Annotated in this window: 58 protein-coding genes, 1 tRNA gene and 1 pseudogene (2 of these 60 cut by a window edge); 22 read left to right on the top strand and 38 right to left on the bottom strand. The window is 65.1% G+C overall.

The genetic code is table 11. The annotated features are described in order from the left end of the window. Nucleotides 1–122 carry the final stretch of a hypothetical protein gene (locus LCM4577_RS12835; RefSeq protein ID WP_071071497.1) on the top strand. The gene continues 985 nt to the left of window position 1, outside the view, so the window shows 122 of its 1,107 coding nt (coding positions 986–1,107); the start codon falls outside the window, past its left edge; its stop codon occupies nt 120–122. A gap of 70 nt (nt 123–192) precedes the next feature. Here LCM4577_RS12835 and LCM4577_RS12830 read toward each other — a convergent pair whose 3' ends face one another. Then, nucleotides 193–459: a hypothetical protein gene (locus LCM4577_RS12830; RefSeq protein WP_131803272.1), complete on the bottom strand. Its 267-nt coding sequence runs from the start codon at nt 457–459 to the stop codon at nt 193–195. A 131-nt stretch (nt 460–590) separates the two neighbouring features. Between LCM4577_RS12830 and LCM4577_RS12825 the strand changes: the two genes are divergently transcribed. Then, nucleotides 591–854 carry a hypothetical protein gene (locus tag LCM4577_RS12825; protein ID WP_040991486.1) on the top strand — a complete coding sequence of 88 codons (264 nt, stop codon included), beginning with the start codon at nt 591–593 and terminating at the stop codon, nt 852–854. A 99-nt stretch (nt 855–953) separates the two neighbouring features. Here LCM4577_RS12825 and LCM4577_RS12820 read toward each other — a convergent pair whose 3' ends face one another. From LCM4577_RS12820 to LCM4577_RS12790, 7 genes are all read right to left on the bottom strand, one after another. Continuing rightward, entirely contained in the window at nt 954–2,192 is a 1,239-nt protein-coding gene (locus tag LCM4577_RS12820) for an MFS transporter (protein ID WP_071071493.1), read from the bottom strand. A 152-nt stretch (nt 2,193–2,344) separates the two neighbouring features. Then, nucleotides 2,345–3,445: an aminotransferase class I/II-fold pyridoxal phosphate-dependent enzyme gene (locus LCM4577_RS12815; RefSeq protein ID WP_071031124.1), complete on the bottom strand. Its 1,101-nt coding sequence runs from the start codon at nt 3,443–3,445 to the stop codon at nt 2,345–2,347. Between the two features lie 203 nt (nt 3,446–3,648). Beyond that, nucleotides 3,649–4,110 carry a MucR family transcriptional regulator gene (locus LCM4577_RS12810; protein ID WP_071031034.1) on the bottom strand — a complete coding sequence of 154 codons (462 nt, stop codon included), beginning with the start codon at nt 4,108–4,110 and terminating at the stop codon, nt 3,649–3,651. 208 nt (nt 4,111–4,318) lie between these two features. Beyond that, nucleotides 4,319–5,023, bottom strand: a complete 705-nt coding sequence (locus LCM4577_RS12805; RefSeq protein ID WP_040991494.1) for an ROK family protein — start codon at nt 5,021–5,023, stop codon at nt 4,319–4,321. Nucleotides 5,024–5,040: 17 nt separating this feature from the next. Continuing rightward, nucleotides 5,041–6,417 carry a glucose-6-phosphate dehydrogenase gene (zwf, locus tag LCM4577_RS12800; protein WP_071071491.1) on the bottom strand — a complete coding sequence of 459 codons (1,377 nt, stop codon included), beginning with the start codon at nt 6,415–6,417 and terminating at the stop codon, nt 5,041–5,043. A 13-nt stretch (nt 6,418–6,430) separates the two neighbouring features. Further along, nucleotides 6,431–7,444, bottom strand: coding sequence for a phosphogluconate dehydrogenase (NAD(+)-dependent, decarboxylating) (gene gnd / locus LCM4577_RS12795; protein WP_071031037.1), 1,014 nt, complete (start codon nt 7,442–7,444; stop codon nt 6,431–6,433). 56 nt (nt 7,445–7,500) lie between these two features. Next, nucleotides 7,501–9,909, bottom strand: a complete 2,409-nt coding sequence (locus tag LCM4577_RS12790; RefSeq protein WP_071071489.1) for a glucan 1,4-alpha-glucosidase — start codon at nt 9,907–9,909, stop codon at nt 7,501–7,503. Nucleotides 9,910–10,103: 194 nt separating this feature from the next. Between LCM4577_RS12790 and LCM4577_RS12785 the strand changes: the two genes are divergently transcribed. The 4 genes from LCM4577_RS12785 to LCM4577_RS12770 are packed head-to-tail and all read left to right on the top strand — an operon-like array spanning nt 10,104 to nt 14,555. Then, nucleotides 10,104–11,120 (top strand): ABC transporter substrate-binding protein, encoded by a 1,017-nt coding sequence (locus LCM4577_RS12785; protein ID WP_071071488.1) that lies wholly within the window; start codon nt 10,104–10,106, stop codon nt 11,118–11,120. A 41-nt stretch (nt 11,121–11,161) separates the two neighbouring features. Next, nucleotides 11,162–12,625 carry a sugar ABC transporter ATP-binding protein gene (locus tag LCM4577_RS12780; RefSeq protein WP_071071486.1) on the top strand — a complete coding sequence of 488 codons (1,464 nt, stop codon included), beginning with the start codon at nt 11,162–11,164 and terminating at the stop codon, nt 12,623–12,625. A gap of 1 nt (nt 12,626) precedes the next feature. Next, nucleotides 12,627–13,604, top strand: coding sequence for an ABC transporter permease (locus tag LCM4577_RS12775; RefSeq protein ID WP_041011050.1), 978 nt, complete (start codon nt 12,627–12,629; stop codon nt 13,602–13,604). Between the two features lie 3 nt (nt 13,605–13,607). Then, nucleotides 13,608–14,555 (top strand): ABC transporter permease, encoded by a 948-nt coding sequence (locus LCM4577_RS12770; protein WP_071031045.1) that lies wholly within the window; start codon nt 13,608–13,610, stop codon nt 14,553–14,555. A 10-nt stretch (nt 14,556–14,565) separates the two neighbouring features. Here LCM4577_RS12770 and ppa read toward each other — a convergent pair whose 3' ends face one another. The 5 genes from ppa to LCM4577_RS12745 all read right to left on the bottom strand — a co-directional run bounded on the left by ppa (nt 14,566) and on the right by LCM4577_RS12745 (nt 18,248). Then, the gene (gene ppa / locus LCM4577_RS12765; RefSeq protein ID WP_040991510.1) at nt 14,566–15,099 is read right to left on the bottom strand and encodes an inorganic diphosphatase; all 534 of its coding nucleotides are present in this window, start codon (nt 15,097–15,099) and stop codon (nt 14,566–14,568) included. Nucleotides 15,100–15,326: 227 nt separating this feature from the next. Beyond that, complete coding sequence (locus LCM4577_RS12760) at nt 15,327–15,836, bottom strand: GNAT family N-acetyltransferase (RefSeq protein ID WP_071071485.1); 510 nt, start codon at nt 15,834–15,836, stop codon at nt 15,327–15,329. 102 nt (nt 15,837–15,938) lie between these two features. Next, the gene (locus LCM4577_RS12755; protein WP_071071484.1) at nt 15,939–16,577 is read right to left on the bottom strand and encodes a TPM domain-containing protein; all 639 of its coding nucleotides are present in this window, start codon (nt 16,575–16,577) and stop codon (nt 15,939–15,941) included. 6 nt (nt 16,578–16,583) lie between these two features. Continuing rightward, entirely contained in the window at nt 16,584–17,387 is an 804-nt protein-coding gene (locus LCM4577_RS12750) for a YgcG family protein (protein WP_071071563.1), read from the bottom strand. Between the two features lie 213 nt (nt 17,388–17,600). Beyond that, complete coding sequence (locus LCM4577_RS12745) at nt 17,601–18,248, bottom strand: LemA family protein (protein WP_071071483.1); 648 nt, start codon at nt 18,246–18,248, stop codon at nt 17,601–17,603. 152 nt (nt 18,249–18,400) lie between these two features. On the opposite strand from LCM4577_RS12745, the gene LCM4577_RS12740 reads away from it, so the two are divergent. The 6 genes from LCM4577_RS12740 (at nt 18,401) to LCM4577_RS12715 (ending at nt 23,686) form a co-directional block, all read left to right on the top strand. Beyond that, a complete protein-coding gene (locus LCM4577_RS12740; RefSeq protein WP_071071482.1) occupies nt 18,401–18,652 on the top strand; it encodes a hypothetical protein in 252 nt (83 codons plus the stop codon). A 12-nt stretch (nt 18,653–18,664) separates the two neighbouring features. Further along, nucleotides 18,665–19,549, top strand: coding sequence for a pyridoxal kinase PdxY (pdxY, locus tag LCM4577_RS12735; RefSeq protein ID WP_040991522.1), 885 nt, complete (start codon nt 18,665–18,667; stop codon nt 19,547–19,549). Next, a complete protein-coding gene (locus LCM4577_RS12730) occupies nt 19,546–20,313 on the top strand; it encodes a DUF429 domain-containing protein (RefSeq protein ID WP_071071480.1) in 768 nt (255 codons plus the stop codon). Before pdxY ends, LCM4577_RS12730 begins: the two co-directional genes overlap by 4 nt. 149 nt (nt 20,314–20,462) lie before the next feature. Then, nucleotides 20,463–21,104: a carbonic anhydrase gene (locus tag LCM4577_RS12725; protein ID WP_040991526.1), complete on the top strand. Its 642-nt coding sequence runs from the start codon at nt 20,463–20,465 to the stop codon at nt 21,102–21,104. Nucleotides 21,105–21,114: 10 nt separating this feature from the next. After that, nucleotides 21,115–21,531, top strand: a complete 417-nt coding sequence (locus LCM4577_RS12720) for a hypothetical protein (RefSeq protein WP_040991527.1) — start codon at nt 21,115–21,117, stop codon at nt 21,529–21,531. A gap of 106 nt (nt 21,532–21,637) precedes the next feature. Continuing rightward, nucleotides 21,638–23,686 (top strand): M3 family metallopeptidase, encoded by a 2,049-nt coding sequence (locus LCM4577_RS12715; protein WP_071071561.1) that lies wholly within the window; start codon nt 21,638–21,640, stop codon nt 23,684–23,686. 121 nt (nt 23,687–23,807) lie between these two features. Here the strand turns inward: LCM4577_RS12715 and LCM4577_RS12710 are convergent, their stop codons facing one another. From LCM4577_RS12710 to LCM4577_RS12695, 4 genes are all read right to left on the bottom strand, one after another. Continuing rightward, entirely contained in the window at nt 23,808–25,352 is a 1,545-nt protein-coding gene (locus LCM4577_RS12710; protein WP_071071479.1) for a M81 family metallopeptidase, read from the bottom strand. Between the two features lie 20 nt (nt 25,353–25,372). Continuing rightward, complete coding sequence (locus tag LCM4577_RS12705) at nt 25,373–26,197, bottom strand: carbohydrate ABC transporter permease (protein ID WP_071071477.1); 825 nt, start codon at nt 26,195–26,197, stop codon at nt 25,373–25,375. Further along, nucleotides 26,194–27,063, bottom strand: a complete 870-nt coding sequence (locus LCM4577_RS12700; RefSeq protein WP_041011057.1) for a carbohydrate ABC transporter permease — start codon at nt 27,061–27,063, stop codon at nt 26,194–26,196. Before LCM4577_RS12700 ends, LCM4577_RS12705 begins: the two co-directional genes overlap by 4 nt. Nucleotides 27,064–27,400: 337 nt before the next feature. Beyond that, nucleotides 27,401–28,633 (bottom strand): sugar ABC transporter substrate-binding protein, encoded by a 1,233-nt coding sequence (locus LCM4577_RS12695; RefSeq protein ID WP_041002889.1) that lies wholly within the window; start codon nt 28,631–28,633, stop codon nt 27,401–27,403. Between the two features lie 172 nt (nt 28,634–28,805). Between LCM4577_RS12695 and LCM4577_RS12690 the strand changes: the two genes are divergently transcribed. Genes LCM4577_RS12690 through LCM4577_RS12680 form a run of 3 tightly spaced genes read left to right on the top strand, consistent with a single transcriptional unit; the run spans nt 28,806 to nt 31,535 of the window. Further along, nucleotides 28,806–29,576 (top strand): SDR family NAD(P)-dependent oxidoreductase, encoded by a 771-nt coding sequence (locus LCM4577_RS12690; protein WP_040991536.1) that lies wholly within the window; start codon nt 28,806–28,808, stop codon nt 29,574–29,576. Between the two features lie 2 nt (nt 29,577–29,578). Further along, nucleotides 29,579–30,646: an ABC transporter ATP-binding protein gene (locus LCM4577_RS12685; RefSeq protein ID WP_071071476.1), complete on the top strand. Its 1,068-nt coding sequence runs from the start codon at nt 29,579–29,581 to the stop codon at nt 30,644–30,646. Between the two features lie 7 nt (nt 30,647–30,653). Continuing rightward, on the top strand, nt 30,654–31,535 hold the full coding sequence (locus LCM4577_RS12680; protein ID WP_040991795.1) for a MurR/RpiR family transcriptional regulator: 882 nt from the start codon (nt 30,654–30,656) through the stop codon (nt 31,533–31,535). A gap of 227 nt (nt 31,536–31,762) precedes the next feature. Here the strand turns inward: LCM4577_RS12680 and LCM4577_RS12675 are convergent, their stop codons facing one another. After that, nucleotides 31,763–32,074 carry a DUF167 family protein gene (locus LCM4577_RS12675; protein WP_071071474.1) on the bottom strand — a complete coding sequence of 104 codons (312 nt, stop codon included), beginning with the start codon at nt 32,072–32,074 and terminating at the stop codon, nt 31,763–31,765. Then, on the bottom strand, nt 32,074–32,373 hold the full coding sequence (locus LCM4577_RS12670; protein WP_041003033.1) for a YggT family protein: 300 nt from the start codon (nt 32,371–32,373) through the stop codon (nt 32,074–32,076). Before LCM4577_RS12670 ends, LCM4577_RS12675 begins: the two co-directional genes overlap by 1 nt. 191 nt (nt 32,374–32,564) lie before the next feature. Here LCM4577_RS12670 and LCM4577_RS12665 point away from each other — a divergent pair. Continuing rightward, a tRNA-Ala gene (locus LCM4577_RS12665) sits at nt 32,565–32,640 on the top strand. A gap of 180 nt (nt 32,641–32,820) precedes the next feature. Then, a complete protein-coding gene (locus tag LCM4577_RS12660; RefSeq protein WP_071071559.1) occupies nt 32,821–33,264 on the top strand; it encodes a hypothetical protein in 444 nt (147 codons plus the stop codon). Between the two features lie 133 nt (nt 33,265–33,397). On the opposite strand, the gene LCM4577_RS12655 is transcribed toward LCM4577_RS12660, so the two are convergent. Further along, a complete protein-coding gene (locus tag LCM4577_RS12655; RefSeq protein WP_071071472.1) occupies nt 33,398–33,733 on the bottom strand; it encodes a hypothetical protein in 336 nt (111 codons plus the stop codon). A 155-nt stretch (nt 33,734–33,888) separates the two neighbouring features. After that, on the bottom strand, nt 33,889–35,757 hold the full coding sequence (locus tag LCM4577_RS12650) for an AsmA family protein (RefSeq protein WP_244508305.1): 1,869 nt from the start codon (nt 35,755–35,757) through the stop codon (nt 33,889–33,891). 108 nt (nt 35,758–35,865) lie between these two features. On the opposite strand from LCM4577_RS12650, the gene LCM4577_RS12645 reads away from it, so the two are divergent. Continuing rightward, nucleotides 35,866–36,372: a hypothetical protein gene (locus LCM4577_RS12645; protein ID WP_244508304.1), complete on the top strand. Its 507-nt coding sequence runs from the start codon at nt 35,866–35,868 to the stop codon at nt 36,370–36,372. Nucleotides 36,373–36,630: 258 nt separating this feature from the next. Here LCM4577_RS12645 and LCM4577_RS12640 read toward each other — a convergent pair. From LCM4577_RS12640 to exbB, 13 genes and pseudogenes are all read right to left on the bottom strand, one after another. Next, nucleotides 36,631–36,858: pseudogene (locus LCM4577_RS12640) on the bottom strand (hypothetical protein); the annotation flags it as partial. A 556-nt stretch (nt 36,859–37,414) separates the two neighbouring features. Beyond that, on the bottom strand, nt 37,415–37,909 hold the full coding sequence (locus tag LCM4577_RS12635; protein ID WP_071071469.1) for a hypothetical protein: 495 nt from the start codon (nt 37,907–37,909) through the stop codon (nt 37,415–37,417). A 215-nt stretch (nt 37,910–38,124) separates the two neighbouring features. Beyond that, entirely contained in the window at nt 38,125–39,519 is a 1,395-nt protein-coding gene (locus LCM4577_RS12630; protein ID WP_071071467.1) for a multicopper oxidase family protein, read from the bottom strand. Nucleotides 39,520–39,608: 89 nt separating this feature from the next. Continuing rightward, complete coding sequence (locus tag LCM4577_RS12625; RefSeq protein WP_071071466.1) at nt 39,609–41,429, bottom strand: ABC transporter ATP-binding protein; 1,821 nt, start codon at nt 41,427–41,429, stop codon at nt 39,609–39,611. Further along, nucleotides 41,426–42,370, bottom strand: a complete 945-nt coding sequence (locus tag LCM4577_RS12620) for an acetamidase/formamidase family protein (protein ID WP_071071464.1) — start codon at nt 42,368–42,370, stop codon at nt 41,426–41,428. Before LCM4577_RS12620 ends, LCM4577_RS12625 begins: the two co-directional genes overlap by 4 nt. Beyond that, nucleotides 42,360–44,003, bottom strand: a complete 1,644-nt coding sequence (locus LCM4577_RS12615) for an ABC transporter substrate-binding protein (protein WP_071071462.1) — start codon at nt 44,001–44,003, stop codon at nt 42,360–42,362. The genes LCM4577_RS12620 and LCM4577_RS12615 overlap by 11 nt, the downstream gene beginning before the upstream one ends. A gap of 67 nt (nt 44,004–44,070) precedes the next feature. Further along, complete coding sequence (locus LCM4577_RS12610) at nt 44,071–44,991, bottom strand: ABC transporter permease (protein ID WP_071071460.1); 921 nt, start codon at nt 44,989–44,991, stop codon at nt 44,071–44,073. Between the two features lie 30 nt (nt 44,992–45,021). Then, the gene (locus LCM4577_RS12605; RefSeq protein ID WP_198541039.1) at nt 45,022–45,888 is read right to left on the bottom strand and encodes an ABC transporter permease; all 867 of its coding nucleotides are present in this window, start codon (nt 45,886–45,888) and stop codon (nt 45,022–45,024) included. 19 nt (nt 45,889–45,907) lie between these two features. After that, nucleotides 45,908–46,510 (bottom strand): ANTAR domain-containing response regulator, encoded by a 603-nt coding sequence (locus LCM4577_RS12600; RefSeq protein WP_040991549.1) that lies wholly within the window; start codon nt 46,508–46,510, stop codon nt 45,908–45,910. Next, nucleotides 46,507–47,601 (bottom strand): transporter substrate-binding protein, encoded by a 1,095-nt coding sequence (locus tag LCM4577_RS12595; RefSeq protein WP_071071457.1) that lies wholly within the window; start codon nt 47,599–47,601, stop codon nt 46,507–46,509. The genes LCM4577_RS12600 and LCM4577_RS12595 overlap by 4 nt, the downstream gene beginning before the upstream one ends. 151 nt (nt 47,602–47,752) lie before the next feature. After that, a complete protein-coding gene (locus tag LCM4577_RS12590; RefSeq protein ID WP_071071455.1) occupies nt 47,753–48,733 on the bottom strand; it encodes an energy transducer TonB in 981 nt (326 codons plus the stop codon). Further along, complete coding sequence (gene exbD / locus LCM4577_RS12585; RefSeq protein ID WP_071071453.1) at nt 48,730–49,230, bottom strand: TonB system transport protein ExbD; 501 nt, start codon at nt 49,228–49,230, stop codon at nt 48,730–48,732. The genes LCM4577_RS12590 and exbD overlap by 4 nt, the downstream gene beginning before the upstream one ends. A gap of 5 nt (nt 49,231–49,235) precedes the next feature. Further along, a complete protein-coding gene (gene exbB / locus LCM4577_RS12580; RefSeq protein ID WP_071071451.1) occupies nt 49,236–50,162 on the bottom strand; it encodes a tonB-system energizer ExbB in 927 nt (308 codons plus the stop codon). 293 nt (nt 50,163–50,455) lie between these two features. Between exbB and LCM4577_RS12575 the strand changes: the two genes are divergently transcribed. Further along, the gene (locus LCM4577_RS12575) at nt 50,456–51,130 is read left to right on the top strand and encodes a cysteine hydrolase family protein (RefSeq protein ID WP_071031132.1); all 675 of its coding nucleotides are present in this window, start codon (nt 50,456–50,458) and stop codon (nt 51,128–51,130) included. Here the strand turns inward: LCM4577_RS12575 and LCM4577_RS12570 are convergent. Next, complete coding sequence (locus LCM4577_RS12570) at nt 51,090–51,284, bottom strand: hypothetical protein (protein ID WP_071071449.1); 195 nt, start codon at nt 51,282–51,284, stop codon at nt 51,090–51,092. The two genes, LCM4577_RS12575 and LCM4577_RS12570, sit on opposite strands and share 41 nt — an antisense overlap. 267 nt (nt 51,285–51,551) lie before the next feature. Between LCM4577_RS12570 and LCM4577_RS12565 the strand changes: the two genes are divergently transcribed. Next, nucleotides 51,552–51,866 carry an antibiotic biosynthesis monooxygenase gene (locus LCM4577_RS12565; protein WP_052458320.1) on the top strand — a complete coding sequence of 105 codons (315 nt, stop codon included), beginning with the start codon at nt 51,552–51,554 and terminating at the stop codon, nt 51,864–51,866. 67 nt (nt 51,867–51,933) lie between these two features. Beyond that, nucleotides 51,934–52,848 carry a sigma-70 family RNA polymerase sigma factor gene (locus tag LCM4577_RS12560; RefSeq protein ID WP_071071447.1) on the top strand — a complete coding sequence of 305 codons (915 nt, stop codon included), beginning with the start codon at nt 51,934–51,936 and terminating at the stop codon, nt 52,846–52,848. A gap of 121 nt (nt 52,849–52,969) precedes the next feature. Here LCM4577_RS12560 and LCM4577_RS12555 read toward each other — a convergent pair whose 3' ends face one another. Both LCM4577_RS12555 and LCM4577_RS12550 read right to left on the bottom strand, forming a co-directional pair. Continuing rightward, complete coding sequence (locus LCM4577_RS12555; RefSeq protein WP_071071557.1) at nt 52,970–53,908, bottom strand: LLM class flavin-dependent oxidoreductase; 939 nt, start codon at nt 53,906–53,908, stop codon at nt 52,970–52,972. Nucleotides 53,909–54,064: 156 nt separating this feature from the next. Beyond that, nucleotides 54,065–54,220: a hypothetical protein gene (locus LCM4577_RS12550; protein ID WP_116390047.1), complete on the bottom strand. Its 156-nt coding sequence runs from the start codon at nt 54,218–54,220 to the stop codon at nt 54,065–54,067. 298 nt (nt 54,221–54,518) lie between these two features. Here LCM4577_RS12550 and LCM4577_RS12545 point away from each other — a divergent pair, with 298 nt between their 5' ends. Continuing rightward, nucleotides 54,519–55,286, top strand: a complete 768-nt coding sequence (locus tag LCM4577_RS12545; RefSeq protein WP_071031095.1) for an SDR family NAD(P)-dependent oxidoreductase — start codon at nt 54,519–54,521, stop codon at nt 55,284–55,286. A 165-nt stretch (nt 55,287–55,451) separates the two neighbouring features. Here the strand turns inward: LCM4577_RS12545 and LCM4577_RS12540 are convergent, their stop codons facing one another. Then, nucleotides 55,452–56,108, bottom strand: partial view of an ABC transporter permease gene (locus tag LCM4577_RS12540; protein WP_071031097.1) — the 3' portion only. Its footprint extends 288 nt past the window's final position; only the last 657 of its 945 coding nucleotides appear in the window; its start codon lies beyond the right edge, outside the window; it ends in the stop codon at nt 55,452–55,454.

Below are 56,108 nucleotides of genomic sequence, written 5' to 3'. Positions count from 1 at the left end.
CCGGTGACCGTGCCGCAATCGTCGACAATCTCTACGGCGCCTACGAAGCCGATGTCGCGCGCGCCCCCGAAGGCCACCGGATGGACTACGTCCATTGCGTGACGGAGATCGTCAAAGAGTAGGGATACCGCCATCGCGAACTTCGCGCGGCTCAGTATCAGGTGCTTATCTGAAATCCCGGGTTAAAGGGTTTCAAGCCGCTGGTTCGGCAGTGAGCTCCTGGATTTTCCCGAGAAGATTTTTGACGAGCAGCTGGTAGGTGCGGGTGAGTTCGTCCGGCGACAGTTCAACTCTGATGTCGTACTTGCCGGAATAGTTCACCTGGAGATCGACGGTTCCGAACAGCGTCGTTGCGCCATCGCGAATGTCGGTCGCCACGATCATGTTCGCCAATGGCTGATCCAGCAGAATGACGCCTGGTTCTCCGGGATGATTGTGCGTTGTCGTGCGTATTTTCACAACGTAACCCTCCTGTCAGGTGAGAGCCCGCCTCGCTACATCAGCATCGGGCCCTGTCCAAAATAGAAGCCATCCCCTCGAAACGCGAGGAACAAAAATGGATGGTATCGGCGCGGCCACGAATCTGTGTTATGCGCCGCCCGATCAAGCGAAGGACGACACACGTGAACGAACTGACCGTGGCCGAGGCGACCGAAAATATCTATGCCTCACTCCGAGCGGACAATGCCGACCTCGATGCGCATATCGCGACGCTCAAGGCAGCGCTGGCACGGGAGGGGAAGAAACAGGCGGTGTTCGATCCGGCCAAGTTGGCGCAGAACAACCGCGCCGGCCGCAAGTTGATGCAGGCCTATTTTCGGCAGCGCGGCATCAGCGTGAGCTTTTCGGAGTAGATCGGCTCCCGACCTGCGCTTCCGCGCTCGTGCCGTCGCAGCTCAACTGCAATTCCATGTCTCTATGGGCCGATGCGTGCCGTCGGCCTGATCCGCCAGTCAATTGCGGCTGTTGAGATGCCGGACCTGCCGCAGCGCGGGGAACAGATATGCCCACAGGCCGGCGACGGCGACGGCGCCGATGCCGCCGATCACCACGGCGGGAACCGTGCCGATCAGCGCCGCCATGGTGCCGGCGCGGAATTCGCCGACCTCGTTGGAGGCGCCGACGAAGACCTGGTTGACGGCGTTGACGCGGCCGCGCACCTCGTCGGGCGTCCAGAGCTGGATCAGCGTCTCGCGGATATAGACGCTGAACATGTCGGTGGCGCCGAGCAGCGCGAGCGCCGCGATCGACAGCCAGGTGACGGTCGAGACGCCGAACAGCACGGTGAAGGCGCCGAACAGGGCGACGAAGCCCAGCATGATCTTGCCGGCGTGGTCGCGGATCGGGTGGCCGGCTAGCCAGACGGCGACGCAGATGGCGCCGATGCCCGGTGCCGAGCGCAGCAGGCCGAGACCCCAGGGGCCAAGCTCGAGGATGTCGCGCGCATAGACCGGCAGCAGCGCCGAGGCGCCGGACAGGAGCACGGCGAAGAGGTCGAGCGAGATCGCGCCGAGCACGATCTTCTCGCCCCAGATATAGCCGAAGCCGGCAAACAGCGTCTGCATCGTCGGCTTGTCGGTGGCCGTCTGCTGGGCGGGCTTGGGGATGGTGAAGACGAGCAGCGCCGCGACCAGCATCAGTATGGCGGCGGTGGCATAGGCGACTTCAGCCGAAACGCCGTAGAGCAGGCCGCCGGCGACCGGGCCGACGATGGTCGCGGTCTGCCAAGCCGAGGAGTTCCAGGCGATGGCGTTGGCGAAATCCTCCTGCGGCACCAGATTGGCGACCAGCGAGGACGATGCCGGTCCGTAGAAGGCGCGGGCGATACCGAATATGGCGAGCACGACGAAGATTGGCAGCGGGCTGCCAGGGCCGCGCAGCGTCAACACCAGGAGAGCGAGCGCGCAGCCGGCCTCGACGAGCGACGACAAAGTCATGATCAGGCGGCGGCCAAAACGGTCGGCGACGACGCCGGTGACCAGCACCAGGAGCAGCGAAGGCAGGAACTGGACGATGCCGACAATCCCGAGGTCGAAAGGATTGCGCGTCAGATCGTAGATCTGCCAGCCGACGGCGACCGACACGATCTGGGTGGCGAACGTCGTGAGGAAGCGCGCCGTCCAGTAGCTGAGATACGGTCGGTGCCGGAACGCGGCGTAGCGCTGGTCTGGTGACGTTGCTTCGACGGTCATGGTTCGAGGGCCCCGTTGCGACAACGGCCGGCGGGGCACTTCCACGGTGGGCGCTGGTCCGGCCGCAATCCTTTAGCCCAGTTCGCCAAGCCATGCGCGCAAAAAATCCGCGCCGGATCAAAGAAAATCGAATTTTTTGCCCGGATGGCGGCTCAGTCCCGCAACGCGGCGGATATGGCGTCGAGCCCGCCGCGCAATTCCGTTTCCGTCGGCCAGCCGAAACCAAGGCGGAAGAAGCGTTTCGGCATCTCGAACCAGTGGCCGGGACCGACATAGGTGCCGTGCTGCTCCAGCAGCCTCGCGTAGAATTTGTCGAGGTCGAAGCCGGCATCGACGTTGAGCCGCGGAAAGCCGACGACGCCACCCTGCGGCCGCACCCAGTCGACCAGTGTCTCGCCGTCGATCCAGGCTTGCACGATGTCGCGGCGCCTGGCCATGTCCGGCAGCAGCGAGGCCAGGAAGGCGTCACGGCGTTCGAGCGTGGCGCGGGCGATCGCCTCGTCGATGACGCTGCCGCAGATGCCGATCTGCTCCTTGGCGGCGAGGAAGGTTTCCTGCAGTTCCGGATCCCGGGTCACCAGCCAGCCGATGCGGATGCCCGGAATGCCGAAGGCCTTGGACAGCGAGCAGACGCTGATGGCGCTGGGGCTGAGCGACGCCGCCGCGGGCAATCGTGTCCCAAAGGAAAGGTCGCGATAGGTCTCGTCGACCAGCAGCCGGCATTTGCGGCTCTCGGCAAGCGCGACCAGCGCATCGAGATCGGCGCGTGCCATCATCGTGCCGGTCGGGTTGTGCGGGCAGGTTACGCTGATCAGCCTGGTGTTCGGACGGATCTCTGCCTTCACGCGCTCGATGTCGACGGCAAAGCCCTGGTCGAAGTCGACATCGACATAGGAGATGGCGCAGCCGATCGCCTTCGGCGTCTCGATGTTGGTGGCGTAATTCGGCCGCACGACGACGAGATGGTCGTTGGCCGACAGCAGCGACGTGGCGATGATGAACAACGCGCCTGCGGCACCCGCCGTCACCAGCACATCGTCCGGGGAAAGGCCTCTGTCTTGCCCGGCGATCAGCGCGCGCAACTCCCTGTCGCCGCGATGCTCGCCATAGAACAGGGTGAGGTCCGGAAGCGTCAGACCGATGTCGGAGAGCTTCTGGTCGGCGATCGAGCTTTCGGAGAGGTTGTAGCGGATGCGGTCGTAGCCGTATTCCTCCGGCGCTTCCTTCTCGATCACCATCCTGGCGTAGTTCATGGCCGGCTCCCCCATTGGAGCGCCTCGCCGTCTCGCGGAAACGGTAAATCGCTCCATTTCTTGTTTTTACGCAATTCCGGACGGAAAACCGTTTTTGCACTTTTCCTGGAATTGCTCGCCTTATCCAAGCCACAAAAGCACGAAGCCTGCCAAGGCGGATTCCTCGGCAGGCTTGCTTAAACCATTGGTGCAGGCGCGTTATTTCAGGCGGGCGCCTTGGCCTTCCGGCCCTTGGCGGGCTTCGCCGGCTCCGGTTCCGCCTTGCGTCCGAGGCCGATCGACTTGGCGAGCTGCGAGCGCGAGGCCGCATAGTTGGGAGCGACCATCGGGTAGTCGACGGGCAAGCCCCATTTGGTGCGGTAAGCTTCGGGCGTCAGGCCGAAATGCACGCCGATATGGCGCTTCAGCGATTTGAACTTCTTCCCGTCCTCGAGGCAGATGATGTAGTCCGGCGTCACCGAGCGCCTGGGATTGACGGCGGGGACCGGCGGGGGCGCCGCGGGCTCCGCCGGCTGGCTGATCCCGCCGATCGAGGAGGCGACGCTGGCGATCAGTCCGCCCAGGTCCGAAGCGGGCAGGCGGTTCTTCGCGACATAGGCCGATACGATGTGAGCGGTGAGTTCGAGCAGGTCGACTTCCTTGGCTGTGCTGGTGTCCTCGTTCACGTAATCCCTCCATTTCTGCCGCAAGGCCGCGAAACCGATCCGGTTGTCGCGGTGTACAATATCAAGGCGCTGCGAGCGTTGTTGGCGAATTCTGAAAAGCCGCAGGGGCCGCAGGCCGGCGAATTCCTAGTCGGCAAATCTGCGTGGCGCAACGTTTTGTCGCGTCAATACACGCTGTTTTGAACAATTATACTGAAATGTAACAATATCAGACGACCAGCGCCTTGTCGCGCCATAGACGAAATCCACCCTCGAAAGCGCGAGTGTTGTCGCCGCGCCGGGATTTTTCAGGCAATTCATCGAGCTTGTCGACATTGCCGCCGCCGATCACGACATAGTCCGGCTGCAAGGCGGCGCGAAGCCTGCCGACCACGTCGAAAACGTATTTGCGCCATTTCTTCTTCCCGTGTTTCACAAGGCCGCGCTCGCCGACATAATCCTCGAAAGTCGCTCCCTTCTTGTAGGGCAGATGGGCAAGCTCCATGGGCTGGCCGACATTCTTGATGATCATGGCGGCGCCCAGGCCTGTGCCGAGGCCGAGGAACAGCATGCGGCCGCCGTCATAGCTGCCGATCGCCTGCATCAGCGCGTCGTTGACGAGCTTCACCGGCATGCCGAAGGCGGCGGTGAAATCATAGCCGTTCCAGCCCTTGCCGAGATTGAAGGGATCGAGCGAGGGCTTGTTGTCCTGCACGGGGCCGGGATAGCCCATCGAGATGACGTCATAGTCCAGCCCCTCGGCCAGTTTCTTGACCGAAGCGACGACCTGGTCCGGGGTCAGGCTTGGCCCCGAGGGGGTGCGGCGCATCTCGCCACCCACGCTGGTGAGGATCTTCACATGCGAGCCGCCGACGTCGATGGTGAGCACGATCGGATCGCCGCTCGCCGCGGCTTTCTTTGCTGCCTTGGCCATTTTGTCCTCCCCGGAAATTACTTGGTCGGATTGATCCAGCCGTCGGGCGGGCCGAAGCCGTGCATGGCATCGGCCGGCCCCCAGGTCTTGGGCGCATAGATTGCCGGCGCCGTGGTGTCGCCGAGCACCGGCCCGACGATGCGCCAGGCAAGCTCGGCCGCATCCTGGCGCGTGAAGAGCTGGCCGTTGCCGTTCATGGCGTCGCCGATCAGCCGCTCATAGGGCGGCATGTCGCCCTTGGAGTCGTCGAGCGCGGTCAGCTCCACCTGCTCGCCGACCATGTCGTCGCCGGCTCTCTTGCGCTGGGCGCCGATCGAGATCGCCACCTGAGGATCGATGCGGAAGCGGACATAATTGGCGTCGGACGGCTTGATCGGATCGAAGACGTCGAGCGGCGGCCGCTTCAGCCGGACGATCACCTCGGTGGCGTGCACCGGCATGTTCTTGCCGGCACGGATGAAGAAGGGCACGTCCTGCCAGCGCCAGGTGTCGACGAAGAAGCGCACCGCGGCGAAAGTCTCGACCGGCGAGTTTGGCCGCACGCCCGGCTCGGCCAGATAGCCGTCGAACTGGCCGCGCACGACATCGTCCTTGTTGAGCGTGCGGATGGCGCGCAGCACCTGCACCTTCTCGTCGATCAGGTCGTCGGCCGAGCGGCCGACCGGCGGCTCCATGGCCAGAAGCAGCAGGATGTTGAGCAGGTGGTTCTCGATGACGTCGCGGATGCAGCCGACATCGTCATAGAATTTGCCGCGCCCCTCGACGCCGAAATCCTCGGCCATGGTGATCTGCACGCTTTCGACGAAGTTGCGGTTCCAGATCGGCTCGAGGAAGGCGTTGGCGAAACGGAAATAGAGCAGGTTCTGGATCGCTTCCTTACCGAGATAATGGTCGATGCGGAAGATCGACTGCTCGTCGAAGACCAGATGCAGCACCCGGTTCAGCCAGCGCGCCGACTGCAGATCGTGGCCGAAGGGCTTTTCCACCATCAGCCGCGCGCCGCGCGCGGTGCCGGACTGCTCCAGGCCCTGCACGACCGTTTCGAACATGGTCGGCGGCACCGCCATGTAGTGCAGCGGCCGCTGCGCGGAACCCAGCGCCGTCTTCAGCTTCTCGAAGGTCGCCGGGTCACGGTAGTCGCCGCTGACATAGCGCAGCAGCGAGGCGAGCTTGGAAAAGACCTTGTCGTCGACCGCGCCCAGCGCATTGACGATGCCGTCGCGGGCGCGGTCCACCAGCTTGGGGAGTTCCCAAGGCTCGAAGGCGACGCCGATCACCGGCTCGCTCAGCGTCCCCTTGGCGACCATGTGGTAGAGCGCCGGGAAAATCTTCTTATGCGCAAGGTCGCCGGTCGCTCCGAAAAGCACCAGCGTGTCGGACCTCTCCTGGCTCATGCGGACTCTCCCCTCACGCGCCGGTCTTCGGCTTTTCGACATGGCCGCCGAAGGCATAGCGCATGGCGGACAGAAGCTTGTCGGCGAATTGCGATTCGCCCTGCGAGGAGAAGCGGTCGAACAGCGCCGAGGACAGCACGGGCGCCGGAACGCCGGTGTCGATCGCCGCCTTCAGCGTCCAGCGGCCCTCGCCGGAATCGGAGACGCGGCCGCCGTACTGGGCAAGCGTCGGATCGCTCTTCAGCGCGCCGGCGGTGAGATCGAGCAGCCAGGAGCCGATGACGCTGCCATGCCGCCAGACCTCGGCGACCTGCGGCAGGTCGATGTCGAACTGGTAGTATTGCGGGCTCTCAAGCGGGCTGGTCTCGGCGTCGGCGGTGCGCTGCCTTTTGCCGGCATTGGCCGATTTGAGGATGTTCATGCCTTCGGCATAGGCGGCCATGACGCCGTATTCGATGCCGTTATGCACCATCTTGACGAAGTGGCCGGCGCCGCTCGGGCCGCAATGGAGATAGCCGAAGGGCGCCGTGCCGGCATCCTTGGGCGGATTGGCGCCCGCATCGGCGCCCGGCGCCAGCGTGGCGAAGACCGAATCGAGATGTTTCACGGCGTCATCGGGCCCGCCGATCATCAGGCAATAGCCGCGCTCCAGCCCCCAGACGCCGCCGCTGGTGCCGACGTCGACGAAGTTGATGCCTTTCACCGCCAGCTTGGCCGCCTGGTCGACGGCGTCGTGGTAATAGGAATTGCCGCCGTCGATGATGATGTCGCCCGGCTCCATCAGCGCCGCGACCTGGTCGACGATCCTGCCGGTGATCGCGGCCGGCAGCATCAGCCAGGCGCAGCGCGGCTTGGCGAGCTTGCCGACGAACTCCTCCAGCGAGGCCGCACCGATGGCGCCATCCTTGACCATGCCGGCGACGCTTGCCGAATTGATGTCGTAGACGACGCATTCATGGCCGTCGCGCATCAGGCGCCGCACCATGTTGGCGCCCATCCTGCCTAGTCCCATCATTCCGATCTGCATGGTTTCATCCCGATTGCTTGAGGAAAGAAGAAATCTATTGGCCCTGTTGCGTCGATTTATGACGCATCGATGCCGACGCTGAAGTCGACATTCTCCCAACGCATCGCTTCGGGCCAGAAAAAAGTGAAGACGATGGTGGTTCCCGGCCGCAGGCGGTCAACGGGCAAATCCACCAGATGGATGCCGAACGCATTCTCGACCGTCCTGCTGTCCTGCACGGTCAGCCACTTGTCGCTGCTCCAATGGACGACGCCGGGCGCCGACAATTCGACGCGCAGCGTCTTGCCGGCTGGAATGGAGCGAATCTTGTTGTTGAAGCGCCAGATCCGTAACGGCGAGACCGTCTTGTCCCGGATGTAGCGTTCGACGCCCTGCGGCGGCAGGTCGAAGACGGCGCCGTCGCGGAGCGAGCGCAACAGCTTGATGTGCTCGGCATGCGCCCAGACCAGCGGCATGGCGCTGCCGGAAGGGGCGCCCAGCCGCAATTCGCGGTCCGGCATGTCGGGGCGGTCCCAGACCTGCTCGGGCAGAAGGCCGCCCACGCCGGCCGAGCGTTCGAACGTCTCAAGCAGCTGTGCCGACCTGTCCTTGCGGCCGGCGGCCAGCTCGTAATGGGCGCGCTCGCCGGCAAGCAGTGGCCACGGCCGCCCCTGGCCGGTGCCGTCGAAAGGCGCGCCGTCCTCGTGCTCGCCATAGCCGTCGCCACTGTAGCGATACCAGAGCGGCCCCTGCGGCAGGTCGCAGCGCAGCTCGGCGTCGATCGCCTTGACCGTGTTCAGGATGCGCGGGTCGTCCGCGGCTCTGAGGCCGAAGCGGACCAGCGCCAGGGCGTCCGGGCTGATGATCGCTTCCGCCGGCCTGTCGCTGTCGCCCGGCGGCCGGTTCTTGATCGGCACGAAGCCGTCCTTCGGCGAGGCCGCGCCGCCATCGTCGGGCGGGGCTATGCGGACATAATAGCCTTCGATTCCCGCCCGGGCGCAGAGCTCGGTGCCGGTGACATAGGCCCAGCGCTCCACCTGGTCGTTCCAGCAATCGGCGATCTCACGCAGATAGTTTGCCGGCTCATTCTTGCCGCAGGCGTCGAGCATGTCGGCCGCGGCAAGCAGCCCCGCGATCTCCACGGCCAGCGTGAACGGGCTGTAGCCGGCATCTTCTTCCCAGCGGTCCTCGCCGGTCACGGGGCCGTTGCGCACGACATAGGCGGCCGCGTTCTCGATCATGGCCAGGAAGTCGGCGAGCTTCGACTTGGGCAGATGGCCGGCGCGGCGCAGAGCATCGGCAAGCAGCAGCGGAAAGGCGCATTCGTCCATCTGGATACCGGGCCAATAGGCCGTGCCGTCGGACCAGCAGTTCTGCGGCCAGTGGCCGTCCGGCTGTTGGATCGAGCGCAGATAGGCGAGGATCTGCAGCGCCTGCCTGCCATCGCCGGCGGCGAGGAAGCCGCCCGCCGTCTCGACCAGGTCGCGCGGCCAGACGAGGTGATAGCCGCCGAGGTCGTCGTCGCCCTTGTTGAAACCCCAGGGGATCGACAGGCTGGCGACCGCGGCGCCGGGCCTGGCGATCGACAGATGCGTTGCCAGCACCGCCGTGCTGGCGCGGTAGGTGTTCAGACCGGAGCCGGCGCGGCGGTCGAGTTTTTCCAACCCTGCCTGGAATTTCCGCCAGTTCTCGACATAGGTTTTCGCGGCCGGCTCGAAGCCCTGTTTCAGGCTTGCCAGCGCAAGATCGGCGGCTTCCTCCGGCGAAGCGCCAAAGCCGAGCGCCAGCAGAGCAACCGTCTTGCCGGCCGAAAAGCCGATCTCGCCGGTGAGCGCGACATTGCCGTTTTCGGCTGTGTGACAGGAAGGATCGAGCGCGCCGCTGTCGCGCAGTTGCTGCCAGCCGTCGGAGACGCCGACATAGCCTGCCGAACAGGCGCCCCAGGGCAAGGAGGAGGCAAGCGCCAGCGAGACGCCGCGTCCGGTGGCGAAGAGAAGGCGCTGCCCCTTGTGCTCGCCGATCCAGGCCGTGTTGCCCATGCCGGCGTTGACGAGATGCGGTGCAAGCAGCGCGTAGACGCGATAGTCGGCCGCCTGGCCCTTGAGCGCGGTGAAGCTGGTTTCCTGCAGCAGCACGGGTCGTTTCGAATCCGTAACGATACGCTTCTCGACCTGGTAAGCGCCGTCGGAGGCGGTGTTGGTCAGCCTGTAGCCAGGCACCCCATCTTCGAAAGGCTCGACGGTGTGGGCGGCATCGCGCTTCTCTTCGGAAAAATAACCGCCGGGGCCGGTGACGATCAGCCCCAGGTCGCGCGTGCAGGCGCTGTCGAGGCGCGGATAGTAGATCTCGTTCAGGATGCCGTGGCTGGTGGTGAACCAGAGCGGGCTTCTTGCCGAAAGGGCGGTTCCGACGCCGCTCTTGGCGCTCGACGTCCAGCGCGCGGGAATTCCGGGCGCGCCTTTGGCAACGGTCGGCGTCACTGCCATGCATTGGCCTCCTGCCGCGTTCCTAGACCAGGAGTCGCCGTCTTTTCAATCGCCGCACCGCAAGTTGATCGGTGGCCCATCAGGCTTTGCAGTTGATAGCTTGCAGTTCCTCCAAATTTGTCTGACAATAGATAAAAAACAGGCAATTCGCGTTACGACCATCCGTCAAGACCAGCAACCTCGGGAGGAAAGACATGAAGAAAGTGCTCGTATTGGGTGCATTCGCGGCGATGCTCGCCTCGGGCACCGCACTTGCCGACACCAGCGGCAAGAAGATCGCCTTTTCCAACAATTATGCCGGCAATTCGTGGCGCCAGGCGATGCTCGACAGCTACGGCATCGTCACCAAGAAAGCGGTCGACGACAAGATCGTCGCCGCGGCGGATGTCTTCACTACGGCCGACAAGGAAGTGCCGACCCAGGCCGCGCAGGTGCAGAACCTGATCCTGCAGGGCTATGACGCCATCGTCATCAACGCCGCCTCGCCCGATGCGCTGAATGGCGCCATCAAGCAGGCCTGCGATGCCGGCATCACCGTCGTCTCCTTCGACGGCACCGTGACCGAGCCCTGCGCCTATCGCGTCGTCGTCGACTTCAAGGACATGGGCAAGCAGGAAGTCGAGCAGATGGCCAAGTTCCAGCCGAAGGGCGGCAATCTGCTGGAAATCCGCGGTCTCGCCGGCACCTCGATCGACGATGCCATCCATGCCGGCATCCTCGAAGGCGTCGCGGCCCATCCCGAGTTCAAGATCGTCGGTTCGGTGACAGGCGATTGGGATCAGACCACGGCGCAGAAGGCTGTTGCGACCATCCTGCCATCGCTGCCGGACATCGTCGGCATCGTCGACCAGGGCGGCGACGGCTATGGCGCCGCGCAAGCCTTCGCCGCCGCCGGCAAGCCGCGCCCGACCATCATCATGGGCAACCGGCAGGACGAGCTGAAGTGGTGGAAGGAGCAGAAGGAGAAGGACGGCTACAAGACTTGGTCGGCCTCGATCGCGCCCGGCGTCTCGACGCTGGCCTTCTGGGTGGCCCAGCAGGTGCTCGATGGCCGCAAGGACATACCTCACGACCTGCTGGTGCCGTATCTCGCCTTCACCCAGGACGATTTTGAGGCCGCATTGCCGAAGATCAAGGAAGGCGGCGTCGCCACGCACGAATACACGCAGGAAGACGCCATCGCTGCCATCAAGGCCAACATCAAGCAATAGCGGCATTTGCCAGCCGCATCGCCAACCGGATAAAGTTGAGGATGCTCCAGGCTATTGCGGATATCGTCAGGCTCAACGGCGCCGAAAAGCATTTCGGCGCCGTTCGGGCGCTTAACGGCGTCGACTTCCATGTCGGCGCCGGCGAATGCGTCGGGTTGGTCGGGCATAACGGCGCCGGCAAGTCGACGCTCATGCATATGGTGGCCGGCACGCTGCGGCCGGATGGCGGGCAGATCGCGGTGCGCGGCAATCAGGAGGCGAGCTATTCGGTGGCGCGCGCGCTCGAGCTCGGCATACGCTGCGTGTTCCAGGAGCTGTCGCTCTGCCCCAATCTCAGCGTCGCCGAGAACACCCGCATCAACCATCCCTCGCTCGCCGGCATCGGCTGGCGGCGCAGGGCCGCCGACCTCATCCGCGCCAAGCTCGACGAGATCTTCCCGGACCACRGCATTTCGGCCGACGACATCGCCGGCGACCTTTCGATCGGAAGGCGGCAGATGGTCGAGGTGGCGCGCGCCTTCACGCTGACCCGCGAGCCGCTGCATCTGGTCATCCTCGACGAGCCGACCTCCTCGCTCGACGCGCACACGGCGGGGCAGTTGCTGTCCTTCGTGCGCCGCTTCGTGGCGGCCGGCGGCAGCTGCATCCTGATCTCGCATGTGCTGGGCGAGGTGCTGCAGAACGCCGATCGCATCGTGGTGATGCGCGACGGCAAGGTGGTCGCGGCGGATGCCGCGAGCGCTTTCGACCGCGACAAGCTTGTCGCGGCCATGGGCGGCGCCGAAGGACATCAGAAGGCCGCCGCCGAAGCCCGGAAAATCGAGGCCGGCGCGCTCAGGGTTCGCGCACGTCCGGCCAGGCAGCAGGACGACAAGGAGCTTGTCGCCCGCGCCGGCGAGATCATAGGCCTCGCAGGCCTTGCCGGGCATGGCCAAACCGACCTTTTGCTGGCGATCTTCTCGGCCGCCTCCCGCGCCAAAGCCGGCGTCGAGGTCACCGCGCCGGTGGCGCTGGTCGCCGGCGACCGCCAGTCGGACGGCATCTTTTCGCAATGGTCGATCGCGCAGAATATCGGCATCCGCTCGCTGGCCCGGCTGCGCAGCGGGCTGCTGATCTCGCCGCAGCGTGAGGCCGAGCTTGCCGAATTCTGGAAGAAGAAGATCGGCATCCGCACGCCGGACATGAACAACAACATCTATTCGCTGTCGGGCGGCAATCAGCAGAAGGCGCTGTTTGCCCGCGCGCTCGGCTCCGACGCCGAGATCGTGCTGATGGACGATCCGATGCGCGGCGTCGACATCGGCACCAAGCTGGAAGTCTACGACCTCGTGCGCGAGGAGGCCGCCAAGGGCCGAACCTTCCTCTGGTACACCACCGAGACCGAGGAGCTCGATAATTGCGACCATGTCTATGTCTTCAAGAACGGCCGCATCGTCGCCAATCTTGGGCGTGACGAGCTGACGGAGGAAAAGATCATCCAGTCCTCGTTCGGTGATGCGGCCTGACATGACGGCGATCGCTCCCGGCACGCTTCCGAAATCCTCGCCGCGCGGCAGCGCCGCCCGGGCGCGCCTGCTGCGCGGTCTCTTGCCGGCGCTGTCGCTGGCGCTGGTGCTGATCGCGATCGCCTGGCTCAACCCGCGCGCCATCAGCTATTTCGGCTTCAACCTGATGCTCAACCTGGCGATCCCGATCGCGCTGGCGACGATCGCGCAGATGTTCGTCATCGCCGGCAACGAGCTCGACCTGTCGATCGGCACCTTCGTCGGCTTCGTCGGCTGCGTCACCGCGACCTGGCTGAGGGACGCGCCGCTGCTGGGCATTCTCGTGCTCATCGGCTCGATCGGCGTCTACGCGCTGCTCGGCGCGCTGATCCACCTGCGCAACCTGCCGTCCATCGTGGTGACGCTCGGCATGAGCTTCGTCTGGCAAGGGCTTGCCATCCTCGTCCTGCCGAAGCCCGGCGGCAAGGCGCCGGACTGGCTGCTGGCGATCATGTCCTTCAAGCCGCCCTATATCCCGTTCCCGATCCTTGCCGCGTTGCTGATTGCCGCCGTTGTGCATTTCGGCCTGATGCGCACCTCCTACGGCGTCATCCTGCGCGGTTCCGGCGGCAACGCCGCGGCGCTCAGGCGCGCCGGCTGGTCGCTGCTTCGCACCAAGATCGTGCTGTTCGCGCTGACCGGCCTGTTCGGCGTTCTGTCGGGCATGGCGCTGATCGGCATCACCACGTCGGCCGACGCCAATATCGGTAACGGCTACACGCTCTTGTCGATCGCCGGCGTCATCCTCGGCGGAGGCGAGTTCGTGGGCGGGCGCGTGTCGCCGATCGGCGCGGTGCTCGGCGCGCTGACGCTKGCTCTGGCCGCCTCGCCGCTCTTGACCTTCATGCACATCCCGCCCGACTGGCAGGTCGCCGCCAATGGCGCGATCCTGATCATCGTGCTGGCGGCGCGCGTGCTCATCAGCCGCAGGGAGCGATAAGCCATGGCCTCGCTGCGTATGGTGCTCGAAAAGCCCTGGATCTGGTCTTTCGCCGGTGCGCTCGTCGTCTGGCTGGCAACCGTTGCCTTCACGGGCGGTTACGGCGCCGGCGGCATGGTCACGGCGGCGCTTTCGCTTGCTGTCTTCACGGTCATCGTCGGCATCGGCCAGATGTTCGTCATCACGCTGGGGCCTGGCAATGTCGATTTGTCGCTGCCGGCCAATATCGGGCTCGCCAGCGCGGTCGCCATGAAGGTGATGGGCGGCAGCGATTCCATGATCCTCGTCGGCCTGCTCGCAGCACTCGCCTGCGGCGCGGCGATCGGCGCCGTCAACTATCTCTTGATCTGGGCGCTGCGCATCCCGCCGATCATCGCCACGCTGTCGGCGAGCTTCATCATCCAGTCGGTCGATATCAGCTACGGCCGCGGCCTGCAGATCAAGCCGCCGCCGGGCTTCGCCGACTTCACCAACTGGCAGGTGCTGGGCATCCCCGTGCTGGCGATGCTGACGGTGATCTTCACCATCGGCGCGGCGCTTGCGCTGCAGCGCATGATCTATGGCCGCTCGGTGCTGGCGATCGGCCAGAACATCCGCGCCGCCTGGCTTGCCGGCGTCCATGTCGGCCGCATCCGCTTCCTCACCTACACCCTGTGCGGGGCGCTCGGCGGCATCGACGGAGCGCTGCTTGCCGGCTATTTCCGCGGCGCCAATGTCGATATCGGCAACGAATATCTGCTCGCCTCGATCGCGGTCGTGGTCATCGGCGGCACCTCGGTCGCCGGCGGCAAGGCCAACGTGCCCGGCGTCTGGGGCGCCGGCCTGTTCCTGGTGCTGTTGCTCACCATGCTCAACACCTTCGGCGTCAGCGCTGGCGTGCGGCTGGTGCTGACCGGCCTGATCATCGTCGGGGTGATCACGGCAGCCGGCGGCGAGAAGGCGGTGCGGTAGGGGCCTCCGCCTACTTAGCCGCCTTGGCCCGCGCGATCGCGTCGACGATCATCTTCTTGGCGTATTTGGAATCGTGCCAGCCTTCGATCTTGACCCATTTGCCGGGCTCGAGATCCTTGTAGTGCTCGAAGAAGTGCTGCACCTGCTGACGGGTGATCTCCGGCAGATGCGTGTATTCGGTGACGTTCTCATAGCGTAGCGTCAGCTTGGGCGAGGGGACGGCGATCACCTTCTCGTCCTGGCCGGCATTGTCTTCCATGATCAGGACGCCAATCGGCCGCACATTGATGACGCAGCCCGGCACCAGCGCGCGCGTGTTGCAGACCAGGACGTCGATAGGGTCGCCGTCGCCCGACAGCGTGTGCGGCACGAAGCCGTAATTGCCGGGATAGCGCATGGAAGTGTGCAGGAAGCGGTCGACGAACAGCGTGCCGGCCTCCTTGTCCATCTCGTATTTGATCGGCTCGCCGCCGATCGGCACCTCGATGATGACGTTAACGTCCTCAGGCGGGTTCTTCCCGGTGGCAATCGCTTCGATACGCATGGCTAAAATCCCTCTCTCGATTGCAAGACCGATAGCGGGCGAAGCGTCATGGTGCAATGCGGCGAATAGCACTGAGCGCTAATGGAAGCGCACAGTTTGTGATGGATTGTAACCTAAAGCGCGTCGCGATCTTTCAGATTCGCTCCCTGCGCTTTAGGCTTTTAATTTTGCGCATGTCTTTGCCCCTAAACCGGTTCCCACTTTCGGGAGACATGCTTTTGGCGAGGTTAGTCATTCCAGACGAAAGCCACTTTCTTCAGCGCCTTCTGCTCGAAGACCTCGACGCCTTCTGCGATATCGCGGCCGCCATTGCCGGCATAGAAGGCCAAGGCGTTGTGATTGTCTTCCAGCGCCCAGACCACAAGACCGCGCAGGCCGTGGTCGGCGAGACGGGCCTTGGCCGCCTTGAACAGCCGGCTGCCGAGCCCGATGCCCTGATATTCCGGACGCAGATAAAGCTCGTAGATCTCACCCTGCTGGCGGAGCTCGCGGGCGCGGTTCTTGCCGATCGTGGCGTAGCCGGCCACCGTTCCGCCGATCTCGATCACCAGCACGGTGGCGGCGCGGCGAATCGCGTTGGCCCACCAGTCGACGCCGCGGCRGTTGATCATCGAGGTCAGCGTGCGRTGCGGGATGATGCCCGAATAGGCGCCGCGCCAGGCCTGCTGATGCACCTCGGCGATGGCGCTCGCGTCGCGCGGTTCTGCCTTCCGGATGTCGATCGTCAGCGTGTTCATGATTGGTTAACCATAAACCCGCCTCGCCCGATTGCAAAGAGTCCCCCAACACGCCTCGACGCTTTCGCACAGGCGAAAGGCGGCGACGGAGAAGGCGCCTTGTCAGATTTCGACGAGATGATCGTCGAGCTCGTTGGTGTCGCCTTCGGTGACCGGGAAATGCTCGGCGAGCACCGCGCCGACCGATTCGATCGCCGTCACGAAACCGTGGGCCAACCGGTCGTCGCCGGCATGTTTCGTCAGGTCGCGCACCACGCCGTCCCAGACATGCTGGCCGACCTTGGCATCGATGCCGGAGTCGGCGACGACCTCGGCATAGCGCTCGGCGATGGAGACGAAGATGAGCACGCCGGTGCGCGCGCTGGTGCGGTGGACGTTGCGGGCCAGGAACTGCTTCATCGCATTGGCGTGCGCCGCCTGATAGCRCAGCCTTCGCGGCACGAAATGAATGCGCAAGGTGGGCAGGAACCAGAGCAGGGCGAACACCGAAGCCAACGCCAGCAGCTGCGCCAGCACGAAATGGGGGAGCCGGATGGTCAGCCACAAGCCTTCCAGCCCGTAGGCGACGGCGAGGCTGGCGATGAACAGGCCGATCGTGGCGGTGAAGGCGGCCGGAAAGAAGTAGCCGTCGCTCGCTCTCGCAACGACGCAATAGATTTCGCCGTCGGTCTTCAGCTCGGCCGTCCGGATCGCCTCGGCAATGCGGTTATGGTCCTCGGCGCTGATCGGTCGCGTTGCCATGGTGCCTCACCAGCTTCCCGAAGAGCCGCCGCCGCCCGACGAGCCACCGCCGCCGGAAAAACCGCCACCGCCCGAGGACCAGCCTCCACCACCCGACGACCAGCCGCCGCCCCCGGACGACCATCCGCCCGAGGAAGAGCGCCGGTTCTGATCGAAAGTCATGCCCAGCCAGCGGTAGCGGCCCGGTCCGATCTTCTGGCCGAAGATCGGCGGCAGGATCGTCATCGCGATGCCGCCGAAGAAGATCAGCGCCCAGATGGTGATGAAGATGGCGAAGAACAGGTCGTCGGAGTTGAACGGCGCCTRCTCGTTGCGTTTGCCGCGCGCCTCCAACTCCTCCGGATTGCCTTCCAGCACCATGATCATGTCGTCGACGGCCTTGGTGATGCCGCCGGAGAAGTCGCCGGCGCGGAAGGCCGGCACCATGTCGTTCTCGATGATCAGCTTGGTGTGCAGGTCGGTCAGCGTGCCTTCCAATCCGTAGCCGACCTCGATGCGCATCTTGCGGTCGTTCGGCGCGACCAAGAGCAGCACGCCGTTGTTTTCCTTGGCCTGGCCGAGCTTCCAGAAGCGGAACAGCCGGTTGGCATAAGGCTCGATCTCCTCGCCGCCGAGGCTGGGTATCGTGGCGACAACGATTTGGTCGGAGCCTTTTGTCTCGAAATCGGCGAGCTTCTGGGTCAGCGCCGCGCGCGTGCCCGCATCGATGATGCCGGCATTGTCGACGACGCGGCCGGTCAGCGCGGGGAGGTCGGCGGCGAGGGCGGCGATGGGGAGGAGGAGGCAAAAAAGCAGGCCAAGAAAGGCGATGCCGGTGTTCTGTCGCGCCCCCCTCTGTCCTGCCGGACATCTCCCCCACGAGGGGGGAGATTGGCGGTTCGGCCGCCGGCTCTCCCTTTCAAACGTTGGAGATTGGCGAAAGCCAATGTGACGTCCAATCTCCCCCCTTGTGGGGGAGATGGCCGGCAGGCCAGAGGGGGGCGCGAAGGAACGCAAAGCTGACAGGCTCGATTAAATCGCCGCTCACCCGCCCTGCTTGTTCGTGCTCGTGCCGAAATYGACCTTCGGCACCTGCATCTTGTCCTCCTCGACGGTGAAGTTGGCGAAGGGCTGGTTGCCGCGGAACCAGAAGGTCGCCCACAGCACGGACGGGAAGGTCTTCAGCGTCAGATTATAGTCCCTGACCGCCTGGATGTAGTCGCGCCGCGCCACCGCGATGCGGTTCTCGGTGCCTTCGAGCTGCGCCTGCAGCGCGAGGAAATTCTGGTTCGCCTTGAGGTCGGGGTAGGCTTCCGACACGGCGATCAGCCGCGACAGCGCGCTGGTCAGCCCGGCCTGGGCATCCTGGAACTTCTTCAGCGCTTCGGGATCCTTCAGCGTGTCCGGCGTCACCGTGATCTGCGTCGCCTTGGCGCGCGCCTCGACCACCGCGTCGAGCGTGTCCTTTTCATGCGAGGCATAGCCCTTCACCGTCTCGACCAGGTTGGGAATCAGGTCGGAACGGCGCTGATACTGGTTGAGCACCTCGCTCCAGGCCGCATGGGCATTCTCCTCGGCCGTCGGAATGGTGTTGTAGCCGCAGCCGGCAAGCAGCGGCAGCACGAAAGCCATCATCAGGAAGGCGGGCAGGCTGCGGAAGCGGGAAGGTGGTGAGAGGCGCTCGGTGATCATGATTGGTCCCTCGTCAGAAGTTGCATGCGAAGCATTACCACAATCCACGCGTAAGAAAATGTCCGGCGCATGGCGTCAATCCGGCTCGACCGGAAGCCACTGTGAATAGCAATGCGAACAAGCTAAGGTCCGGGCCGGAAAGGACAATTGCCATGGCAGAGCGCCGGGACGACGAGGCCGAGTCGCGCCGCATCCTCGAACGCGTGCAACAGGAGACGTCGCCAGGCGGCGCGTCGTTCGTAACCCGCATGGCGAAGGACGCGCGCGACCGTGTAACCGCGGCTGACGCCAACCGCGCCGATCCTATCGAATATTGGGGAACCCGCATTGGCCGAACGCTCGGCTTCGTCATCGCCATTGGGCTATTGGTCTGGTTGGTGTATGCCGCCACACGTGGCGGCTAGGATTCAGATTCCATGAATGCAGAAAAAACCGACGCGCCGCGCGCGGTCATCGTCATCTCCAGCCATGTCGCCCGCGGCTCGGTCGGCAACCGCGCGGCGGTGTTCGCGCTGGAGACGCTGGGTTTCCCGGTCTGGGCGGTGCCGACCGTCATCCTGCCCTGGCATCCGGGTCACAGCCGCGCGACCCGCATCGTGCCGCCGCTCGACCAGTTCAAGGCGCTGATGGCCGATCTCGAGCGGGCGCCCTGGCTGGGCGAGGTGCGGGCCGTGCTGTCGGGCTATCTCGGCGAGGCGGGCCAGGCCGAGGCGGTCGCTTCGCTGGTCGCCGCCGTCAAGGAAAGGACGCCGAACGCGCTTTACATCTGCGATCCGGTGATGGGCGATTCCGGCGGGCTCTACGTGCCCGAGCCGACGGCCGCCGCGATGCGCGACAAATTGATGCCGATCGCGGATATCGCGACGCCGAACCGCTATGAGCTGGCATGGATGGCGGGCGCGCCGCTGCCCGACATCAAGGCGGTGACCGCCGCCGCGCTTCATGCCGGGCCTTCGACCATGCTGGTGACCTCGGCGCCGGCGATGATGGCGGGCGGCACCGGCAATTTCCTGCTCGACGGCAGCCAGGCGTTGCTTGCCGAGCACCGCGTGATTGAGAAGCCGCCGAACGGGCTTGGCGACCTGACGGCCGCCGTCTATCTGGCGCGCGTTCTCTCCGGCCAGGCGCCGGTCAAGGCGCTGCAATCGACGACCGCGGCCGTCTACGAGATCCTCGCCCGCACAGCCAAGCGCGGCGGCGACGAGCTGCAGCTCGAAACCGACGCGCAGAGCCTGGCGCATCCGATGGCCATGGTGCAGCTGCGCCATCTGCTCCATCCTGGGCGGGACAAGCGGGCGTGAAGCCGGCCGGCCATCCGTTGGCCGGCGTCGACGGCTGCAAGGCCGGCTGGATCGCCGTCCATCGCGAAGCGGACGCCGCGCCATCGGTCTCGGTCTTTCCGAGCTTCCAGGCGCTGCTCGACGCGCTGCCCGATGCCACCATCGCCGTCGACATGCCGATCGRCCTGCCGGATTTTTCGGGCAAGGGCGGGCGCGGACCGGAAGCGCTGGTGCGGCCGCTGCTCGGGGCAAGGCAATCCAGCGTCTTTGCCATCCCCTCGCGCGCTGCGCTTTATGCCGACACCAGCGACTTCACCACCGTCGAGGCCTGGTATGYCGCGCACCGGCGGGCAAGCGCGGTGGCGATGAGGACCTCCGACCCGCCGCGCGGTGTTTCCATCCAGGCCTTCGGCATCTTTTCGAAAATCCGCGAGATCGACGCTTTGCTGATCGCAAAGCCGGATTTGCGCGGCCGTGTCTTCGAATCGCACCCGGAAGTGGCGTTCTGCCGGCTGAACGGCGGCGCGGCGATGGCGCTGCCGAAGAAGATCAAGGGCGCGGTCAACCCGGCCGGCATGGAGGAGCGCAAGGCGCTGCTTTGCCGGCATGGCTACGAGAAGCGCTTCCTCGACCGGGCGCCGCCACGGGGTGCTGCGAACGACGATTTCCTCGACGCGGCGGCGATGATGCTGGTTGCCGGGCGTATCGCCGGCGGCGAGGCGCGGCCTTCGCCCGATCCGCCACTGGTGGACCGTTTCGGCATCCCGGTCGCCATCTGGGCTTGAGGCAAAATCGGCTCGCTGCTTTTGGCCGCATGCGATTGCGACGCTGCCATCCGCAATTCGGCATTGCCCACGACCTGCATTTGCCGCTAGAGGCTTTTTCGATCGCAACGAGCTGCCGCCTCCAAACCCCGGAAAGGCTCTAGCCGCCCATGCCTCATCTCCCCGAGCACCTCCTCGCCGGCTACCGCAACTTCATGAGTGGCCGCTATCCGACGGAAAGCGACCGCTATCGCTCGTTGGCGCGCGACGGCCAGGCGCCCGAGACGATGATCGTCGCCTGCTGCGATTCGCGCTCGGCGCCGGAAGCGATCTTCGATGCCGGCCCCGGCGAGCTCTTCGTGCTGCGCAATGTCGCCAATCTGGTGCCGCCCTACGAGCCGGATGGCGAGTATCACTCGACCTCGGCCGCGCTCGAATTCGCCGTGCAGAGCTTGAAGGTGAAGAACATCGTGGTGATGGGCCACGGCCGCTGCGGTGGCATCCGCGCCGCGCTCGACACCAATTCGGCGCCGCTGTCGCCCGGCGATTTCATCGGCAAATGGATGAGCCTGATCGCGCCGGCCGCCGAAACGGTCGCCTCAAGCACGATGATGACGACAACCGAGCGCCAGACGGCGCTGGAGCGTATTTCCGTCCGCTACTCAATCGCCAATCTCAGGACCTTTCCCTGCGTTTCGATCCTCGAGGGCAAGGGCAAGCTCTCGCTTTACGGCGCGTGGTTCGACATCTCGACCGGGGAGCTGTGGGTGATGAACAAGGAAACCGGCGATTTCGAGCGGCCCGAGCTGTAAGGGGGACGTGATGCGGCAGAGCTGGTGGCGGATATTTCTTGCGGCGGGGCTGCTCCTGTCTTCGCTCGCCCGCGCCAGCGCCGACGACGGCGCCATCATCGACCGCTGGTACTCGGCGCTGCTGGTCGCCGACCGCACCGAATTGTCCGACCTGCTTGCCGACGACGTGCGCATGAAGCTCGACGACATCGGCGTCGTCCAGTCCAAAGAGGATTTCATCGCCTCGATCGACGAATGGCAGGGCGCGGTCGCGGGCGCGGCGATCCGCCATCGCATCGAAAAGAGCGAGAACGGCCGGACCACGGTGCTCGCCTGCTATGATTTTCCCAGCAATGACACGCTGATGCGCGAGACCTTCACCGTCGCCGGCGGCCGCATCGTCGCCAGCACCCAGACGGCGGTGGCACAGGACTGCAGCGGCTACTGAAACGTATTCGGGGGGGCGACCCGAGTTGCGCGATCTGTGGCATCGCCCTACATCCGGGATTGCCCGCCCGCTCTCCATTCACCGAACTCCCCAGTTGGATCCGCTCATGTCAAAAGCCGTCGACCTCGCCGCCCATCCGCTGACCCTTTGGCAAGGTCCGCTCGGCCTGCCGGATTTCTCGCGCATCGGCGACGATGATTTCGGCCCGGTCTTCGACGCCGCGCTTGCGGCGCATCAGGCGGAGATCGACGCGATCGCTGGCAATAGCGAGGCGCCGACCATCGAGAACACGCTTGCCGCGCTCGAGCTTGCCGGCGAGCCGCTCGACCATGTCTCCTCGATCTTCTGGTGCCGCGCCGGCGCCCACACCAACGACACGATCCAGGCGATGGAGCGCGAGGTTTCGCCGAAGATGTCCAGGCATTTCTCGGCGATCTCGATGAACGAGAAACTGTTTGCCCGCATCGATGATCTCTACCAGCGGCGCGATAGCCTGAAGCTCGATCCCGAGACGCTGCGCGTCCTGGAAAAGACCTGGAAGGGCTTTGTCCGGTCTGGCGCCAAGCTCGACGCCGACGGCAAGAAGCGGCTCGCCGCAATCAACGAGGAGCTCTCCTCGCTCGGCACCAAGTTCGGCCAGAATGTGCTTGCCGACGAGCGCGACTGGGCGCTGTTCCTCGACGAAGCCGATCTTGCCGGCCTGCCCGACTTCTTGAAGAGCGCCATGGCCGAAGCGGCCGAGATGCGCGGCCAGAAAGGTCGCTATGCGGTGACGCTGTCGCGCTCGATCTACGAGCCGTTCTCGACCTTCTCGGAGCGCCGCGACCTGCGCGAGATCGCGTTCAAAGCCTTCATCATGCGCGGCCAGAACGGCGGCGCCTCCGACAACACCGATGTCGTGCGCGACATGCTGAAGCTGCGCGCCGAGAAGGCGAAGCTTCTGGGCTATGGCTCCTTCGCGGCGCTGAAGCTCGACGACACGATGGCGAAGACGCCGGAGGCCGTGCACGAGCTGCTCGATCCGGTCTGGGAGAAAGCCCTGGAAAAGGCGGCCGCCGACCAGAAGGAACTGGAGCGGCTTGCGGCGGAAGCCGGCAGCAACGAGAAATTCGCGGCCTGGGACTGGCGCTTTTATCAGGAAAAACTGCGCGCCGAGAAATTCGCCTTCGACGAGGCGGAGCTGAAGCCATATCTGCAGCTCGAGCGCGTCATCGAAGCCTGCTTCGATGTGGCGACACGCCTGTTCGGCATCAGTTTCGGGGAGAAGAAGGGCATCACGGTTTGGCATCCCGACGCTCGCGTCTTCGTGGTGAAGAATGCCAACGGCAGCGAGCGCGGCCTGTTCCTGGCCGACTATTTCGCTCGGCCCTCCAAGCGCTCGGGCGCCTGGATGAGCGCGCTGCAATCGGGCTACAAGCTCGGCCATGGTGCCAAGCCGGTGATCTACAATGTCATGAACTTCGCCAAGCCGCCGGCCGGCGAAGCAGCGCTTCTTTCCGTCGACGAGGCGAAGACGTTGTTCCACGAGTTCRGCCATGCGCTGCACGGCATGCTGACCGACGTGACCTGGCCGTCGGTTTCGGGCACCTCGGTCAGCCGCGACTTCGTCGAGTTGCCCTCGCAGCTCTACGAGCATTGGCTGACGGTGCCGGCGGTGCTGGAAAAGCATGCACTGCACGTCAAGACCGGCAAGCCGATGCCGAAGGACCTGCTCGACAAGATGCTCGCCGCCCGCACCTTCGGCGCCGGCTTCGCCACGGTCGAGTTCACCGCCTCGGCGCTGATCGACATGGCCTATCACGCGCGGCCGGACGCGCCGGCCGAGCCGCTTCGCTACGAGGCCGAAACGCTCGAAAAGCTGCATATGCCCGACACGATCGCGATGCGGCATCGCACCCCGCATTTCGGCCACGTCTTCGCCGGCGACGGATATTCAGCCGGCTATTATTCCTACATGTGGTCGGAAGTGCTCGACGCCGACGCCTTCTCGGCTTTCGAGGAGACGGGCGACGCCTTCAATCCCGAATTGGCCGAGCGGCTCAGGAAGAACATCTATGCCGCGGGCGGGTCGAAGGATCCGGAAGAGCTTTATACGGCTTTCCGGGGGAAAATGCCTTCGCCCGAGGCGATGATGGTGAAGCGGGGGTTGGTGTGATTGGCTAATCTCCCCCCTTGTGGGGGAGATGGCCGGCAGGCCAGAGGGGGGCGCTGTCCCGCCGACGTTGCAGTCCATCATAGTGGCCGCCGACATTCCGCTTGGGGTCTTGTTACCCAAGCTAAGCGAGGTCGCGATCCTTCGCGCCCCCCTCTGCCCTGCCGGGCATCTCCCCCACAAGGGGGGAGATTGGCTGTTTCCACGGATCCGCCACCCGCGGCCATATCGCCCGGTTGAGCTTCCTGTAATCCGTCTTCGCCGGATTGCTGGGGTAAGAGCTCGGCGCCGCGACATAGATGATCTCGGCGGCGATCGGCGCGAAGCCGGCGTAGAAATGGTTGGTCGACTTGATCAGCAGGACGTCCTTCGCCAGCGGATCGATGCCGATGTTGGAGAAGACATCCGGCTCGAAGGTCTGGGTGCGGTTGGTGTTCAATATGACGTCGACCTCGGTACCCTCGATGCGCACCACCGCCGATGGCCCCAATGTCACCCGACTCGGGCCRAAACTTTGCCAACCCTCGTTGGTCGTCTTCAGCACCGTGACGCGGGCGTCGATCGGCTCGCCGGCCTGAGGGCCGGCCTTGCCGCCGAAGCGCAGGTCTATGACCGCGCCTTCGCCGGCCGCGTGGCAGAAGGTCACCGCGATCGGGTCCCAGATCGTCGCCACGCCCACCTTGGTCACGCCGCGCGCCAAGAGCTCGCGCAGCACGATGGTGCCGTCGCCCGGCACGCCGCCGCCGGGATTGTCCCAGATGTCGGCGATCACCACCGGCTTGTCCTGGCGCGTCGCGCGGACGCCAAGCGCCTGATCGATGCCCGCCTGGGCGGAAAGCATCGTCATCGCCGTCTGTTCGCGCAGCGCATAGAGCTCTCGCCCGAGCTTTTCCGCCAGCGCATCGCCCTTTGCCTTKTCGTTGTCGGTGACGACCAGGATGCGCGTGCCCATCTCCGGTACATCGGCGGCCATGAAGCCGTGGATGACCGAGACCGACAGCACGCCGTCCTTGCCGTGCAGCGCCTTGATCCTGTCGACGAAGGAGCGCATCGGCTCGCGGCTGGTCGGCAGCACCTGGATCATGCGGCAGTCGAAGGTCGAGATCACCGGCTTGATCTCGCCGCGCGCCGCGGCAAGGCCGAGCTCGACGACATGCTCGCCGCGCTCGTAGAAATCGGTGTGCGGGAATTCGAGGAAATAGGCCATGATATCGCAAGCCGCGACGCGCTTCGGCGTCAGATGGCTGTGCGGATCGAATTCCGAGGCGATCACCACTTTCGGGCCGACGATGGCGCGCACGCGCTCCAAGAGATCGCCCTCGCAATCGTCATAGCCCTGCGCCACCATGGCGCCATGCAAGCCAAGGATGACGRCATCGACCGGCAGCGCAGCCTTGAGCTGGTCGAGGATCTCGTTGCGCAGCACCTCATAGGTTTGCCGCTGCACCAGCCCGCCGGGCTCGGCCCAGGTGGCGGTGCCTTCGATGACCGTCAGTCCTTCCTTCGCGGCGCGCTTGCGCAACGCCACGATCGGCGAGGAGCACAGCGTCGGCGTCTCCGGATGTTTTCCCGGGGCGGCGTAAAACGCCATCTCGAACGAGGCCCGGTCGGTCGGGACCGGCGAGAAGGTGTTGGTTTCCGTCGCCAGCGAGGCGGTGAAGATGCGCATGAACTTTTCCCAGGTGGATGCTATTTGACCGCCCCGAGCGCGAGGCCCCGGACGAGGTAGCGCTGCAGCCAGATGAAGAGGATCGCCACCGGCAGCGTCGCCAGGAGCGTGGCCGCCATGACGTGGTGCCATTCGATCGTATAGCGGCCGGCGACCAGCGAGAAAACCTGGATCGGCAGCGTATAGCTTTCCTGGCTGCGCAGCATGGTGAGCGCCACCACGAACTCGTTCCAGGCGTTGATGAAGGTGAAGATCGCCGTCACGGCGATCGCCGGCAGGCAGAGCGGCAGGAAGACCTTGCGCAGCGTCAGCCAGCGGCCGGCGCCTTCCATCCAGGCCGCCTCCTCGAGGTCGCGCGGGATGGTGTCGAAATAGCTCTGCAGCATCCACACCGTGAAGGCGACGTTGAAGGCCATGTAGATGAAGCCGAGCGCAGTGGTCGATTCGACCAGGCCCCAGGCAGCCATCAGCCTGAACAGGCCAAGCACCAGCACGATCGGTGAGATCATCTGCGAGATCAGAAGGAACTGGCGGAACGCGCCATAGCCGGAAAAGCGGAAGCGCGACATCGCGTAGGCCGCCGGCACCGAGATCAGAATCGCGCCGACCGTCGCCAAGGCCGAGACGTAGAGCGAGTTGAGCAGCGCCTGGCCGAAGCCGGTCGCCACCCACATGTCGGCGAAATTCGACCAGCGGAATTCGCTCGGCCACCAGGTGGGCGTGAGCACCTCGGTGCGCGGCTTGACGGCGGTGAGGAACATCACGGCGAAGGGGAAGATCGTCACGACGATCAACGGGGCCAGCAGCAGCCAGGCGATGATGGTGCGTTTCAGTTTCGGCGTCATGCGCGCTGCTCCCGCATGGCCAGCCGCACATAGATCATGGTGAAGACGAGCAGGATCGCGAACATCACCAGCGACACGGCGGAGGCCTCGCCCAGTTTGCCGATGCGAAAGGCCAGCTTGTAGAGATGCGTGACCAGAATGTCGGTGGAGTTCGCCGGCCCGCCTTGCGTCATTACCCAGATGATCGGGAAGGAGTTGAAGACATAGATGGTGTTGAGCACGATGGCGATGTTGATGAACGGCTTCAGAAGCGGAAAGGTAATCTCGCGGAACTGCTGCAACGGCGTCGCGCCCTCGAGCGCGGCCGCCTCATAGAGATCGTCGGGGATCGAGGACAGGCCGCCGAGGAAGATCGTGGTGGTGAAGGGCACCGTCACCAATATGCCGATCAGCACCTGCATCGGGAAGGCGGTCTCGGCGCTCGCGAGCCACTGGATGTTCTGGCTGATCAGGCCGAGCTTCATCAGCGCCGAATTCAGCATGCCGCTTTCGCCGTTGAGCGCCCAGCGCCAGACCACCGCGGTCATGGTCAGCGAAACCGCCCAGGGCAGCATGATGATGACGCGGGCGAGGCCGCGTCCATGGAAATCCATGTTGAGGATCATCGCCACCGGGATCGACAGCAACAGAGCCCCGCCGACGACCAGCACGGTCCAAAGCCCGGTACGCCAGAGGGCGGCGACGAAATCCGGATCGGCGGCGAGCGCCAAGAAATTGGCCATCCCGCTGAATTCGCGCAACTGGCCAAAGCGATTCACATCATGCGTCGATATCTGGACCAGGTCCCAGACCGGCCAGAAGATCACCACCGCCGCGAGGAGCAGGCTGGGGAGCGTCAGCAGATAGGGCAGGAAACGATTTTGCATCGGCTGATTTGTACCGCGTGGTGGAAGTTTGTACTGCGTTGCGGGTGGAAATTGAGCTTAACAGACTGACTTAATCCCGCCTCTCCCCCGTCGATCGGGGGGAGGTGTCGAGCGAAGCTCGACGGAGTGGGGGTCGACCTTTGCGCTCAGGCGAGGCGATGCTTGCTCCGAGCGCGATTCCTAAGTCCGTTCGCGGCGGTTGCCAGGTGGTTCCCCCACTCCGTCTCGGCTTCGCCAAGCCACCTCTCCGCCCTCCGGGGGGAGAGGAATGAGTCTGCAAGGATGTGGCGCGCCCTGCGGGGGTAGGGGCGCGCCACGGGCGCAGGGAGATACGCCCTTATTTCTTCTTGAGCACGGCGTTCGCCTTATCGGCGGCCTCCTTCAAGGCGTCTTCCGGCTTGGCGCTGCCGAGATAGATCTTCTGCATGGCATCCGACGTGATCTGGGCGATCTCTTCCCAACCCGGGATGACCGGCGCGAAGCGGGCGTCGGGCAGAAGCGCTGTAAAGGCGGCGAGGTCGGCGTTGTTGACGTAGTAATCCATCTTCGCCTCTTCCTTGTTCACCGGCAGGAAGCCTTCGCCCTGCGTGAACTTGGCGCGCTGCTCCTTGGTGAACAGGAAGTCGAGCAGCTTCCAGGCCTCGTCCTTGTTCTTGGAGTTCTTGAACATGATGATCGAATCGGTGACGCCATAGGTGCCGCGCGCGCCGGTCGGGCCGGCGGGGATGGCGGCGACGCCGTATTTCAGGTTCGGCGCTTCTTCCTTGATCTGGTTGGACAGGAAGGGCGCGGTGATCATCATGCCGACCTTGCCCTGCTTGAACAGGTTCTGCACGTCCTCGCGGTTGTTGGAGGTGACGCCCGGTTCCGTCAGGCCTTCATCGATCATCGACTTGTAGAGCTTGGCGGCTTCAAGCGCGCCCGGCGTGCTCAGGCCGGAGGTGCCGTCCTTGTTGAGGATCTCGGTGCCCTGCGACCACATCGCATAGTAGTAATAGACGTCGGTCTCGATCTCCTTGCCCTGCAGGCCGAAGCCGAAGGCGCCGATCGCCTTGATCTTGCGGGCGTCTTCCTGCAGCTCGGTCCAGGTCGCCGGCGGCTTGGCGATGCCGGCCTTCTCGAACAGCTCCTTGTTGTAATACATGGCGCGCGCGGAAGCCGCGATCGGCAGGCCGTAAGTGTGGCCGTCCATGATCGAGGGCGACAGGAAAGTGTCGATGAAGCGGTCCTTGAATTCAGGCTTGATGTAGCTGTCGAGCGGCTCGGCGACATCCTGCTGGACGAAATCGATCAGCCAGCGCGTGCCGATGATCGAGAGGTCTGCATTGGTCCCGGCGGTGATGTCGGTGGTGAGCTTCTGCAGGAGCACATCCCACGGCACCACTTCATACTTGATGGTGATGCCGGGATTGGCCGCCTCGAATTCCTTCTTCACTTCCTCGAAATAAGGGCCGGTCTTGGCGCTGTATTCGGCGACGGTGACGCGCACCTCGCCGGCATCGGCCGGCGCGGCCAAAGCCAGCATGCTCATTCCGGCCAACAGGCCGACAGTCCATTTCGCAAGGCTCATCTGATCTCTCCCATTGATGCGCATTGGCGCCTGGCCCTTATGGACGCAGGATTTATGTGACTTTCCTACATTATCCATCATTTCACGCCATGCAAGCGGATTATCATGTTGCTTAATTACATTTGCTTGGCTAGCCTGCCGGCTTAAAATGAGGGATGGAGGAGCGGGCAAGGTGGGTTCGAAAGCCGAGTTCGAAGGCAAGACAATTGTCGTCACCGGCGCCGGCGGCGGCCTCGGCTCGGCGATCGTGGAGCTCATGGCCGGGCGCGGCGCGCGCATCGTCGGCTGCGACCAGTCGATGGAGGCGCTGGCCAGCCCGCATATCGCCTCGCGCCACGTCTTCAACCTGCTCGATCGGGCCTCGATCGAAGCGGCGATCCCCGCGCTGCTCGACAAAGACGGCGTTCCCGACATCCTGATCAACAATGCCGGCTGGACGCGCGCCGAAACGATCGATGCGCTGACGGCGGACAGAATAGAGCAGGAGCTCGACCTCAATCTGACCGGCGTCATGACGTTCGCCGATCCGCTGATCAAGGCGATGTCCAAACGCGGCTCGGGCAGCGTCGTCTTCATCTCCTCGGTCAACGCCATCGCGCATTTCGGCAACCCCGCCTATGCCGCCGCCAAGGCCGGCATCAACGCCTATGCCAAGTCGGTCGCCGTCGAGCTCGGCCGCAGCGGGCTGCGCGCCAATGTCGTGTGCCCAGGGTCGATCCGCACCGCCGCCTGGGATCATCGCCTGGCCAAGGATCCGGAAATCCTCGGCCGGCTGAAGCGGCTCTATCCGCTCGGCCGCATCGTCAATGCTTCCGAAGTGGCCGAGGCAATAGCCTTCCTTGCCTCCGACCGGGCTTCCGGCATAACTGGCGCGGTGGTGCCGGTGGACGCCGGCCTGACGGCCGGCTACCTGCCTTTCATCGACGACATATTGGGAGCGTGACCATGACCGACGTCCAGTTCCGCAACCTGTCGAAATCCTTCGGCCAGCACAAAATCCTCGAGGACATAAACCTCGACATCAAAACCGGCGAGTTCGTGGTGCTGGTCGGCCCTTCGGGCTGTGGCAAGTCCACGCTTTTGCGCATGCTGGCCGGTCTGGAGACGATCACCTCCGGCGATCTCGTCATCGGCGGTACGCGCGCCAACGACCTGCCGCCGCAGAAGCGCAACATCGCCATGGTGTTCCAGTCCTATGCGCTGTTCCCGCATCTGAGGGCGTCGGAGAACATCGGCTTCGGCCCGAAGATCCGCGGCGAGAACCGCGCCGCGATCGACGACAAGGTGAAGAAGGCGTCGGGCGTGCTCAACCTCTTCTCCTATCTCGACCGTTATCCGCGGCAGCTGTCGGGCGGCCAGCGCCAGCGCGTCGCCATGGGCCGCGCCATCGTGCGCGAGCCTTCGGTGTTCCTGTTCGACGAGCCGCTTTCCAATCTCGACGCGCAATTGCGCGTGCAGATGCGCACCGAGATCAAGGCGCTGCATCAGCGGCTGAAATCGACCATCGTCTATGTCACCCATGACCAGATCGAGGCGATGACCATGGCCGACCGCATCGTAGTGATGGATCGCGGCCGCATCCAGCAGGTCGGGCAGCCGCTGGAGCTCTACGACCGGCCGGCCAACAAATTCGTCGCCGGCTTCATCGGCTCGCCGTCGATGAGTTTTGTGTCCGGCGCGTTGAAGACCACAAACGGCAAATCCTGGTTCGAGACTGCGGGCGGCGGCCGGCTGGCGCTCGACGGCAAGGATGCCTCCCGCGCCGACACGATCGAAGCCGGCATCCGGCCCGAGCATTTCATCGTTGGCGCGGGCGAGGACACCCTCGCCATCAAGGTCGATGTCGTCGAGCCGACTGGCTCGGAAACGCATGTCTATGGCTCGGTCGGCGGCGACACGGTGCGCGCGGTGTTCCGCGACCGGCTGCAGGTGAAGCCGGGCGACCGGCTGCCGGTGAGCGTCGATCCGCGCCACATCCATCTCTTCGACAAGGCGACCGGCCTGCCGCTGTGAGATGACGATGAAGAGCCCGGCCGACATCATCACCCGCCTGCAACTGATGTCGCAGGACGGCACCAAATCGGACCGTCGGCTGGCCGGGCTCGTCCTTTCCGATCTCGATTTCGCCTCCAAGGCGGCGATCTCGGAGATCGCCGCGCGTGTCGGCGTCAGCGAGCCGACCGTCACCCGCTTCTGCCGCAATCTCGGCTGCGAGGGCCTTCGCGACTTCAAGTTCTACCTCGCCCAGGCGATCGCCATCGGCGGCCAGTATCTGTCGCCCGAGCCGCTCAGCCGAGACGCGCGCGAGCAGCGCATCGCTTCCGCCATCACCGAAGCGGCGATCGCCGCCATCCAGCGCGCCAGCGAAAACCTCGACATGACGACGCTGATGGATGTCGCTGCGCGCATCGCCGCTTCCGGCAATGTGCTCTGCCTCGGTTCCGGCGGCATCTCCTCGATGATGGCGACCGAGATGCAGAACCGGCTGTTCCGGCTGGGTCTCTCGGCGCTTGCCCAGACCGACGGGCAGCTGCAGCGCATGTATGCCGCCGTCGCGACGCCGGAGACGACGCTGCTTGCCTTCTCCGTCTCGGGTTATGCGCGCTCGGTGATCGAGGCGGTCGAGGTCGCGCAGCAATATGGCGCCGCCACCGTCGCCATCACCGCGCCGGATTCGGCCCTTGCCAAGGTTGCCGACACGGTGATCTTTTTGCAGCCCGTCGAGGACGGCAACATCTACAAGCCGACCTCGTCGCGCTACGCGCTTTTGGCCATCGTCGACATGATCGCCACCACGGTGGCGGAATCGCGCGGGCCGAAGGTGCTGGAGAATCTGCGCCGCATCAAGCAGAGCGTGAACACGCTGAAGGTCGACGATCCGAAGCTGCCGCTGGGCGATTGAGTGATTGCAGCGGCTTGCGCCGTCGAGGTTGGCGATCCTTCGCGCCCCCCTCTGGCCTACCGGCCATCTCCCCCACAAGGGGGGAGATCGATGTCACGCCGGCTTTCGCCAATCACGACCGTTGAAGGATGAGTGCCGGCGCCCGAGCTGCCAATCTCCACCCTTGTGGGGGAGATGTCCGGCAGGACAGAGGGGGGCGCTGTCCCGCCTGCGTCTCGAATTTTGGATTACCCGATCATAGCCTCGACGCTTTTCGCTAACTCAGCCGCATCCCCCACCACCCGCAGCGTCTTCAGCCGCGCCGTCCCTCCGGCAATCACCGAAACCGCCGACCCCGGCACGCCAAGTGCCTTGGCCATCATCCGCTCCAGCGCCGCGTTGGCCGCCCCGTTTTCCGGCACGGCGCGCACTCGCGCCTTGAGATGGCTGCGTCCGTCGGCGGCGGTCTCGATACCATCGATCCGGTCGAGCGCGGCTTTCGGCGTCAGCCGCACGAAGAGGTCGATGCCGTTGTCGCGCTGCCGAAACGGCGAGCTCATCAGCCGCCGGCCACCACCCAGGACCAGACGGTGGTGACCAGGAATTGCCGGATGAAGAAGATGATCAGAAGCAGGATGATCGGCGAAATGTCGATGCCGCCGAGATCGGGCATGAAGCGGCGAATCGGACGCAAGGCGGGCTCGGTCAGCCGATAGAGCATGTTGCCGACGGAGCTGACGAACTGGTTGCGCGAGTTGACGACATTGAAGGCATAGAGCCAGGAAAAGATCGCCGAGGCGATGATGATCCACCAGTAGATATCAAGCGCCATGACGATGGTCTGAATAAGGGCGATCATGCCGGTCTCCAAATTGTCGCCGACATGTAGCCATTGCTTGGCGTGCGGGCAAGGCCCGCGGGCTTGGCGTGCGGGCAGGGCCCGCGGGCTTGGCGAGTGGGCGAGGCCCGCCCGACCAGTGCTTGTGGCCGGCCCGGTCTTTCACCTTGACATGAAACGGCCGCGACCGATACAAGCCCATCCGCTGGAACGGGGCTGTAGCTCAGCTGGGAGAGCGCATCGTTCGCAATGATGAGGTCAGGGGTTCGATCCCCCTCAGCTCCACCAGCCAGCACAAGCATATGCTTGACATCGCTTTGCCTTCCCCGCTCGCCATTTTGTGACCGCCGGATTTCGGCCCTCGCCCTTGGAACCAATGGCGGGGCAAGACGGTTCAGCTATAGTTTTGAAGCTGATATGCCCCGGCCGGCTGGGTAAGCGGCGATGCTCGAGGAGGTCACCATCATGCTGCAGATTTCGTCCAGGTTCCGTTCCGTCGCGGTCGCGGCAATCGCCGCCGCAGGCGTGARCATGGCCAGCGCCGCGCATGCCGACAGCGGCACGATCCGCTTTTCGGTCTACAAGGCAGCCTTCTTCATCGGCGGCTCCGGCGGCGAGGGCACGCTGACCTTCCACGGCAAACGCTATCCGATCTCGGTTGGCGGCGTCTCGGGCGGCTTCGCCTTCGGCGCGTCCAAGACCTATTTCCAGGGCAGGGTGCGCCACATCCGCCGCGCCAGCGATGTGACGGGCGTCTATGGCGCTGCCGGCGGCGGCGGCGCGCTGGGCAGAGGCGCACAGGTGATCGTCATGACCAATGACAAGGGCGCCCAGCTCGAGCTAACCGGCCGGCAGGTCGGCCTGCAGGTCAACGCCGATCTCAGCGGAATGAGCATCGCGCTGAAGCGGTAGAAGGCGCGCAGCTCCCCGCTCTTCGTGGATGGGCCGGCAAAGGCACTGCCTGGGCGCCGAATGCCGGCCACCGTCGGCCAAGAGGCGTGCAAGCAGGCCTTGGCCAGCAAAGGGCTTCCGGCCTCGGGACACCTCAATCGTCCCAATCATCCCAATTGTCTTCGTCCCGTGGCGGGTAGTCTGGAACGACCCGGATAATCGGCCGTGGGCGCTGATAGCGCCAATAATACTCGTCCGGCGGCTGCGGCTCGTAGGTGCGGTAGGCAGGCCGGTAGTAGTGGTGGCGCTTCCAGTATTTGTGCTTCTTGTGCGGCCGCACGCAGTAGCCGTCCTCGGTCAGATAGGCGCATGTGACATGCGCCTCCCGCACCAGGCTATTTCTGGCCGGCACGCCGATCATCGGCGCCGCCTGGGCCACCGGCATCGCCGCCAGCATGGTCCCGGCAAGGGCAAGAACAGACAATTGCATCGGCCTCTCCAATCTGTGCAGATCAAGGTCGGAAGAACGTCCTGATTGGGGGCGATTTGCGGCGGTCGAAATCACTTTGATTTTCGGCCGCACATATGAGCGTTAGATGATGTATCGAGCCGGCATGCCCGAAGCCTGCTATCACCCCCATGACGCTAGTTGGCCAGCTGATCGAGAAGCGTGTCTATTTCGCCTTTCTTCGGCGTTTCGGGCGAAGCAGGGGCCGCCTGCGCGTCGACCGGGGCGGGCTGCTCCGCCGGCGCGGCAGTCTCGGCTTCCGCCTCGCCGCCGGCGTTCGAACTTAGCGGCGGCGGCGCCGCGTTTTCGGTATTGCCGGTGTCCGGCGCCACGGTGGGTTCCGGAGCCGCAGGCGGCGCTTTGGGCCGCGGCGCGGCGTTGCCCAGAAGATCGCCGATCAGATCCGCCGCTCCCTTAGCGGATCCGTTCGAGCCCGTTTGGYCCGGGATCAGCTTGTCGAGCTTCAGTTTTCCGGTTGGCAGCCCAAATCTGCTTAACATGTCCAGCGCGCCCTGCGGATCCTGGGCCAATGCGCTCAGGTCCGGATAGGCCCGGGGCGCGAACAGCGGGCCCTGGACCACGACCGGCACTCCGATGCCGTTCACGGCGACGTCGCCTCCCTGGCCTGAAAGCGAAGCGACGACGCGAGGGTTGAGGCGGATGTCGAGCGTCTGGTCGGCGAGGTCTATCCTGCCCGAGCCGTCCATCCGCACCAGCGGGCCCAGCAGGCTGATATCCGCCGTCTGCGCGACGCCGTTCGCGATCGCGAACGAGGCGCCGAGCTCGGTGAACGTCGTCTTCTTGGCCTGATCCTGCTTGAAGCCGCCGGCGAGCAGCCCGACAAGGTTGTTGTAGACCTCCGCAATGTCGATGCCGCGGAAGGCGCCGTCGCTGAATTTTGCCGCCGCCTTGCCGCCGAGGGAACGGGCAAGCGATTTCGTGGTCTTTCCCGCGCCTGAAACCGCGACCGTCGCATTGAGCGTGCCTTCGATGCGGTCAAAATCAGCCGCATCACGGAGCAACGGCGCGGCGGCCGCGCCGGCGATCGCCGTGTTCAAGTCCAGGGAAGCGGCGTCGTGGGAGCCGTCGGCCGTCATGTCCGCGGCAATCGTGCCGCCGTAGAAGGGGCTTTGCGGCACGCTGAGGTGAGCCTTCCCATCCGCCACCGTCAGGCTGGTCGCCACCGGCCCGGCAAAGACCTTTCCATAGCCGAGCTTGTCGGCCTGGATATCCACCTTGGCATCAAGTCCCTTGAGGAAGGAGAGATCGATCGGCGCGTCGGTTGCCGCGCCCGGTTTCTGTTTGCCGGTGGCCGTCGCTCCGCCGCCGCCGGCGAGCGCAGCAAAATCAAGCTTCGCGAAATTGAGCGACGTCCGGATCGTGAGGGGCTCCCCCAGTTTCACCGAGCCTTGCCCGGACGCCTTGACGCCATTCAAAGCGATGGTGGCCTTCTGGAAGGAGAATTGCTTCGGGCCGGCGTCGACAGCGCCCTTGAAGGCAAAGTCCTGCAGACTGGGGGAAGCGCTCTGCCCCAGCCATTGCATCAGCTTGTCGACCGAGGGTGACGTGACTGAAGCCTGACCCTTGAACGTGCCGCCACCTCCGACAGTGCCGCTTATGCTGCCTTCGAGGTATTTGGAGGAAACCGAAAGGCTGATCGGCCCGGACGCGTCGGCAACGGAGCCGCCGGCCAGAAAGGATGCAGGCGCGACCTGGGACTTGAACGTCACGGCCTGTCCCCGCCAGGCGAGCTTRCCCGTCAAATCGACAGGCTTGCCGATATCGCGAACCTTCGCGTCGAGAGTGAGCCCGGTGATGTCGTTGGGCGTTCGGTCCTGCGCATCGGCAAGCACTGCAAGCGGAAGCTTGCCCTCTCGAATCCCGACCGTTCCCTGCAGATTTGCGCTGCTCAGTATGCGGTCCGCGGTCAGTCCGCGAAACGCGAACCCCATATCGGCGGTGAGCTTGCCGGACAACGGCACGGACTGTCCGGCCAGCTTCGCCACCGAGCCGATATCCAGCCCCGAACTCGCAATATTGCCGCGTATGGTCGGGGGTGTTTCGGCGACATTCGTCGAGGCTTTCGCGGTGAGGTTTCCCGCGTCGAGGCCGAAATGCTCCAGCTTTGCCTCGAGATGTCCGTCGCGCAGCGTCGCGGCGAGCTGGACATCGGAAGCCCGTATCTTGCCGCTGACCAGTTCATCGATCGCAACGCTGATGTCTGCGTCGAAGGCGGACAGCATGGCAAGGTCGGGCTCCGCGGAACCGGCCGGTTTGCCGCCGCTGGAGCCACCCTTGCCAATATCGCTCAAGGCATCGATATCGACGCGCTTGGCCGCCAGGTCGGCGAAGAAGCGATGCCGCGCGCCGGGCTGAAAGAGCGCGTCCATCTGGAAGGCCTGGTCGCCGATCTCGAACTTTCCACCCCTGATCTGGTAACTGCCGTTGCCGTTGAGCTGGATCTCGCCGCTTGCCTGCAAGGAAGAGAACTTCGGAACCGGCGCCGGGTCCAGCCGCGCCTCGACGGCGATCTGGGCCGGCTGCCGCTTCAGGATCGGCCTCAAGGCGGAAAGGCTGCCGCTCATTTCGACGCGACGGCCGCCGCTGGTGCCGGCCAATGAAAACGAGACCTCCCTGTCGAGATCCGGAACCCTCAGATCGGCGTCGATGGCCGTCGCTGTGGCGCCGCCGGCCGACGCGCCCGAGGTAAAGGTGCCATTCGTTATCGTCAGCTGGTTGATCGCCAGCCGCTCGAGCGTATCGACAATCGCCGCGAACGGATCAGCCTGGACATCCTTCGGCTCCGAAGGCGACGCCGCGTTCGCCGAAGTCTTGAGCGCGATTGTCGGATCCGCCAGCGCGACGGACTGGATCTCAAGCTTTTTCGACCATAGCGACGACAGCGTTACCGACGTCGAGAACCGCGGCGCGGATATCGCGATGTCGCCCGCGCCGGTCGAGAGCGAGATATCGTCAGCGACCACCGCCAGCTTGGGCAGCAGCGACAGCCTGACAGGTCCGTCCAGCCGGATGGTCATTCCGGTCGCGGATGACAGTTGCCGGCTCAGTTCGGCACGAACCCAGTCGGTTGAAACAAGAGCGGGCACAAGGAAGAGCAGCCCGACGACAAGAACAACAGCGACGGTGAGTGCAGCGACGATTTTTCTCACATCGACCAGCCAAAACGATCGGAAGAATCAGTATCGTCAAACATACATGCTTCGGGCGTCCGACTGAATCCTGCCGAAGCACGGGCTTCGCGCCGGACGAATTTCGGACTGCTCCCCGGAGTTCTTTCGCCGAGGGCCATCGCGATCGAGGCCATTTGCGCGCAAATGTTTCCAGAACCCATGGGTTTGGAAACGATCAGCCGTTTTCCGAGCCATCCCCGTGAAACAGACCAAGAGCACTGTCCGGCGCCCGCCACCGACATATCAGCAATCCAATGGAGGACGTGCCTATGTCAGTGCTCGGGATTTTACTTCATTTCGGTCGCGCGGTGATCCAGGCTCACAACAATGCCAAGGTCAGAAACCTGATGGATGTCCCGCCGCCCGAAACAAGCAGAGACCGGGCCCGGCGCGTTTCGCCCGACGCCTCCGAAAAGGAGCCCGGCGCCATTCACCCCGGAGGTCGCTGAGCCTCGGAGCGGCCTGGTCCCGCTCACCTCGAAACCGCCGTCGCTTTGTGATTGCGTTGCCGCGCATAGGCCACGCAGGCGTCCCCCGTGCTGACGCAGAGCGCATCGATGCTGTTCGGCAGATTGTTGTCACCGGCATAGGCAACCTCGGCGACACGACCGCCGATCATGCGGATCTGCGTGTTGCAATAGCCGCCGGGAGCGACGTTGACCGACCCTCCAACCGCGGGGATCGCGCCCACGGCCATCGTCGGCACCGCGATATTGAGGTTGCCGCGTTGGACGGTGCGTTGATAGGTCCAAATCTGGCCGGATGATCCCACATCGGCCGTCGCGGTCGGAAAGCCGGCGCACATGCGGACATCGGCCTCGCTGAGACCGACCATCTCCTTGCGGGCAGCGGCGGTGGTGGCGTCGACCTTGGCGATGCCCGACGTGTCGTCAGGGATGACGCAGGACGACAGGATGGAGATGCCTGCAGCAACGAAGGCAAGTTTTCGAATACGCAAGGATGTCATGCCGTCGGTCGGAGTTGCGTGCCGCCCCAGCGCCCTCCTGCCTACCTAGGCAATCGGCCAAACGCGTCAACCCGAGATAGACGCGGAATGCCGCGCGTTAGCGCGGTTCACCATTTCACGGAAACGGTGAACCGCTCTATCTCTTTGTTTTTACGCAATTCCGGACGGAAAACCGCCCACACTTTTCCTGGAATTGCTCTAGCGCGCCGATGCGCTCACACCACCCGCAGATAGCTCGTCATGCCGGTTTTCTGGTGCTCGATGATGTGGCAATGCAGCAGCCAGTCGCCGGGGTTGTCGGCAACGAAGCCGAGCTGCACCTTCTCGTCGGGCTGGATCAGATAGGTGTCGGAGACGAGCGGCTGGACTGCCCTGGTCGATGACGACAGCACCTTGAAGCTCATGCCGTGCAGATGGATCGGGTGCGCGTGCGGGGTTAGATTCTCCATATCGATGATGTAGCTCTGGCCGAGCTTCAGCTCGGCCAGCGGCGCGGTCGGGTCCGGCGTGTCGCCCGGCCACGGCACCTTGTTGATCGCCCAGAAACTGTAGCCGAGCGAGCCGCAAATGCTGTCGACCGCGACGTTTTCCGCCGTAGCGCTCAGTGCCAGCGGAATGTGTTTGGCTGCGGCGACATCGACCTCCGCCACCGGATTGGCTTCGAGCGGGCCGAGATCGCGCAGATCATGCTTCAGCGATTTGCCGACCGAGCGCAGCGTCGCCAGGATTTTCGGCTTGGTGCCCCTGACATCGCGCAGGCTGACGATCGCGCCTTCCTCGTCGGGCATGCGGATGGCAAGCTCCAGCCGCTGGCCGGGTCCCAGTTGCAAGGCGTCCGGCGCAAAACGCTGCGGCACCGGGTTGCCGTCGAGCGCGATGACCRTCGCCTCGGCGCCGTCGACACGGAAGGCATAGATGCGGGTGACGTCGGTGATGGCGGCGCGAAGCCGCACCAGCCCGCCCGCCGGCGCGTCGAATTGCGGCTGGTCGAGCCAATTGGCGGTGCGCACGGTGCCGAACGTGCCGGCCCTGRCCGCGTCGCGCGGCCTGAACGGCTCGATGAACTGACCGTCGTCGCCGAGCCGCCAGTCGCGCAGGTTGACGACCATCTCGACATCGAAGACCGGATCGTTCGGGTTCTCGACGACGATCACGCCGGTCAGCCCGTGACCCATCTGGATCAGCGTGTTGCAATGGGGATGATACCAGAAGGTGCCGGCGTCTGGCGGCGAGAACGCATAGTCGAAATGGTCGCCCTGATAGACATAGGGCTGCACCATGAACGGCACGCCGTCCATCTTGTTGGGAACGCGAACGCCATGCCAGTGGATGGTCGTCGGATCGTCGATGCCGTTGATCAAACGGGCGGCGAAAGGCTCGCCCTTCCTCATCCTGACGACCGGCGGCGGGCCTGCGTCACCATAGGTCAGCACGTTCTTCGTCGGCGCGCCCTCCATCAGTTGCGCCTGAACGCTTGCGGTCTTCAGAATCAGCGATTCGGGCTTCGGCGCCGCCCAGCCGGCAAACTTGCCGGCGCAGGAGAGGCCGATACCGGCCGCGCCGGCCGCCGCGGCGCCTTGCAGGAGTTTGCGGCGTGTGAGGGCCGGCATTCGAATCCCTAAATAGGTGAGTGGCTGCGTCAGCTTTACCACCATTCGCGCGGTTCCCAAAACGGACAGATCGCCGCTCCGGATGCCTGTCAATCCGCGACCGCGGCGAGGTGTCCGCCGCCGAAATCCTTGAGCAGCAGTTTCGGCACGGTTTCGCCGATCCGCCGGGTCGCGCTTGGAATTTCGCGGTCGAGACGGGCAAAGCGTGTGCGGCGCCGTGACGGATCGGGAACCGGCACCGCCTCGATGAGCCGCCGCGTGTAGGGATGGCGGGGGTTGGAAAAGACCTGGTCGCGGCTGCCGATCTCGACGATCTGGCCGAGATACATGACGGCGACACGGTCGGAGATGTTCTCGACCACCGCCATGTCATGCGAGATGAAGAGATAGGCGACGCCGAACTCGCGCTGCAGCTCCTTCAAAAGATCGAGCACGCGCGCCTGCACCGAGACATCGAGCGCCGACACGCTCTCGTCGGCGATGATCAGCTTCGGCCTGAGCGCCAGCGCGCGGGCGATGCAGATGCGCTGGCGCTGACCGCCCGAGAATTCATGCGGATAGAGCTCCATCTGCGCTGTGGACAGGCCGACCCGCTCGAACAAGGCGGCCACCTGGCTCTGGCGTTCCTGCCGGGTGCCGATGCCGTGGATGAGCAGCGGCTCGGCCACCAGGTCGCCGACGCGCATGCGTGGGTCGAGCGAGGCGTAAGGATCCTGGAACACCATYTGCACGTCGCGGCGCACGGCCTTGCGCGCGTCGCCGCCAAGCCCGGAGAGCTCGCGGCCGCCGATCGTGACGCCACCCGTATAGGGCACGAGGCCGGCGAGAGCCTTGGCGGTGGTGGATTTGCCGCAGCCGGATTCGCCGACCAGCGCCAGCGTCTCGTTCGGCGCGATCGAAAAGGAGACGCCCTCGACGGCGTGCACCCGCCGGGTGACGCGGCCGAAGAAACCACCATGCAGGTCGAAGCGGACATGGAGGTCGTTCACAACCGCCACCTTGTCCTTCCCGGCCATCTCGTCCGGCTCGCCGGAAGCGCGGCGCCCTGCTCCCGAGTCGATGCGCGGAACGGCGGCGAGGAGCTCTTGCGTGTAGGCGGCCCGCGGCCTGGCGAAAATATCGGCGGTGGCGCCCTCCTCGACCATGCGGCCATTGCGCATGACGATGACGCGGTCAGCCATTTCGGCGACGACGCCCATGTCGTGGGTGATCAGGATGACGCTGGTGCCGTGCTGGCGCTGCAGGTCGCGCAACAGCTCCAGCACTTCGCCCTGAACCGTCACGTCCAGCGCCGTCGTCGGCTCGTCGGCGATCAGCACGTCGGGCTCGAGCGCCAGCGCCATGGCGATCATCACCCGCTGGCGCATGCCGCCCGACAATTCATGCGGAAACTGCTTCAGCCGGCTTTCGGCTTCGGAAATGCGAACCGCCTTCAGCGCCTCGACGGCGCGCCGTTGCGCCTCGGCATGGGAGAGGCCGGTATGCGCCTCGATCGATTCGGTGAGCTGCCGGCCGATCGACAGAACCGGATTGAGCGAGGTCATCGGCTCCTGGAAGATCATGGCGATGCGGTCGCCGCGAATGTCGCGCATGCGGCGCTCGTCCAGCGCCGTCAGTTCGACGGCACTGCCGTCCTTGTCGAAGAGCCGGATCGTGCCTGCGGCGATGCGGCCGGCGGGCTGCGGCAGGAGCCGCATGATCGCCAGCGCCGTCATCGACTTGCCGGAGCCGGACTCGCCGGCGATGCACAGCGTCTCGCCGCGGTTGAGCGACAGCGACAGGCCGGACACCACCTCGCGCTCGCCATCCTCGCCGCGCACGCCGACGGAGAGGCCGGTGATTTCGAGCACCGGCCTCGCGACCGCCTTTGTGGCGGCGTCAGCGTGTTCGTCGACCACGCCTGCGCTCATTCGAAGACGCAGCGCGGGAAGTAGAACGACACCACCCAGTTCGGCATGTCGACGATCTCGCTGATCCGGAGATCGCCGCAGACCGAGACCAGCATATAGGCGTCGACCGGGTCGAGCTTGTAGCGGGCGGACAGCAAGTCGACCATCTGGCTGACGGCCTCCCTGGCCCCGGTCATCAGGTCGGGTCCGATGCCCGTCGTCACTTCATAGCCCTTGGCGTCGAGGTGGCGCGTCACCGGGCCGGGCGTGGTGAAGCGCGGCGTCTTCAGCCGCGCGTCCTTCACGAGGTCGAGCTTGAGCACGACCTCCATCGGGCTTTCGATCGCCGTGCCGCACACCTCGCCGTCGCCCTGCGCGGCATGCGTGTCGCCGACCGAGAACAGCGCGCCCGCCACTTCCACCGGCAGATAAAGCGTGGTGCCGGCGGCAAGGTCGCGGATGTCGAGATTGCCGCCGACACGCCGCGGCGGCACCACCGAGTGGTGACCTTTCTCGCCCGGCGCATTGCCGATCGTGCCCGCGAACGGCTTCAGCGGCACACGTGCATTCTTGCCGAACAGCGCCGGCTCGAGCGAGGCGGCGTCGTATTTCCAGATGGCGAGCGCCGGTTCCTTGAAGTCGTCGGCGAGCAGGCCGAAGCCCGGGATGTTCGCCGTCCAGCCGAAGCCGGACGGTTTGAACATCTCGATCGTCACCTTCAGCGCGTCGCCCGGCTCGGCGCCCTCGACGAAGATCGGTCCGGTCACGGGGTTGATCTGGCCGAAATCGAGCTTGGCGATTTCGGCGACCGTGCTGTCCGCCTTGAGCTGACCGCCGGACGAATCCAGGCACTGGAACTCGATCGTCGAGCCGGGCGCCACCCGCTCGGCCGGGGCAAAGGAATTGTCCCAGCCGAAATGGTGATGGCGCCCGTGGATGGTGTAGTCGCAGTTACTGCACATCTTTCACATACACATTGTCGTAGTTGATCGGGATATGGACCGGGTCGACATAGAGATTGTCGGCGCCGCCCATGCGGGCTGACTTCAGCGTGAAGCGCTGCTCGTTGAAGACCGGCGCCCAGGGCGCGTCCTCCATGATCTTGTCGTAGATCGCGCTCCACATCTTCTCGCGATCGGCGGACTTGGCCGGGTCGACGACGGAATCGGCCTCGGCCGCCTTGGCGTCGAGATCCTTGTTGCAATACCACGACCAGTTCCAGCCGCCGGGCACGGCGCCGGCGCAGCCGAGGATCGGGCCGTAGAAGTTCGAGGGATCCGGGAAGTCGGCGATCCAGGCCATGCCGCCCGACCAGATCATCGGCGCGCCGGCCTTGTCGCCGCCGGCGGCGATCACATTGGCCTGGGCGAGCGACTGGATGCTGGCCTTGATGCCGATTGCCGCCAGGTCCTGCTGGATCGCCTGGGCGATGCGCGGATTGGGATCGGTGTTCATGGCGAAGAGCTGCGTCTCGAAGCCATCCGGGTGGCCGGCCTCGGCCAGCAGCGCCTTGGCCTTGGCGACGTCATAGGCGTAGCCCTTGAAGGCCTTGTCGTAGCCGGGCATCGAGGGCGGCAGCGGCTGGTTGGCCGGCACCGCGCGGTTGTTGATCATCTGGACGATGCGGTCCTTGTTGATCGCCATGTTGACGGCCTGGCGCACCTTGACGTTGTCGAACGGCGCCATGGTGGTGTTCATGGTGATGTAGCCGGTGTGCAGCTGCCCGCCCACCACGACGCGCGCCTTCTGCTCCGGGTCGCTCATCACCTCCTGGAACTTGGCCGGCGGGATGCCGTCGCCGGGCACGTCGATCTCGCCCTTCTGCAGGCGCAGCAGCGCCACGATCGGCTCCTGGCCGATCTCGAAGGTGATCTTGTCGAGATGCGGCAGGCCCTTGTGCCAGTAGTCGGGATTGCGATCGAAGACGATGCGCTGGCCGAGCGTCCATTCGGCGAGCTTGAAGGCGCCGGTGCCGACCGGATGCTTGCCGAAGTCGGCGCCGTATTTCTCGACCTCCTCCTTCGGCACGACATGCGAGAAGTTGATCGCCATGACATGCAGGAAGGTGGCGTCCGGCCGGACAAGCTCGAACTTGATCGTGTAGGGATCGACCACGGTGACGCCGGAGAGGCTGTCGGCCTTGCCGGCGGCGACATCGTCATAGCCCTTGATCGAGCCGAAGAAGCCGGCGCCCGGGCTCTGCGTCTTCGGATTGGTGACGCGGTCGAGCGAGTATTTGACGTCGTCGGCGGTCATCTCGCGACCGTTGTGGAATTTCACGCCGTGGCGCAGCTTGAAGGTGAAGGTCTTGCCGTCCGGCGAGATCTCGTAGCTCTCGGCGAGGTCGGGCTTGAGCTTGGTGGTGCCCGGCTCATAGTCCATCAATCCGTCGAAAAGGCTCTTGATCATCGACCAGTTCTGCCAGTCATAGCCGATCGCCGGATCGAGCGTGGCGACGTCGTCCTTGTAGGTGATGGTGATGGCGCCGCCCTGCTTGATGTTGGGGTCGACCGCGTCGTCGGCGCGCGCGCTTGCCATGCCGAGCATCAGCGCGAGCGCCGACGCCGCCACGGTGGATGCCAGAAATCGTCTCATGTCACTGTTCCCTTTCTCTGGTTGTTGTCGTTGTCATCTCAATTTGATGCTCATCTCAGTTTGATGCTCACCTCAGTTTGATTCTGGGGTCGATGAAGGGCGCGATGATGTCGGCCAAGAGGTTGCCGAGCACGATGGCGAAGGCCGAGACCAGGGTGACGCCCATGATGATCGGGATGTCGACTCGCTGGATGGCCTGCCAGGCAAGCTGGCCGATGCCGGGCCAGCCGAACACGCTTTCGACCACGACGATGCCGCCCATGAAGACGCCGATGTCGATGCCGATCATGGCCACGACCGGCAGGATGGCGTTGGGCAGGGCATGGCGAAACAGGATGGCGCCGCGCGCCAGGCCCTTGGCGCGGGCGGTGCGCATATAGTCCTGGCGCAGCACGTCGATCATCGACGAGCGCATCATGCGCGCGTACCAGCCGGCGCCGAGTATGCCCATGGTCAGCGAGGGCAGCACGAGGTGGCGCCAGGAGCCGTAACCGCCGATCGGGAACCAGCCGAGCCTGACGGCGAAGACGTAGAGCAAAAGCAGGCCGACGACGAATTGCGGCGCCGAGACGCCGACGAAGGAGGCGACCATCAAGGTCTGGTCGGTGGCGGTGCCGCGCCTGACGGCGGCGACGAGCCCCATGGTGAGGCCGATCGCCAGCTCGCACAGGATGGCGCCGACCATCAGCAGCAGGCTCGCCGGCAGCCGCGAGACGATCAGCTCGGTGACTTCCGAGCGCTGGATATAGGAGCGGCCGAGATCGCCGCCGATAAGCCTGGTGAGATAATGCCAGTACTGGACGACGAAGGGCTGGTCGAGGCCGAGCTGCCGGCGGATGTTCTCCACCGTCTCGGGCGTGGCGCTGCGGCCCGCAATCTGGCGCACCGGGTCGGCCGGCAAAAGATAGAGCAGCGCGAAGGTGATCAGCGAGACGCCGATCAGGATGAGCAGCGACTGGATGAGCCGGCGGCCGAGATAGGCGATCATGACCGGCCTCCCATTATTCCCGCCCTCCCATTATTCCCGCCCTCTCTGCGTCGGGTCGAGGATGTCGCGCAGCGCGTCGCCGATCAGGTTGAAGGCCAGCGCCAGCGCCAGGATGGCGGCGCCGGGGAAGAACACCAGCCAGGGCGCCGCCTGGAAATAGGTCTGGTTCTCGAAGATGATGTTGCCCCAGGAGGCCGTCGGCGGCTGCACGCCGATGCCGAGATAGCTGAGCGTGGCTTCGAGCAGCACCGTGGTCGAGATGCCGAGCGTGCCCCAGACGATGATGGTCGGCAGGAGATGCGGCAGGATGTGGCGGATGAGAATCCGCGGCGCGCTTGCCCCGATCGTGCGCTCGGCATCGATGAACTCGCGCTCGGAGAGCGAGGAGGTTTCGGTGTAGATGACGCGCGCGGTCTGCACCCAGTTGACCAGCGCGATCACCATGGCGACGATCCAGAGACTCGGCTCGAACACCGCGGCCAGGCAGATGGCCAGAAGCAGCGCCGGGAAGGCCATCATCAGGTCGGTGAAGCGCATCAGCGCGCCGCCGATCCAGCCGCGGAAATAACCTGCCGTGACGCCGACCAGCGTGCCGATCAGAAGCGCCACGCCATTGGCGACGATGCCGATGATCAGCGAGGTGCGGGCGCCGAACAGGATGCGGGTCAAGAGGTCGCGGCCGAGCAGGTCGGTGCCCAGCCAGAACTTGGCGTTCGGCGGCAGGGGCGAGCCTTCGAGCGTCAGGCCGTCGAACATCTGCTCGTTGGGATCGTAGCCGGTCAGCCATGGCGCGAGGATGGCGCCGGCGACGACGATAGCGACGATGAGGAGCCCGAGCAGCGCCAGCAGCCGCTTGACCAGCCGGCGCCAGACGCCGGCGCGCGGCTTTGCCGGCATGTGGCCGGCCGACGGCAGGTCAGGCGCGATGGGATTGGTCATCGCCGTCCTCTTCTTCCGTCATCGCCACGATGCGCCGCGCCGCTTCCTCGACGCTGATCTGCCAGCTCATCGCCAGCGACCTGAGCTGCGCGTAGGCGCGGTCGTCGTCGCCGCCTTTCGACAGGGCGGCGACCGCGCGCACGATGGTCTGGCGCTCGCCGACCCGCTGGCGCAGCGACGCGATCTCGCCGGCAAGCCGTTTTCGCGCCTCGAAACTCTGCCGGGCGATGAGCAGCGCGCTGTAGACGCCGGCGGTGCCCACCGGTTTCAGCAATTGCGCATCGGCGTTGTGCGACAGCGCCCATTCGATGCGGCCCGGCGCTTCCGAGCCGATCAGCGCCACCAGCGGCATCGGCGCCTCGCCGGGCTTCCACGGGAACTGCTCGTCGAAGCCGAGATCGGCGTCGAAGAAGACGAAATCCGCCGCCAGTGCCTCCGCCGGCAACTGCGGCCAGCACTCGATCGCTTCGAGGCCGATCGCCGACAATTGCCGGGTGATCGCCTGCACCGTCGTGTGCGGACGATGCAGCACGAAGGCTTTGGCGCCGCCGAGATTGGGGATGCGCGCGGCGCGGCTCACGACACCACCCTGAGACGCGGCCGGCCGAAGACCTTGGCCGGATCGTAGCGCGACAGATAGGGATCGGGCGCCACCTCTTCCTCGCGGCTCACCACCTCGAAGAAGCCGTCGGCAATGCGCCCGATGAGCACCGGCAAGGTTGCATGCTGAGTGTTCGGATCGATGGCGATCGGCCCCAGCCGCGTCGCGAAGCGGCGTTCGGCGAAGGCTTTCGAGAATTCCGCCGGGCCGGCGTCGGGATTGCCGGAAAGCACGTCCGCCATCACTTGCACCGAGGCATAGGCGGAGGCCTCGAAGGACGAGGCGAAGGCAGCCGGGCGCGGCGCGAAATAGGGCCCGGCCGACAGATGGCCCTTGCCGGTCTCGCCGATCGCCGGCAGTTCGGCCTCGGTGAGATTGCACGAGACCACCGGGCAGGCGTCAGGCTTGAAGGCGGCATCCTCGCGTCCCAGTTCGCGATAGGCGGCGAGGAAAGCGTAGGACGAGGTGCCGATCAGGTTGTTCAGGATGAAGTTCGGCCGCGTGACGCGGATCTCCTCGATCAGGCGCGAAACATCGGTCTCGCCGATGCGCAGATAGCGTTCGCCGAGCACCTTGCCGCCGGCGTCGGCGATCAGGTCGCGGGCGACGCGGTTCATCTCCCAGCCCCAGATGTAGTTCGAGCCGAGCAGGAAGCCGTTGGGGCCGAAACGCGGCGCGACATGGGCCATCAGCGGCACCAGATGCTGGTTCGGGCAGGCATGCATGTAGACGACATGCTCGTTGGCCTCGAAGCCTTCATACGGGCAGGCATACCAGAGCATGCCGCCCGCCTTCTCCAGCACGGGAATTGTCTCCTTGCGGCTCCAGGAGGTGATGCAGCCGACGACATGGCGGGCGCTGCTGGTGCGGAAAATGTCCTCGCAGAGCGTCGCGTAGCGGTCGGCATTGCTTTGCGGATCGCGCTCGACCGGAACGAGCTCGATCGTCTGCGCGCGATCGGCGTTGATGTCGGCGATCGCCCGCATCGCGCCCAGCCGGCAGGCGTCGGAGACGAGCTGATAGCTGCCTGACCGGGAATAAAGGACGCCGATCTCGATACGTCGCTTCAAGCGAGGCTCCAAAAATGAAAAAGCCCCGCAGCCAGCGCCGGATGGGCGAGGCATGCGAGGCATTCTTGCCGCCCGGCGACCAAGGCCGGTATTTTCGCGGGCTACCCTATTCCGTACCGTCCATCAGTCAAGCCTGAAAGTTGAAGGGGACCTAGTCCCGCAGACTGAAGACGAAGGGCGCGGTGCGGGTGACGCGCGCGCCGAGTTCGGCGGGCGGCGCCGGCACCGAAGCGCCCTGCAAGGCGCCGAGGGCCGCGCGGTCGAGATCGCCGTCGCCCGAGGATCGCGCCAGCCGGGCCGAGACCACCCTGCCTGACGTATCGACCGTGAAGGTCACGCTCGGCGTGCCCTCGGCCCGCCTGGAGCGCGCCGCGCTCGGATAGCGGGTGTGCCGCCTGATCCATGCCGCCAGGCTGGAATTCCAGCGCGACGGGCTGACGCTCGAGCGCGGCGCCGCGTTCGAGGACTGTGGCGCCGCGGCCTTCGCCGCTGCCTTGGCGTCGATGCTGGCGGTGGTCGTCGCCTTGGGTGGGGGCGCCTTTTCCTTCTTGACCCGTTCCTTCGGTTTTTCGACCGGTTTCTTCTCGGCCTTCTTCCGCGGTTCGGCCGGCTTTTTCGCCTTCACCTCGGCTTCCACCGGTTTCGGCTGCGGCAGCGGAATGACGACGTCCGGCGCGACCGCCTCGACAGGATCGGGCACGACCTCGTCCAGCGGCGGCTGCTCGCTCAGCGCGGCAACCGCCGCTGGAGGGGCCTGCTCAGCCTCTTGCGTGTCGTCGAGTGGCTGTTCGGCGACAGGCTCTGCCTGCTCTATTGCAGGCCCGGGATCGGTCACCGGCTGCAGGTCGGCAGGTTTTTCCGTCTCCTCCGCCGTATCGGGCGGCTCCGGTGTCAGCGTGTCCAGCATGGCCGTCTCTTCCGGCGCGGCGGGCGCGACGGTCAGCGGCGCCATCTCGACCGCCAGCGCCGGCGGCGGCCCGCCATCGGGCATGTCGGCGAAACTCAAATTCTGCACCGCATAGGCGACGGCCACATGCGCGGCCAGGATGATCGCGGCCGCGCTCGTCCACAGGCCGGCCTCACGCGCGCCGAAGCGCGGCTGGGAAACGCGGGAAAGAGTGGCGACCGTCATGGCGCCGCGCTTCCGACTGGCGCGGGGGAGGGGTTGGCGCCGGCGGCGGGCATTCCAGGCGCGGCCTGCCCGCCGCCGCCGGTGGTTTCGAGGCCGACGAGCGCGACCTTGAGGTAGCCGGCGGCGCGCAAAAGGTTCATCACCTCCATCAGGTCGCCATAGCCGACTTTTCTGTCGGCGCGCAGGAAGATGCGCGTCTGCCTGTCGCCCTTGGTGCGGGTGTCGAGCACGCCGGCGAAGGCCGGACGCGGCACGCTGTCATTGCCGATCGCCAGCGAGAGGTCGCTTTTCAGCGTCAGGAACAAAGGCGTCTCGGGTCGCGGCGCCGGCGTCGCCGTCGATCCGGGCAGGTCGACATTGACATCGACGGTCGCGAGCGGCGCCGCGACCATAAAGATGATCAGAAGCACCAGGATGACGTCGATGAACGGCGTGACATTGATGTCGTGGGCCTCCTCGAGGTCGTCGCCGACAGTCTCGCGAATGCGCGCCGCCATCGCCGCTACTCCGCCGCCATCGCGGCTGCCGGCGGCACCGTGCGGAAATCGAGGTCGCGGCTGACCAGCCGCTCGACGCCGGCGGAGGCGTCGGCGAGGATCTGCCTGTAGCCGGCTATCGAGCGCGCGAAGACATTGTAGATGACGACCGCCGGAATGGCCGCGACAAGGCCCATCGCGGTCGCAAGCAGCGCCTCGGCGATGCCGGGCGCCACGACGGCGAGGTTGGTGGTCTGCGCCTGCGAGATGCCGATGAAGGCGTTCATGATGCCCCAAACGGTCCCGAACAGGCCGACGAAGGGCGCCGTCGAGCCGATGGTGGCGAGCAGGCCGGTGCCGCGCGACATGCGCCGGGAAGCGGCCGCCTCGATGCGCGAAAGCCTGGAGGCGACGCGCTCCTTCAGTCCGTCGCCGGAGGCGTGATCGAGCGCGCCGGCCGAAAGCGCCCGTTCTTCTTCCGCCGCCCGCACCAGCAGCGCGCCCGGGCCGCCGCTGTGGCCGAGTTCCCGGCGAGCCTGCATCAGCGTCGCGGCATTGCCGATCGCATCGGCGGCGCGGCGCGCCCTCAGCTTGCCGCCGAAGACTTCCAGCGATTTGGCGAGCCAGATCGTCCAGGTGACGAGGGACGCGAAGGCCAGCCCGACCATCACCGCCTTCACGACGATATCGGCATTCATGAACATGYCCCAGGGCGACAGGTCATGCGGCAGCGCCAGCGCGATGGAAGGCTCCTCGCTCGTGGCGGCGGGCGCTTGCGCCGCTGGCGTTTGCGGGGCTGGGACGGCCGGTACCTGCGGTGCCGGGGCCTGCTCGACCGGAGCCTGCATGGCGGGTGCCACCGGCTGCCGCGCTGGCTGCTCCTGCGCCTTGGCGATGCCGGCCGAAAGAATGAGGGACGCGGCCAGCGCCGCGAAAAGATCGTTCCGGGACAAGGCTCGTCCTCGCTTCATCATCGCAATGCGGTGGCCGCCGTGCATACCATACAGACGCCAAGCGGCCATGCCGGTTGACTATGAAACATGACATTACGAGTCAACTATAAAGATGACTATGGGTCTCAACAATTCACGATGCGCCGATGCCCGCCTGGCTACGCTGCGGGCCTGGACCGCAGGTCGGTTGCCGGGCACGATGCGCATGGAGCAACCAATTTTGGTTTGTGCGCCATCGCGGACGGAAAAACCGCTATGCACTTTTCCTGGAATTGCTTGAAAGCAGGCGGCCGATGATCAAGGCGATACCCTTCGACTTTCCCTATTACGGCAGGCTGGAACCGCAGCATACGGCGCTGCTGGCGATCGACCTACAGGAGGATTTCCTGTCGCCGACCGGGTACTTCGCCAGGAAAGGCTACGATCCTTCGCCGCTGCGAGCCATCCTGCCGGCGGTCAACCGGCTGATCGGCGCGGCGCGAGCCGCCGGGCTCACCATCATCCACACCAGGCAGGGCTACCGCGCCGACATGGCCGACATGACGCCTTACGAAAAATGGCGCCGCAAGCGGGCCGGCCTCGACGGCACCGATGTCCTGTTGCGCTCCGGCCCGGGCTTCCAGATCTCCGCCGACATCGACGTGGCGCCGCAGGACATCATCATCGACAAGACCTGCAACAGCGCCTTCACCTATACGGATCTGGAGCTCGTTCTGCGGGCCAGGGGCATCACGCATCTGATGTTCACCGGCTGCACGACGGATGTGTGCGTGCACACCACGTTGCGCGAGGCCTGCGACCGCAACTTCCAGTGCCTGACGATTTCGGACGCCTGCGCCAGCGGCGACCGATATGCGCATGAAGCCGCGCTGCATATGGTCACGGTCGAGGACGGCGTCTTCGGCGCGCTGGCGGACTCGGAGGCGGTCATCGCCGCGTTGCGGCAGCTCGCGGGTGCGGCGCGCTGAAGATATCGGCGTCACCCGGGTCACCGAGTTCCGGCCAGCCGATATCCTTGCGGATGTCGAGCGGCAGTAGATAAAGCGTCCGTGCCGCCCGGTAGCGGGCACGGGTTGCTGAATAGTTGGTCGCGATGCGACCGATGGATGACAGGATCGACATTTGCTTCTCCCTTGGCTGATGCCGGTGTTTTGCAAACCCAGCACCCGCCAAGACGAAGGACGGATGCGTTTCGGAACGGTGAGCAGAAATTTTTTCCCGACCGACGTTCGAAATGTCCCGAGGCGGCGCCTCCGCCGGGCCAAATTCATTGCCCGCCAAAAAATTTTCGTCCTGCCGTTCCGTTTCCGGTTCCGGCTTCGTCTTGAGGGTCGTAACAGGTGGGAGAGCCGCGAGGGCCTCCGCCATCAGGACAAACGGAGCCAAGCCATGTCGACCACAGTGACCCTGATCAACATCTTCACCGCCAAGCCGGGCAAGCAGCAGGAACTCGCCAAGACGCTTGCCGAGGGCACGCGGAACTTCTTCAGCAAGCAGCCGGGCTCGCTGTCGTCGTCGGTGGTCGTCGGCGGCGACGGCAGCAAGGTCGCCAACATCTCGCAATGGCGTTCGTCGGAGGACATCGCGGCCTTCCGCAGCGACCCGCGCTTCGCCGATTACATGAAGAGCATCGTCGAGCTCGCCGCCGGCGAGAGCATGATGGGCCGCACGACCTATTCCCATACGGGCGGTGTTGAAAACTGAAGCAATTCCAGGAAAAGTGCGCAGCGGTTTTCCGTCAGGAATTGCGTCAAACAAAGGTAGAGGACGCGTGACCGGTTCGCAGGATCAGTCCGTTGCGGCGACCGAAACCAGGCTTCGCGCCTTCGAGCGCGAGGCTGCCGGCCTAAGGGCCAAGCTGCATCGCTACGCTTCGCGCATGGTCGGTTCGGTCATCGATGGCGAAGACATCGTGCAGGAAGCCTTGGCCAAAGGCTTTGTGGCGATCAGGAATGGCGACATGCCCGACAGGACCGAACCCTGGCTTTTTCGCATCGCGCACAATGCGGCGCTGGATTTCCTGCGCAAGCGGGCCCGCTCGCGTGGGCGCGAAAGCGAGGTCGAGCTCGACACGATCGCCGACGAGAATTCGGTGCTGGACGCGCGCATCGCCGCCGAGGCGAGCCTGGCCGAATTGATGCAATTGCCGCCGGCGCAACGGTGCGCGGTCGTGCTGAAAGACGTGCTTGGAAACAGCCTGCATGAGATCGGCGAGATCCTCGAAACCTCCGACACGGCAATCAAGGGTGCGCTGCAGCGGGGCCGCGAGAGCCTGCGCAAGCTTACGGCCGCGCCACGTACGGTATCACCCCGCCCGACGCTCGACCGGGACGAAGTCCGCCGCCTCGGCGACTATGTGGCTGCCTTCAACGCCAGGGATTTTGACGTTTTGCGCGGGCTTTTGGCCGAGGACGTCAAGCTGGAGCTGGTCAACCGCTTGCGCGCCGACGGCAAGGCATATGTCGGCAATTATTTCGGCCGCTATGCCGACGAAACGCATTGGCATTTCACGACCGGCCTTGTCGAAGGCCGGCCCGCCATCCTCGTCACCAGTCCGGAGCGTCCGGACGGGCCGCCGCGCTACTTCATCCTCATCGATTGGGAGAACGGCCGGATCGCCGGCATCCGCGACTTCCTGTTCGCGGACTACGTGATGGATGGCCTGGATTACTCCGATGTGAAGTGACTTCTGGGCATCGTGCTAAAGCGCGTCGCGATCTTTCAGATTCGCTCCATGCGCTTTAGGTTTTTTTGATTTTGCGCATGTCTTTATCCCGAAACCGGTTCCCACTTTCGGGAGACATGCTTTAGCCCGCGCGGTGCTCGGCAAAGGAGGTCGCGGCAAACGCACCCGGTTGCGGGATCTCCACCTCGCGGCGCGCCAGGGAATTGGCGACCAGCGTGATCGTCTCGCGCCCGATGCGGGCAATCTCACCTGGACGGTCGATGCCTCCGATCATGAACTCCTCGATGCCGAGCGCGGCATAGGGCAAAAGCGCCAGGGCAATCCGCGCCGGCGGCCCGGCGATCTCGACCGCCTTGTGGTCAGGGGGTCCGCTCCAGCCATCCGCGTGGATACGCACCGGCAGCGCGAAGCGCAGCCTGCCGCCGCGGCCATGTTCCGCCGCGGCGCCACGCGCACGCTCCATCAACTGCCGCACCTCGTCGGGCGAGCCGGCAGCCAGCTCGAAGACATCGGCATGCTTGCCGGCGACCTTCAGCGCGGTGCCCGACTGGCCCCCAAGCCGGATGACGAGATCGGCGCCATGCGGGCCCTTGCGCGGCACGAAACCGCCGCGGACACTATAGAAGGCGCCTTCATGGTCGAAGGGCCTGTCGTTCGACCACAGGCGCTTCAGCAGCACCAGATATTCGTCGATGCGCTGCCACACGACGCCGTGGCCGACCGGCCGCGCCTCGGCATCGCTGTCTTCCAGCGGCTCGCTTAGCATGCGCAGCGACAGGCGGCCGCCGCCTCTGCGATCGAGCGCCGCGAGCTGCCTTGCCGCCACCGTCGGCTCGATCACGCCGGCCCAATGCGTCAGCACCACCTCAAGCGAGCCGGTGCGGTCCAGCGTCTGCGCGGCGATGTCCATATTGGTGAGCAATCCGGCCGGATCGTCCACCACCAGCTTGCGAAAGCCGGCATCCTCGATCAGCGACAATTTGGTCGCGGTTTCGGCGAAATCGTAGAAGAAGCTGCCATTGGCAGGCTTTCCGGGAACATGCGTGAACTCGATCGGCATTGCCATCTCCTCCATCACGTCGGCTTGCCCCGCTCCAAAACCTTTTTGAACCAAATCCAAGACGCGGACGCGCAAAGACGCCCCGGCGCTCGGCCAGTTTTCCACTCCGGTTACTCAACTCAGATTGTTTGACGGCGGGTCTCGGCCCGCCTTGGGTCAGGGGATCAGCCCCAGGATCACCGCGCCGGTGAACACGAATGCAAGCGCGAAGACGAGATAGGCGAAGGTGCCGCCATAGGCGGGCCTCCAGCTCTGGTCGGCTGTCAGCCTCTGCCCCTTGCGGGCGGTCTGAGCGTTCTGGATATAGGACATATCGGCCTCCGTCGCGGCCATTAATCTATAAAGTTAGTAGACTTTGTCGATTGCTATTTTCGAGCAGTTTCTGGAACGAATTTTTTAAAACAGGACAGATCGTGGTTTTTCATACTCGCGATGCAGGCGATGCAGCCGATGTGGGAACATAGGCAATCTGGCCGAGCGGCCTGAAAATCGAGCGTTTTCGCGGCGTTCACAGGCACAATGTCCAATCGCTCGAACGCTCTTGGCCGCCTCGCGCATGACGGATAGCATCGCTTGGGCCGATATGGGCGGCACTGAAGGAGCAAAAAGAATGGGTGGAAGGCTGGCGGGCAAGGTCGCCATCATCTCGGGCGGCGCGACGGGCATGGGCGGGGCGGCGTCGGAGCTGTTCGCCGCCGAGGGCGCCAAGGTGGCGATCATCGACCGCAATGGCGAGGCGGCCGGCAAGACCGCGGCGGCGATCCGTGCGCGGGGCCATGTCGCGGAGCATTTCGTGGCCGACGTTTCGGACGAGGCGCAGGTCGAAGCGGCGGTGAAGGCGGCGGCGAATAAGCTTGGTCCGGTCACGGTGCTGTTCAACCATGCCGGCACGATCGTCATCAAACCATTCCTGGAGACGAGCCTGCAGGAATGGGACTGGCTGCATGCCGTCAACGTTCGCTCGATGTTCCTGATGACCCGCGCCGTGCTGCCCGGCATGATCGCCGCCGGCGGCGGCTCGATCGTCTGCACCTCGTCGATCTCGGCCGTGGCGGCGACGCCGAACGAAGTGCTCTATGACACCACCAAGGGCGCCTGCCACATGTTCGCGCGCGCCATTGCGGTGGAATTCCGCGACCGAAACATCCGCTGCAACGCCGTCTGCCCCGGCTTCATCCGCACGCCGCACGGCCTGCGCGAGGTCGCCGATCTCGGCAAGCTCGGCGTCGATGTTTCCGACGCCGCCATGGCCGCGCAGCAGGGCCGCATCGGCGAGCCGGAGGAAGTGGCGAAGGCGGCGCTGTTCCTGGCCAGCGACGAATCGAGCTTCGTCAACGGCGCACATCTGTTCGTGGACAACGCGTTCACGGCGATCTGAGGCTTTTTCCTCGCCCCACGAAAGTGGGGAGAGGTGGCTCGGCGAAGCCGAGACGGAGAGGGGAATGGCTCGGCCTTAGCGAGGGTCGGCTGGAAATCACCAGCGCCGCTGGCCCCTCTCCGGCCGCTTCGCGGCCACCTCTCCCCGCTTTGCGGGGCGAGGAAATTACCGCTCCTCCCTCCGGAACGGCTTCAGCAGCGCCGAGGGCGCCACCGCGTTGCGCGACATGATGGCCATGGCGACGATGGTGAAGATGAAGGGCAGCATCAGGAAGGCTTCGTAGGGGATGTGGCCGAGGCCGCTCGCCTGCATCCTGAGCTGCAGCGCGTCGACGAAGGCGAAGAGCAGCGCCGCGCCCGCCGAGCGCCAGGGATCCCAGCGGCCGAACACGACCAAGGCGATCGCCACCCAGCCGCGCCCGGAGACCACGCCGAAGGTGAAGGCGTTGAACTGCGCCATGGTGAGGAAGGCGCCGGCAAGCCCCATCAGCGCGCCTCCGAGGATCACCGCCTGGAAGCGCGTGGCGATCACACTGACGCCGGCCGAGTCCGCCGCGCGCGGGTTCTCGCCGACCATGCGCACCGACAGGCCCCAGGGCGTGCGGTAGAGCACGAAAGCGGCGAGCGGGACGGCGATGATCGCCAGATAGACCAGCGTGAACTGGTTGAACACCGCAGGCCCGAGCACCGGAATGTCGGCCAGCAGCGGGATCGGCACGGGCTTGAAGCCGTCGATGCTCGGCGGCACCGATTGCTGGCCGAAGATCAGCCGGTAGAGGAAATATGCAAGGCCGGATGAGAACAAAGTCACCCCGATGCCGCA

This window comes from Mesorhizobium sp. LCM 4577 (genome assembly GCF_001854795.2).
Taxonomy (GTDB): Bacteria; Pseudomonadota; Alphaproteobacteria; order Rhizobiales; family Rhizobiaceae; genus Mesorhizobium; species Mesorhizobium plurifarium.
This window is presented reverse-complemented; position numbering and strand designations above follow the sequence as displayed.

Coding starts and splice junctions, on each gene's coding strand:
- LCM4577_RS12645 (WP_244508304.1), top strand. CDS start 35,866: ATGCTCCAGCTTTGCCTCGAGATGTCCGTCGCGCAGCGTCGCGGCGAG.
- LCM4577_RS12805 (WP_040991494.1), bottom strand. CDS start 5,023: ATGGCCAAGGCAGCAAAGAAAGCCGCGGCGAGCGGCGATCCGATCGTG.
- LCM4577_RS12550 (WP_116390047.1), bottom strand. CDS start 54,220: ATGTCCTATATCCAGAACGCTCAGACCGCCCGCAAGGGGCAGAGGCTG.
- LCM4577_RS12610 (WP_071071460.1), bottom strand. CDS start 44,991: ATGATCGCCTATCTCGGCCGCCGGCTCATCCAGTCGCTGCTCATCCTG.
- LCM4577_RS12635 (WP_071071469.1), bottom strand. CDS start 37,909: ATGACATCCTTGCGTATTCGAAAACTTGCCTTCGTTGCTGCAGGCATC.
- LCM4577_RS12605 (WP_198541039.1), bottom strand. CDS start 45,888: ATGCCGGCAAAGCCGCGCGCCGGCGTCTGGCGCCGGCTGGTCAAGCGG.
- LCM4577_RS12785 (WP_071071488.1), top strand. CDS start 10,104: ATGAAGAAAGTGCTCGTATTGGGTGCATTCGCGGCGATGCTCGCCTCG.
- LCM4577_RS12770 (WP_071031045.1), top strand. CDS start 13,608: ATGGCCTCGCTGCGTATGGTGCTCGAAAAGCCCTGGATCTGGTCTTTC.
- LCM4577_RS12555 (WP_071071557.1), bottom strand. CDS start 53,908: ATGCCGATCGAGTTCACGCATGTTCCCGGAAAGCCTGCCAATGGCAGC.
- LCM4577_RS12700 (WP_041011057.1), bottom strand. CDS start 27,063: ATGCAAAATCGTTTCCTGCCCTATCTGCTGACGCTCCCCAGCCTGCTC.
- LCM4577_RS12740 (WP_071071482.1), top strand. CDS start 18,401: ATGGCAGAGCGCCGGGACGACGAGGCCGAGTCGCGCCGCATCCTCGAA.
- LCM4577_RS12720 (WP_040991527.1), top strand. CDS start 21,115: ATGCGGCAGAGCTGGTGGCGGATATTTCTTGCGGCGGGGCTGCTCCTG.
- LCM4577_RS12565 (WP_052458320.1), top strand. CDS start 51,552: ATGTCGACCACAGTGACCCTGATCAACATCTTCACCGCCAAGCCGGGC.
- zwf (WP_071071491.1), bottom strand. CDS start 6,417: ATGAGCCAGGAGAGGTCCGACACGCTGGTGCTTTTCGGAGCGACCGGC.
- LCM4577_RS12545 (WP_071031095.1), top strand. CDS start 54,519: ATGGGTGGAAGGCTGGCGGGCAAGGTCGCCATCATCTCGGGCGGCGCG.
- LCM4577_RS12820 (WP_071071493.1), bottom strand. CDS start 2,192: ATGACCGTCGAAGCAACGTCACCAGACCAGCGCTACGCCGCGTTCCGG.
- LCM4577_RS12705 (WP_071071477.1), bottom strand. CDS start 26,197: ATGACGCCGAAACTGAAACGCACCATCATCGCCTGGCTGCTGCTGGCC.
- exbD (WP_071071453.1), bottom strand. CDS start 49,230: ATGGCGGCGCGCATTCGCGAGACTGTCGGCGACGACCTCGAGGAGGCC.
- LCM4577_RS12790 (WP_071071489.1), bottom strand. CDS start 9,909: ATGGCAGTGACGCCGACCGTTGCCAAAGGCGCGCCCGGAATTCCCGCG.
- LCM4577_RS12620 (WP_071071464.1), bottom strand. CDS start 42,370: ATGTGCAGTAACTGCGACTACACCATCCACGGGCGCCATCACCATTTC.
- LCM4577_RS12680 (WP_040991795.1), top strand. CDS start 30,654: ATGAAGAGCCCGGCCGACATCATCACCCGCCTGCAACTGATGTCGCAG.
- LCM4577_RS12815 (WP_071031124.1), bottom strand. CDS start 3,445: ATGAACTACGCCAGGATGGTGATCGAGAAGGAAGCGCCGGAGGAATAC.
- LCM4577_RS12575 (WP_071031132.1), top strand. CDS start 50,456: ATGATCAAGGCGATACCCTTCGACTTTCCCTATTACGGCAGGCTGGAA.
- LCM4577_RS12725 (WP_040991526.1), top strand. CDS start 20,463: ATGCCTCATCTCCCCGAGCACCTCCTCGCCGGCTACCGCAACTTCATG.
- gnd (WP_071031037.1), bottom strand. CDS start 7,444: ATGCAGATCGGAATGATGGGACTAGGCAGGATGGGCGCCAACATGGTG.
- LCM4577_RS12695 (WP_041002889.1), bottom strand. CDS start 28,633: ATGAGCCTTGCGAAATGGACTGTCGGCCTGTTGGCCGGAATGAGCATG.
- LCM4577_RS12615 (WP_071071462.1), bottom strand. CDS start 44,003: ATGAGACGATTTCTGGCATCCACCGTGGCGGCGTCGGCGCTCGCGCTG.
- LCM4577_RS12590 (WP_071071455.1), bottom strand. CDS start 48,733: ATGACGGTCGCCACTCTTTCCCGCGTTTCCCAGCCGCGCTTCGGCGCG.
- LCM4577_RS12825 (WP_040991486.1), top strand. CDS start 591: ATGCGCCGCCCGATCAAGCGAAGGACGACACACGTGAACGAACTGACC.
- pdxY (WP_040991522.1), top strand. CDS start 18,665: ATGAATGCAGAAAAAACCGACGCGCCGCGCGCGGTCATCGTCATCTCC.
- LCM4577_RS12670 (WP_041003033.1), bottom strand. CDS start 32,373: ATGATCGCCCTTATTCAGACCATCGTCATGGCGCTTGATATCTACTGG.
- LCM4577_RS12655 (WP_071071472.1), bottom strand. CDS start 33,733: ATGCAATTGTCTGTTCTTGCCCTTGCCGGGACCATGCTGGCGGCGATG.
- LCM4577_RS12675 (WP_071071474.1), bottom strand. CDS start 32,074: ATGAGCTCGCCGTTTCGGCAGCGCGACAACGGCATCGACCTCTTCGTG.
- ppa (WP_040991510.1), bottom strand. CDS start 15,099: ATGCGTATCGAAGCGATTGCCACCGGGAAGAACCCGCCTGAGGACGTT.
- LCM4577_RS12570 (WP_071071449.1), bottom strand. CDS start 51,284: ATGTCGATCCTGTCATCCATCGGTCGCATCGCGACCAACTATTCAGCA.
- LCM4577_RS12685 (WP_071071476.1), top strand. CDS start 29,579: ATGACCGACGTCCAGTTCCGCAACCTGTCGAAATCCTTCGGCCAGCAC.